The organism is Sphingomonas sp. 35-24ZXX, assembly GCF_000786215.1.
Classification (GTDB): domain Bacteria; phylum Pseudomonadota; class Alphaproteobacteria; order Sphingomonadales; family Sphingomonadaceae; genus Blastomonas.
Genome location: NZ_JROG01000010.1, coordinates 1 through 57,671 on the forward strand (window position 1 = coordinate 1; position 57,671 = coordinate 57,671).

A 57,671-nucleotide genomic window follows, 5' to 3' on the forward strand; every position below is an offset into this window, starting at 1 on the left:
GGAATCCCTTTTGTCAACACAGCCTAGATATTTGCATGTCTTGCGCTGCTCATCCGAAGCTACATTGCGGGCCGGTGTTGAAACGGGTGCCGTATCGGTGTTTGCGCCCTGCGCAGCCGTCGTGGTCGCTGCAACCAATGCAAAGAACATAGACATAAGCTGCCTCCGTGATGTCTCGACAAACGATCCTGCCCCGGCCTTAAACCGACCTCACGCCTTGATGCGAATTCGTGTTCGATTCGCTTAATTTTCGCGCCAATCGGTGGCAAGGGCGCTCCACAGCAAAATGTAAGATATGGGCCGCCAGCAATGCGCAACCTGCCCCTGCAGCAAGAACAGGAGTGAGCCGGTCTGGCGCAGCGACTGCATGAACCATTATCAGCAAAATCGGCAGGTGCACCAAATACAGACTGTATGAAATCTTACCGAGGTAAAGTAAGGGTCGCCATTCGAGAATCAGAAAATCTTTGGGCGACGCAATTATCAGTCCGATTAGCAGAACTGACCCAATCCCTGACGATACTATCGTAACGTTAATTCCTGCTGGAAATCCCAAAGCTAGCAATGAAATAATGAATATCATCCTCACCGAAAATTTATTCAGACCTGAAATGAAAGTAGAAACTTGGGTGCGCTTATGTGCCAGCACGCCACCTGCTACAAAGAGCCATAGAACACGAGCCGTCAGCAGCCAGCTATCGACCCATTCTGGTAGTAGATGCAAGCGGCCTAATGCCAGCGACGCAAGCATCAATCCGAAAGAAGCCATGAGACTCAGGCACGGGTGCTTCCGAGTAAGCCAAAATATAAACGGAAAGAGGATCGAAACGCGCATTTCGATGACCAGTGACCACATTACGTTATTCAGCGTGTACAGTTCGCCAAACAAGACCATTCCCAAGTGTCCCGCGATGACTGCGAACGTGGGCGCTGCGGTCCAACTCTCAAAATTGAACCATTCACTGACGAAATCGAGCGGTTTGGGTTCAACGATGGTATAAAAAAAAGCTGACAGCAGAATTGATGCTGCAAAAGGTGGAAACAGCCGAATGAAGCGCTGAGACAGAAAAATGAAATATCCATAAGAAGCGCGTTCTAGAGCAAGTGTCAGCACGAAGCCGCTGAGCACAAAAAACAACATGACTGCTGCTGTCCCGGCAACGAAAATATGCAAGGGCGTGCGCGCCAATATCCAAATCAACGCGCCAGTGGCTTCGACCCCACCAGAGGTAGCCAAGCCGTATTGAGGTAGAGTTATGAGGCAGTGATAGACTATGACGACAAGCGCAGCCAATCCTCGCAGTGAATCGAGTTGTTTGTAGCGCATGGATACCCTGTCGGCCTCGTTACCACAATGAGCCCTCCCTCGGAGATTCACTCCATGTGTCGGAAGAGGCAATGCATCTAGAACGCACGTGCGTAATTGCACCATATTGTTTATGAACAATCCAGAAACCTCGCACGCGTACTGGTCTCAAAACCTGTTTTTGCCCTGGTTAATGAGGGACCTAGCGCCCCGGCCAATGTTCTGCGTTGTGCCTGCCCGCTTGCCAGTGACAATGCCGCCGGGTTCATAGTCATGCGTCAGCCCATAGGCATCGACCAGCGCCGGGGATGACCCTTTGGCCAGATAGCTTGCTACTTTCCACAGATTAGCTGCGTATAGGTTGCTGCAGGCCATTTCCGACCCTCTACCCGCACCGACGACGCGACGGGTCCGGATGGTGCCGCCCTGCCATCTATCGACCTTGAGCCGCAATCTCAGCCAGCGTCGCAGCATCCTGAAATAGCCGCGCGCCAATGCGTGGGGGATATGCGCGGCAAGGTGCAGATGCGCACCTTTGCCCGGCCCAACTTCCCGCGACCAGATGGCTGCGAATTGCCCGCCGTTTGCCGCTATCCAATCGCCCGATTTTTTCAGGATATGCCGCACCTCTGGCAACGTGTCGCGCTCGGCTATGCCCATCAGTTTGAATTGCACGATGATATGGCGGTTCAACGGCAGGCCAATAGTGCAGGAATGCCGTGCGCCGCCCGTCAGCAATTCGACCTGGCCTGTTGTCAGCCGTTCGCTTTTTCGGTCGGCCCGATTTCGTGGTCCACCCCAGCTGGCTTTGGCACTAACAGCCATGGGAAGGCGCGCACTGTAAGACGTAGTTCTTATATTGCATGATGCGTGCCGCTTTCACGGTTTGGCGGATCGGCGCGCATTTGCAGCCATTGGCGCGCAATTCATCTCAGCCAGAAACGGCCGGGTTTGGCGTATCATCCGTCAGTTTCAAGATTGCAGGGCAAAAGGGGGGAGCGACCATTGCAGCCGCTCCCCATTATTTTCCCGTTTTAATTACGACGGTGGCGGATCGGCCGCACCATTTGCCGCCAGATATTCGGCAAGCGCCGCGTACAAGTCTGGCAGGCGTTGCAGGGGGATTGTCAGCCCCGTGCGCGTCGGCTTCAACTCGCCGTCATCAGGATACCACTTGCGCCAGTTGGCAAAATCGCGGCCCTGATAGCTGGCAATCTCAAGCCGCCACACATCGCCCCGATGCTTTTGCTCGAACAGGATTTGGCCTGTCATGGCTTCACCTTCCCGAGCAGCCGCCCAGCCGTCCGCAGCCGGTAACGCGCATGGCGATATTCGCCCTCGCGTTCGGTAGCGATTGCCAGCCCATCTTGCCGCATTGCGTGGATGGTGCCGCCCAGCCGTGTATGCCAAGGAAGGGTGTCCCATTGGGTTACGCCATCGGGATTGCCAGCCAGCATAGCCATGACACGGCCCTTCTTGCCCTTGAAACGCCATAGTTGCCCAGTGTCTGCCAGATAGGCGGTCGGTCGGTTACAATCCTGGGTTGTCGGATCGGCGCTATACGGGTAATCGTCAGCCGTCTTGATTGTGGAAGCGGTCGGGATTGAACGGGGTTCGGGCGCAACCGGCCCCGTTCGCTTTTTCAGGCTTATCATAGCGCGCTCCCTTCCTTGACGGGGAGCGATGCAGCCCAGCGTTCCGCATCGTCGGTCTTGACACGTGATGCCGTGCCCAGCTTCAAAATCCGAAGGCGTCCAGCCGCGACTTCGCGGTAGAACGTAGTTCGACTAACTGAATAGAGGCGCAGAAAATCTGCGACCGTTATCAGGTGGGATTGAACGTCCATAAGAGGTTGGTCCTTGTCTTTGCCTGTTCACGCAACAGACCTGCGACCCCCTGCGAATGCCGGGGTGGACCTACTTACTAGGCGGGAAAAATGATTCGCATAGATACAAAGCGGTCTAGCCATTTCGACTTTTGGCTGGACGAGGATTCACAAAATGCTCTCCGCCTTTGTCCAGTTTTGCACCGATGCTGTAAAATTCCTCGGCCTTTGCGACTTCGGCAAAGATTGTGGCCCGACTTGCGCCCCAAGTCTCAGCAATTTGTGCAACCGCCGCTTCGGTCCCAAGCCCTTCACGCTCTAGCTTTGCCAAGTTTTGCAGCCAGCTTATCCGCCGCCAGTGCAGAAACTCCATCTCGTCGGGGGGCAAAAATTTCCCCTTTTTCTTCTGCTTCAATATCAGCACGTGGTGGGGATCGATGCCGAGCAGTGCGTTGGCGACAGAGTAAATCAACGAACGATTGGGGGCCTCACATTCTGCCGCGATTACATAAAGCATGTCAGCCACAGTCTCAGCGGTGAAATCCATCGGCTGTTCGTCGATATCCAGACTTATGCGCTGCGCACGTTCGAGGTTGTAAATCCTGCGCCGTCCTTGCGTTTCAAGTGCTGCATTTCGCACCCGCTCAGGACGTTCTGGGTCGAGGTCCATACCCGTATCCGCCATTATACCGCTAAACGGAGAACGTTGCCGTCCTTCGCCCCTTCGCAATACTCACCCCATGCAGCCATCATCATCCGACGTTTTTCAAGAAGGTTGCCGCGCCGATATGCCGCCTCTGTCTTGTCCTTCACAGCGTGCGCCAACGCTGCCTCCGACAGTTCATTAGCAAAGCCCGTGGTTTCCGATGCCCAATCCTTGAACGTGCTGCGAAAGCCGTGTGGCGTGGCTGTCAGGCCCATATCCCGCATCACCTTCGTTAGCGTCATATCGCTAATCGGCCTGTCAGCCTTGCGGCCCTGAAAGACCAGATTTCCCTTGCCGGTGTGGATAGCCCGCGCAGCAGACAGCACTAGAATACTGGCAGGGGAAAGCGGGACAACATGCCCTTTGCCTGCCTTCATTCGGTCGGCCGGAATGGTCCAGAGCGCGGCGTCCAGATCGATTTCATCCCACGTTGCGCCGCGCACCTCGCCAGACCGCGCCGCCGTCAGGATGGCAAACTGCAATGCCAGCCGTCCAACCGTTACCTTGTTGCGCAGATCGACAAGGAAGGCAGGCACATCGGCAAAGGCCATAGCAGCGTGGTGGCTGTCAGACCGCTTTTGCTTGGGGAGCGCCCGGTTGATGGTCGTCATTGGCAGGGGGGCCTCACGGTAACCCTTGGCTGTTGCCCAATCGACAATCGACACGATGCGCTGGCGAACCCGTCGCGCAGTTTCCGGCCGTGTTAGCCAGATTGCCGCCAGCACATCGCGCACCATTGGTCCGTCAAGCTCTGACACTGACACGTCGCCAATCTTGGGGAAGGCGTGCGTTTCCAACGATGACAGCCATTGCTTGTTGTGCTTGCCGTTGCGCCAGCCTGCCTTGGCCTCGGCATGCACAAGCGCAGCCGCGTTCCTGAAAGTAGGAATACCAGCCGCCTTGCGCCGCTCTGCAACCGGATCGATACCCGCTTCGACTTGCGAGCGCACCATGGCAGCTTTGACGCGCGCATCTGCCAGCGACACTTTGGCCGCGCTGCCCAGCCCTATATCGCGCCGCTTGCCGTTTTTCTGGACTCTAACGGCCCAAGAGCGAGCGCCAGCACCCGTGACCAACAGATACAGCCCTGCGCCGTCGCCATAGCGTCCTGGGGCCTTAATCGCCTTGATGCCGGTCGCAGTCAGCTTAGCCATATCGCTATCCCACACTTTCTCCCACACTCACTGCGGGCTGTGTAGGGTTAGCTAGGTTGGCGCAGGAACACAATAGCCCCATAGACCGGCCTATTTTAGACGTTTCGAGGTGGGGCAGGTTAGTGAGGAAACAGGGCCTTGGCGGAGAGGGTGGGATTCGAACCCACGGTGAGCTTGCACCCACGCCGCATTTCGAGTGCGGTACATTCGACCACTCTGCCACCTCTCCGGCCTGGCGTGGCCAGGGCGCTGGGCCTTGGCGTTCCATTAGGGTTCCCGCGGGGCATGATGCGTGGTCGATCCGCGGGAAGGCGGGCCATTAGCGCAGGCTTTACGGCTTGCCAAGGGGAAACCTGCACGTGGAGAGCGGAAAGCTTGTATGCTGCGCCGCAACACCTTAGATTAAGCGTATGAGCAACAATCCCTTCCGTCCGGGCACCGACGACAGCCCCCAGGGCAGCGCCTCAGCGGGCGCGGTGGTGATGCCGCGCGTTTCGCGCGCGCGCTACGCGATCGGTGATGTGGTGCGGCACCGCATCTTCGATTTCCGCGGGGTGGTGTTCGATATCGATCCCGTCTTCGCCAACAGCGAGGACTGGTACGAATCGATCCCCGAGGAGCTGCGTCCCGCCAAGGATCAGCCTTTCTACCATCTGTTCGCGGAAAATGCCGAGAACAGCTATATCGCCTATGTCAGCCAGCAGAATCTGGTGAGCGACGAAAGTGGCGGTCCGGTCGACCATCCGGCCGTGCCGCAGCTGTTCGGCCCGTTCAGCGACGGGCGCTATCGCCTGCGCACCATGCACTGATGCCGAGCTTGGCGGGCGGCAAGACCCCCGCCTGCCGACCGGTCAGGGCCTGCCGAACGGTCAGGACCGCAGCTTCCAGCCCGAGCGCAGCAGCGCATAGCAGGCGATGCCGAGCGCGGCATTGATCGCCAGCAGCAGGGCTGCCCCCAGCAGCAGCGGCGAATCGGTGGTACCGATAAAGCCATAGCGGAAGCCCGAGATCACGTAGAAGAACGGGTTGGCATGGCTGAGCGCGCGAAACGCGGGTGCCATCGCGTCGACCGAATAGAAGGTGCCCGACAGCAGGGCGAGCGGCGCGACGACAAAATTGGTGATCGCGGCGGCGTGATCGAACTTTTCCGCCCAGATCGACGTCATCACGCCCATGAACGCCAGCATCACCGACCCCATCAGACCGAACCACAGGATCGCCAGCGGATGCTGCGGCGTCACCTGGATGCCCGGCCACAGCAGCATCGCCAGCCACACCGCACCGCCGACCAGAAATGCGCGCGTGACCGCGGCAATGACCAGTGACACCAGCACCTCGAGCTCGGACAGCGGCGGCATCAGATAATCGATGATCGTGCCCTGGATCTTGCCGACCAGCAGCGAGAAGCTGGAATTGGCAAAGCTGTTCTGCATCATCGCCATGACGATCAGACCCGGTGCCAGGAAATCGGCGAACGGCACGTCGAGCACGGTGCGCCCGCTGCGGCCCAGCGCGACAGTGAAAATCACCAGATAGAGCATCGTGGTGATCGCCGGCGCCCAGATGGTCTGCAACTGCACCTTGAAGAAACGGCGCACCTCTTTCATATAGAGAGCTTTCAGCCCTCCCCAGTTTATTGCGCTGATCCTGACCGTACCCGGCTCTGCAAAGGCCGGTCCGGATCGCAATTCCGGCGTCATCGGGCGTCCGGGTGCGCTGGCGGGGGGATTTGGTGCTTGATCGTTCATGGTGGATGCGCCTATCGGCGGTCACCAGACCGGGCAAGCCCCAATAGGTCAAGAAGGAATTGCTTTTCATGTCATGGACCGACGAGCGCATCGACCAGCTCAAAACCATGTGGGAAAAAGGCCTGACCGCCAGCCAGATTGCTGAAGAGCTTGGCGGGGTCAGCCGCAACGCGGTCATCGGCAAGGCGCATCGCCTTGGCCTGAAGTCGCGCCCGTCGCCGGTCAAGCCCGGCGAGGCCAAGCCCAAGCCTGCACCGAAGAAGGCGGAAGCTGCGCCCAAGCCCGCCAAGAAGGCGGAACCCGAGGCAGAGGCAGAAGCCGACAGCCCGCCGTTCAAGGTCGATGCACCCGTCGCGGCCAAGCCGGTGCGCGCCGCGCCCGCGCCTGCTCCTGCGCCCACCCCCGCCCCGCGCCCTGTGGAAGCTGCAGAGCCGGATGACGAGGATGAGGATGACGGCGAAGAAGCGGCCGAAGTTGTCGCCGCGCCCAAGCCGCAGCCGCGCATCGTTTCGGTCGGCCCCGGCGGCTTCCTGCGCCAGGGCCCTGGCGACCAGCAGGCACCGATCCCGCCGGCACCGCCGCGCCGCCTGGTCCCTGCCCGGCCGAGCCCCGAGATCGCGGGCAAGACCAGCCTGCTCGACCTCACCGACCGCATCTGCCGCTGGCCGATGGGCCATCCCGGCGAGCCCGATTTCCATTTCTGCGGCGAGCAGGTCAATCCGGGCTTCCCCTATTGCGTGGAACATTGCGGCCGGGCCTATCAGGCGCAGCTGCCCCGCGGCACGCGTCGCCCTCCCCCGCCGATGCCCTTTGGCGGCCCCCGGGTTCGCTGATCCTTCCTCGTTCACGATAACGGCGGATAAATCGGGCGCGCTGCTTGCGGGCGCGCCCCATTGCGCCCTATAGCTCGGCCATGTCCGAAGACCTGTTTGCCAAAGCCGCCGCCGCGTCTGACGCCTATGACGCCTCTGCCATCGAGGTGCTGGAGGGGCTGGAGCCCGTCCGCCGTCGGCCGGGCATGTATATCGGCGGTACCGACGAGCGCGCGCTGCACCATCTGGCGGCCGAAGTGCTCGACAACAGCATGGACGAGGCGGTGGCAGGCCATGCCACGCGGATCGAGGTCACGCTGCGCGCGGGCAACCATCTGACGATCAGCGACAATGGCCGCGGTATCCCGGTCGATCCCCACCCCAAGTTTCCCGGCAAGTCGGCGCTGGAGGTGATCCTCACCACGCTGCACTCGGGTGGCAAGTTCTCGGACAAGGCTTATGCCACCAGCGGCGGCCTGCACGGCGTGGGCGTGTCGGTGGTCAACGCGCTGTCGACGCAGCTGCTGGTCGAGGTCGCGCGCAACAAGGAGCTGTATGCGCAGCGCTTTTCGCGCGGCGCGCCGCTGGGCCCGCTCGAAAAGGTGGGCGCTGCCCCCAACCGTCGCGGCACCACGATCAGCTTCGTGCCCGATGAGGAAATCTTTGGGGCTGGCGCGAAGTTCAAGCCCGCGCGGCTGTTCGCGCTCGCCCGCTCCAAGGCCTATCTTTATGCCGGGGTCGAGATCCGCTGGAAATGCGACGCCGAGCTATCCGACGACAAGGTGCCGCAGGAGGCGGTGTTCCAGTTCCCCGGCGGGCTTGCCGATCACCTGCGCGAGCAGTTGGGCAGCCGCGAATGCGCGACGGCGGATTTCTTTGCCGGAACCCAGGACTTTCCCGATGGCAAGGGCCGGGTCGAATGGGCGGTAGCCTGGCCGCTGTGGAGCGACGGCAGCTACAGCTATTATTGCAACACCATCCCCACCCCCGATGGCGGCACGCACGAGGCGGGGCTTCGCGCCGCGATCCTCAAGGGGCTGCGCGGCTTTGGCGAGCTGGTCGGCAACAAGAAGGCGGCGACGCTGACCGCCGAGGACGTGATGACCGGCAGCGAGCTGATGCTCTCGGTGTTCATCCGCGATCCGCAGTTCCAGAGCCAGACCAAGGACAGGCTTACCTCGCCCGAAGCGTCACGCCTGGTCGAAGCGGCCGTGCGCGACCATGTCGACCATTTCCTCACCGGCAACATGGAACGCGGCAAGGCGCTGCTGGGCCTGGTGCTCGAGCGGATGGACGAGCGGCTGAAGCGCAAGGCCGAGCGCGAGGTCAAGCGCAAGACCGCGACCAGCGCGCGCAAGCTGAGGCTGCCGGGCAAGCTCACCGATTGCAGCAACGATGGCACAGGGGTCGAAGGCGCCGAGACCGAGATCTTCATCGTCGAAGGCGACAGCGCCGGCGGTTCGGCCAAGCAGGCGCGTGACCGCAAGACTCAGGCGATCCTGCCGATCCGCGGCAAGATCCTGAACGTCGCCTCGGCCAACAGCGCCAAGATCGGCGCCAACCAGGAAATCGCCGATCTGGCGCTGGCATTGGGCTGCGGCACCGGCAAGCATTGCGACCCCGGCCAGCTGCGTTACGACCGCATCATCATCATGACCGACGCCGATGTCGACGGCGCGCATATCGCCACCTTGCTGATGACGTTCTTCTTCCAGGAGATGACCGAGATCGTGAAGGCCGGGCATCTCTACCTCGCCCAGCCGCCGCTCTATCGGCTCGTTGTGGGGGCCAAGAGCTGGTACGCGCGCGACGACGCGCACCGGGCGGAGCTCGAAGCGACAATCCTCAAGGGCAAGAAGGTCGAGGTCAGCCGCTTCAAGGGGCTGGGCGAGATGAACCCCGGCCAGCTGCGCGAAACGACGATGAACCGCGCTTCGCGCTCGCTGCTGCGGGTCACGCTGCCGCCCAATTACGAGCAATATTCTGCGGTCAAGGATCTGGTCGGCGAGCTGATGGGCAAGAACCCCGAGCACCGCTTCAATTTCATCCAGAACCACGCCGCGCAGGTGGATCGTGAAGCGATCGACGCCTGAGGCGGATGGCTCGAACGCGCGGCTAGCGCAACGTCCCTCGACTTCCCGGCAACGCCGGGAAGTCGAGGGACGTTGCGCAGCATCTCGGCCAAACGGATGGTGACCTTGGCCACCGCCCTACTGGCCATGTCGGTTTGCCCGCTTCCGGTGTACGCCCAGGCGATGCCGCCCTCACCCCCTCCAGCGCAAACCGCCTTCGACCAAGGCGCGGCCAGCGTGCTCGCGCTGCTGCAGGGCAAGGCGAAGTCGGCGGACATCTTCAACTCCGCCTTCGTCGCCGCCGTGCCCGAGGCCCAGCTCGCACAGGTCATTGCCGGCCTCAAGGCGCAGCATGGCGAGGCCCAGACGGTGGTCGCTATCCGGCCGATGGATGCGCGCTCGGCCAGTGTCGACATCCGTTTCGACAGGTCCATCGTCACCTTCACCATCGGCATGCTGAACGGCAAGCTATCGGGCCTGTTCATCACGGGCACGCGCACCGAAGGCGACAGCCTCGCCCAGATCACCGCCGATATCGCCGCGCTGCCCGGACGGACCGGACTGATCGTGCAGAAGCTGACCGACAAGGGCCGGGAAACGCTGATCAGCCGCAACGCGGACGAACGCTTCGCGATCGCTTCGGTGTTCAAGCTCTATGTGCTCGCCGAGATCGACCGCGCGGTGCGCGCAGGCGAACGCGCGTGGAGCGATGTTCTGCCGCTGACGCAGAAATCGCACCCGTCTGGCATCGCGCAGGACTGGCCTGACAATGCCCCGATGACGCTGCAGACGCTGGCGACGCTGATGATCTCGATCAGCGACAACAGCGCCACCGACACGCTGATCGCCGCGATCGGCCAGCAACGGCTCGCCGCGATCGTTCGCGCCAGCGGCCATGCGAGCCCGCAGGACATGACACCGGTGCTGTCGACCCAGCAGGTGACGGGGCTGAAAATGCCCGCCAATGCCGCCTTGCGCGATCGCTTCCTCGCCGCCGATGACATCGAGCAGACACGCTTGCTGCAAGAGGCCGGTGAGACGCTGCGGCTGAACAAGCTCGACCTGTCGGTCTATACCGGCGGGCCCAACCAGATCGACACGATCGAATGGTTCGCCAGCCCCGCCGATATCGCGCGGCTGCTGGCGATGCTGGAGCGCGATGGCGATCCGGTGACGCGCGCGATCCTCAAGGTCAATCCCGGCATCCCGCCGGTCAGCGCCGGTCGCTGGGCGTATCTGGGGTACAAGGGCGGGTCGGAGCCCGGCATCATGGGGATGAGCTTCGTGGCGGAAACCAAACAGGGCGAACGCTATGTCGTCAGCGCGCTGGTCAACAATCGCGAGGCCGAGATCGATCAGCCAGGCTTCATCACGCTGATGACGCGCCTGCTCGATCAGCTGGCTGGCCCGACTGCGCCAGCCACTCGTCCCTGAGCAGCCCGAACAGCAAGGTATCGCGCACGCCGATATGCGTTTCCCATTCGGCGCGCAGGTGGCCTTCCAGTTGGAAGCCCATTTTCGTCAGCAGGCCGATGGAAAAGCGGTTGTCGGGATCGGTATCCGCAAAGACGCGGCGTTGCCCTTCGGTGATCAGCAGCTGGTCGATGACCATAGTCACAGCCTCGCGTGCGATCCCCTGCCCCCAGGCCGAGCGGGCCAGGATATAGCCGATCTCGCTCACATTGGCGCGCTTCTGGTGCGCGTTGACCCAGCCCAGCGCGACGTCCTCACCCGTGCGGGTGATCGCCCAGCTGCGCCATTCGCCCGCGGCCGCGGGCTCGAGATAGGCCCGCGTCTCTTCAACTGTCCGATGTGGGCCGGACGACCACCAGGTCATCAGATCGACATCGGACAGCACGGCAAACAGCGCCTCGGCGTCGCTCAGCCGTACTGGCCGCAGCACGAGCCGCTCGCTCGCCAGAACCGGCAGGTCGGTCACGGCCCGCTCACGATGCAGTCAGCGCCTCGACCAGCGCCTTGACCTTTTTCTGCCGCCATTGCGGGGTCGGCGCGACCACCCAATAGGCGCGGCGCGACGGGCGCGCCTCGCCCAATGCGACCAGTCGGCCTTCGGTCAGGTCGCGTTCAGCCAGCAGCCAGGGAATGGTGACGCTGCCGAAGCCTGCAACCGCAGCATCGATGCCTAGCCCCGCATCAGCGACCTGCAGCACGGTGGAGCCCTCGCCCTCTTGCCCGTCGGCATCGCGCTGGCAGCCCGGCCATTCGATCCGCCGATCGCCGGCATGGCCCGGGGCCGCGACGGTGACGAACTGCGCGGGGCCGATCTGCGCGCCTTCCAGCTCCGCCGGACCATCGGCCAGCCGGATCGCACAATCGAGGTTCGCCTCGGTAAAGTCGATGTCGCTGTCGCCGGAGACCAACGTATAGCGGATTTCGGGGTTGGCGGCGGCATAGCCGATCAGCCGGTGATGCAGCCACTTGGCGGCAAAGTCGCGCGGCACCGCGATCGTCAGGCGAAAGCTCGACTGGCCCTGCTGCATCGCGCGCACCGCTTCCTCGAACTGCAGAAATCCGCCGCGCAGCGCATCGAGTCCGGCGCCTGCCTCGTCGGTGAGCTCCAGCCCCTTTGGCGTGCGGCGGAACAGCACGACGCCCAGCATTTCCTCGAGCGCACGGATCTGCTGGCCCACGGCGGCAGGCGTCACCGCCAGCTCATCGGCCGCGCGGGTAAAGCTCAGATGGCGAGCGGCGGCATCCAGCACGCGCAAGCCATTGAGCGGAAGATGCGTACGCTTCATGGGGAACGGTGATTAATCGGCAACCGCGGGGGCGACCAGCGGAAAACGCGGAATCTCGACCGCGATCAGCTGGCCATCGTCGCGCAGCATGCGGTAGATTCCCTCCATCCGCCCGGTCGGGGTGGTCAGCGGGCAACCCGAGACATAGTCATGCGCCTTGCCGGGCTGGATCAGCGGCTGTTCGCCCACCACACCTTCGCCATCGACCTGGTGCACGCCGCCGCGTCCGTCGGTGATCACCCAGTGCCGGGTGAGCAGCTGCACCGCGCTGTCCGAATGGTTCTCGATCCGGATATGATACGACCAGAACCAGCGGGCACTGTCTGCGCGCGAACGGTCGGGCAGGAAGCTGACCGCGACGCGCACGGTGACGCCATGCGTGGTTGCCGAATGGCCGAAGAACTTGTCCATGCTGTCTGAAAATCGGTCCATCGCCACAATATGCCTCTTAACGATGGCTGGCGAAAGGGGTGGTCGCGATTATTTGCTGGCGCAATCCGGGCGAGCCTATTTGCCACTTTCCTGCTTCAGATAGGCGATGACATCGGCGCGCCGCTGCGGATCGGACAGACGAAACCCCATTTTCGATCCGGGCACGAAGGCCTGCGGATTGGTCAGCCACTTGTCGAGCTTGGCGGCATCCCAGGCGAATTTTGCCTTCTTGAGCGCGGGCGAATAAGCGAAATCCTTCGCGGTGCCCGCCTTGCGGCCGAACACACCCCGATGGGCCGGGCCAATCCGGTTGGCATCAAGTGAATGGCAGCCGGTGCAGTTGTCGTCATAGATCTTTGCGCCACGCGTCGCATCGCCTGCTGGCATCGCGGATGTCGCACCCGATGCGGTTGCCACGATAGCGCCAGTGCCAGCAACCACCGCGACCAGAAAGGCCAGAACCCGGGCCATCAAGGCCCTTTGCGATCCATTTGACGTCATTGCACACCTTTGTTGTCGGCCCCTTCGGCCAGCGCGCTGCGATGCATGATCCGCGCTGGCCGGGCAAGAGGGGTTGTCAGCCGAAAATCAGTGGAGCGGCGGGCGGTGCCTCACCCAGAACGAAGCTGAGCGTGGCCCAGTGCGATGCCTCATCCGCAGCCAGACGCGCCGAAATCTGCTTGAGGTCGTTGTTGCTGAACGACGGGATGACGCCGATGTAAGCGTTGGCCGCGCCCTTCTCCAGCCTTTGCGCCAGCTTGAGCACGTCATTCTGCGACTTCACGGTGGCAGCCACGTTCAGCGCCTTGGCATATTCGGCATCGGTCTTGGCCATGACCGGCTTGCCGCCCATGTCGGTGATCGCCTTTATCAGCGCATCGCGGTGACCCTTGTGGTGGCCCTGGAACAGCACGGCAGCATCCAGCACGGGCTTTGCAAGAAGGCCGCTGCCTGCCCCGATCGAGTACGCCGCGATCGCTTCATGCTCCAGACCGAGCGCAACATTGAGAATATCGACATCGCCCTGAGTCGCGCCGCCCTTGGACTTGGCGAAAGCGCTGGCGCCGCCCAGCACGCCGATGGCGGCTGCAGACAACATGGCACCACCGGTGGTGCCCAGGATCGAACGGCGCGTGGGTGTAAACTGGTCCATCGTAAATCTCCCTGTTTGGGGTTGAGATGCGCGCGGGCGACCAGCTTTTGTGAATTTCCGCGTGGGGGAGATTAGCCCGTCCGTGCGTCAGACGATTGTGCGATGGAGCACAGAACGATCAATTCATCGACATTTAGCGCCATTTTGGCGCGAAATCGTTCGCAAAAGGCGCGCGTCTGTCACTCGGCGGGCGCGGGAAGCGAATCACTTGCCCCTCGCCGCCCGGTCATCCAGCCGATGAGGCGCGGGATCGGGCCATGGCGGTCCATCCACGCGGCATAGGCGGCATAATCGGGATCGGCCATCAGGTGCCGCTCTTCGGTGCGCGCGCGCCAGTAATAGACGGCAGAGACGCAGGCAAGCAGCGCCGTGTTGCGCACAGCGTCGCTCCACGATCCGCTGGTCACCAGGAACGGCATCGTGGCAAACCACCAATAGGCGTTCTTGGAGAGATAGGCGGGGTGCTTGGTCCAGCGATAAGGCCCGTGCGTCAGGATTCCGCGATGGGTGAGATTGGAAAAGCGGATGCCGAATGCGACCGTCGCCCAGGCGTAGATCGCGGTCAGCACGACCAGCCAGGTTCCCCAGACCGCCAGCAGGGCCGTCTGTCCTTCAAACCAATAGGCCCAGTCGGCCGTGTTGACGTGATAGTTGAGCGGACCATTGTCGCCCATCATGATGAACGGCGGATAGCAGATCAGCGCGGCAGCCCATCCGGCCATATACGGATTGGCGGTGCGGATGTGGGAATCGAGCGGCTTGAAGGTCAGCACATAGCCGACAGTGGCGAACTGCACATCCACCAGGAACATCGCGATGATCAGCCAGTTGGCAATCCACACCGGGTTGGTCGCGATCTCGGAGACATTGGCGTTGACGATATCGGCATAGCCGCCCGGCACGATCGACAGCATGAACGCGAGGAAGAAGCCCTTCACCGCCCAGGCGCGCAGATGGTGATGGATCGCCTCGCGCTCCCAGCCCGGCTGGCCCGAGATCATCGCGCCCAGGTGCCAGGCGCCGTCATGCGGGTCCTTCAGGTACCGGTCGATCCAGATGACATAGGGGATCGAGAGGAAGAACAGGAACGGCGAGGCATAGATGAACACCCGCATCGAGAACTGGTAGTTGCCGGTCCAGTACCAGCGCGCGACCGCATAGATCGCGGCGATGCCGGCCCAGGTCATCCACAGCCCGGTGAGCTTGATCAGGCTGGCATCGATGACATCGCGCACGGGGCGCGGCTTCGACCAGTCAATGCCGGTGCTGGGGCGCAGATGGACCTTGTCGACCAGCAGCGACCACACCACCATCGGAAGTCCGGTCGCGACGCAGCACACCAGCGCCGCATTGGGTCCGTTCCAGCCATAATGCCGCGCCAGCATGATCCAGCCGAACAGTCCGACAAGGCCGATCAGGCCTGCGCCATGGCTGACGGCGCTGGGCGGGCAGCTGGGCAGACAGGGTTCTTGCGGCGAAGGGACGAGGCTGGACATCGTGCCTATGCTTAACCCAGATTGGTAAGGATAGGGTGAAGGAAAAAGGACTGCGGCCCGCCGCGCGGCAATTCGTCGCAAACTGAGCGCCGCACGCAAAAGCGTCTCGACACAGGAACACGATCGTGGCCTAACCGTTGGTCTGGCATGAGGCCTGAGCCCTGAAGGGGACAGGCGTCAACGGGAGATGCCGGGCCAAGGGTTGCAAAGGGTATATTATGGTTCTGGGGCAGTTACGGGTGACGGGATACACGTGGGCGGGGCTGGGCCTCGCCATCGCGGGCATGGGTGCGGCGATGGCCGCAGTACCGGTGCGCGCGGACACCATCCATGGCACATGGGAAAATCCCACCGGCGATGTGCGCGTATTGACACAGCCCTGCGGTGAGGAACTGTGCGGCAAGGTCACCTGGGCCAGCGATCTCGCCAAGCGCGATGCCAGCGCGGGCGGCACCCCCAATCTCATCGGCACCAGCCTGCTGCGCAACTATCGCCAGACCAAGCCCGGCCACTGGCGCGGCAACGTGTTCGTGCCTGATCTGGGCGATACCTATTATTCGACGATCAAGCAGCTCGATGCTAGTCGCATCAAGATCAGCGGCTGCATTCTGGGCGGCTTGCTGTGCAAGTCGCAGATCTGGCGCAAGATCTGACGCTCAGTCGCGCTCGCCTTCAGAGGCAGGTGCCGCAGGGGCAAACCCGTGCATCTGCCAGTGATATTGCAGCGCGATCACCGCGCCCTTGGCCGGCTGCAGCAGCGCGATCGTCAGCACGAGTGCACCGATGATCGCCACCAGCGCCAGGACCCCCATCGGCAACAGCTCGCGGCCGCCCACCGCGATCAGCAGCGGGGCGAGCAGATGCCCGCTGATGAAAATGGCGATATAGGCGGGAAAATCGTCCGCCTGGTGCAGCGTCCAGTCCTGACCACAGCCAGCGCAGCGTTCGACGGGCTTCAGATACCGCCGGAACAGCGGCTTGTGATCGCAGGCCGGGCAATGGTTGCGCATCCCCCGCAGCGCCCGCTGCCAGGCGCTCTGCCCCCTGATTTCGGCGGACATCGGGGTATTGCGGGCAGAATCGGGCATGACATATCTTCCGTGGGCAAGGGCCGTGTTGCCATTGCGTGTCCCTGATAGGCATCGGGGTCGGCAATGTCATAGCATAGTACCCGCATTGATTGTCGTGCGTTGCACCCCATCATAAGGGTTGGCTTCATCCAGGACACCCGATCCCCCATGACAACCCTCATCCCGATCCTGGGCGACCAGCTCAGCCCCGGCCTTTCTGCGCTGGAGGGGGCAGACCCCGAGACCAGCGTGATCCTGATGATGGAGGCAGACGAGGAGACGACCTATGTCCGCCACCACAAGGCCAAGATCGCGTTCATCCTGTCCGCGATGCGCCACCATGCAGCCGCCCTGCGCGAAGCGGGCTGGACAGTCGATTATGTCCGGCTCGACGATCCCGACAACAGCGGCTCGTTCACCGGCGAGCTCGCCCGCGCCATCGAGCGCCATGCGCCCGAGCGCATCGTCGCCACCCGGCCCGGCGAATGGCGGGTGCTGGCGGCGATGCAGGAATGGGAAGACCGGTTCGATCTGCCGGTCGAATTGCGTGAGGACAGCCGCTTCGTCTGCACCCATGCCGAGTTCGACGCCTGGGCCGAGGGCCGCAAGCAGCTGCGGATGGAATTCTTCTATCGCGACATGCGGCGCAAGACCGGGCTGCTGCTCGACGAGCATGGCAAGCCCGAGGGCGGCGAATGGAATTACGACAGCGAAAACCGCAAGCCGCCGCCCAACGAGCCGCTGCTGATCCCCCAGCCGCTGCGCTTTGCGCCCGATGCCATCACGCGCGAGGTGCTGGATCTGGTGGCGCGCCGCTTCGGCAACCATCCCGGCAGCCTCGACCATTTCGTCTTTGCCTGCACGACGCAGGACGCGCAGAAGCAGCAGGCGCACTTCATCAAGCATGCGCTCGCCCGTTTTGGCGACTATCAGGATGCGATGCTGACCGATCAGCCGTACCTGTGGCACTCGATCCTTTCGCCCTATCTCAACTGCGGGCTGCTCGATCCTCTGGCGCTGTGCGAGGCGGTGGAAGCGGCGTATCGCGAGGGCAAGGTGCCGCTCAACGCCACCGAGGGCTTCATCCGCCAGATCATCGGATGGCGCGAATATGTGCGCGGCATCTACTGGCGCGAAGGCCCGAATTACGCGCAGCGCAACGCGCTGAATGCCACGCGGCCCCTGCCCGGCTTCTATTATGACGGCCAGACCGACATGCACTGCATGGGCCAGGCAATCGGCCAGACGATGGACCATGCCTATGCGCACCACATCCAGCGGTTGATGATCACCGGCAATTTCGCGCTGGTCGCAGGCATCGATCCGCACGCGGTGCATCGATGGTATCTTGAGGTGTATGCCGACGCCTATGAATGGGTCGAGCTGCCCAACACCCTGGGCATGAGCCAATTTGCCGATGGTGGGCTGCTGGCGAGCAAGCCCTATGCCTCCAGCGGCAACTATATCAACACGATGTCCGATTATTGCGGCCATTGCCGCTATGACGTGAAGGCCAAGACGGGGGCCAAGGCCTGTCCGTTCAACCTGCTCTACTGGGATTTCCTCGACCGTAACGAGGACGTGCTGGGCAAGAACCAGCGGCTGGCGATGCCTTATCGCAACTGGGCCAAGCGCCCCGACAAGGACAAGCAGACGATCCGCGCGGACGCGAAGCGCTTTCTCGATTCACTCACCAGATGAACGAGGTGATCGCGACAAAGAAGGCGGTGAAGCTCAGCACGAACAGGCGCACTTCCTCGTTGCGCTGAGCCCGCTTGCGGCGCGCCAGCACTTCGGGCTCGTCAACCGGTGTCACACTGAGGATTCGCGGAGCCAGATTGGCCCGGAAACCATGGGGCCGGGAAGGTGTTCGCAAGAATTGAAGCCGCTGCATGTGTCATGAGTTAACGCATTTTTAACCATTGCCTATGGCAATTGATGGTTAACCCCATCGTTGTGCCGAAAGCGGACACCGGTTCACCGCAGGCGCTTTACGCTTACGTCAACCTGGCCGCGTAAAATGCGGTTGGATCGCCGGCCAAGCTGCGCTAGACCCTCCCCATGAAGCACGACAGCATCCGCAAGGCCGAAACCATTCCCTTCACCTGGGACGATCCCTTCCTGCTTGACGAGCAGCTGACCGAAGAGGAGCGGCTGATCCAGGCGAGCGCGCGCGGCTTTGCGCAAGACGTGCTCCAACCGCGCGTCATCGACGCCTTCCGCGAGGAAATCGACGCTCCCGAACTGTTCCCGATGATGGGCGAAGCCGGCCTGCTGGGCGCGACCTTGCCCGAGGATTTCGGCGGAGCGGAAGCCAGCTACGTCGCATACGGGCTGATCGCGCGCGAAGTCGAACGGGTCGATAGCGGCTATCGCTCGATGATGTCGGTGCAAAGCTCGCTCGTCATCCACCCGATCAACACCTATGGCAGCGACGAGCAGCGCCGCAAATATCTGCCGGGCCTGACCGCCGGCACGCTGATCGGCTGCTTCGGCCTGACCGAGCCCGATGCCGGATCGGACCCCGCGGGCATGAAGACCCGCGCGAAAAAGGTCGATGGCGGCTATGTGATTTCCGGCGCGAAGACCTGGATCTCGAACAGCCCGTTTGCCGATGTCTTCGTGATCTGGGCGAAATCGGATGCGCACAACGGTGCGATCCGCGGCTTCATCCTCGAAAAGGGCATGAAGGGCCTCAGCGCCCCCAAGATCAAGGGCAAGCTCTCGTTGCGCGCATCGACCACCGGCATGATCCAGATGGACGAGGTCGAGGTGCCGGAAGAGAACCTGCTGCCCCATGTCGAGGGCCTGAAGGGTCCGTTCGGGTGCCTCAACCGCGCGCGCTATGGCATTTCCTGGGGCGCGATGGGGGCTGCCGAATTCTGCTGGCATGCCGCGCGGCAATATGGCCTCGATCGCGTGCAGTTCGGCAAGCCGCTGGCAGCAACCCAGCTGTTCCAGAAGAAGCTCGCCGACATGCAGACCGAAATCGCGCTTGGCCTCCAGGCATCCTTGCGGGTCGGCCGGCTGATGGACGAAGGCCGGTTCGCGCCCGAGATGATCTCGATCGTCAAGCGCAACAATTGCGGCAAGGCGCTTGATATCGCCCGCGCCGCGCGCGACATGCATGGCGGCAACGGCATCAGCGAAGAATATCAGGTGATGCGCCACATGGTGAACCTGGAAACGGTGAATACCTATGAAGGCGCGCATGATGTACACGCGCTTATTCTGGGCCGTGCGCAAACCGGCATTCAGGCATTCTTCTGATTTTCCCCTGCATTTCAGGCCAGTAACGAGCGGTTAACCGTTGCGATCTAGCGTGTGCGCCCAAGCAGGAGGCTTGGCGCACACGATTATGGATGGGCATCTCACCGATTTGGGCAGAATCGACGCCGACGCCTGGGATGGCGTGGCGGATGACGCCCTGCCCTGCGCGCTGATCCCCCAGCCCAACCCGGCCCAGATCGTCAACAGCCTCGACCGGGCAGGCATCGGCGTGTTCGCATGCGATCTCAGGACCGAACGATTGGCATGGACGCCCAGCGTCTACGACATTTTCGGGGTGACCCCGCGGCCGGATATCCGGCGCGGCGAAATTGTCGAGCTTTATGACCGGGAGTCGCTGGAAGCGCTCGAACGGGTCCGTTCGCGGGCGATCGAGCGGGCTTCGGGCTTCATGCTGGATGCCCGCATCACCCGCCCCGATGGCGCGATGCGCTGGATCCAGATCGTCGCGCAGGTCGAATGCGATTCCGGCGGTCCTGCGCGGCTGACCGGGACCAAGCAAGATATCACCCGCCAGCGGCTGGAGCGCGATCTGCTGCAGCAATCGGCGGAATCCGACAGCCTGACCGGGCTGTCCAACCGCGCCGTGTTCCAGTCCCGCTTTCTCGATTCCGCCCGCACCGCACTGGGTTTCCGGCCGCTGGGCGCGCTGGTGCTGTTCGATGTCGACGGCTTCAAGCAGGTCAACGACCGGTTCGGCCATGTTGCAGGGGACGCATGCCTGGTGCAGTTCGGCCAGCGCATCCGCCAGGCGTTTCCCGATGCGCTGATGGTCGCGCGGATCGGCGGCGACGAATTTGCGGTGCTGCTTCCCAGCCACCGCAACCTGCAGCGGCTGTTTCGCCGCGTCGAAGGCGCGGTGGCCTTGCTCAAGACGCCGATCCTGTGGAACGACGCCTTGCTCGAAGTCGGCGCCAGCTATGGCATCGCCAAGGCCGAGAACGCCATTTCCTACGATGCCGAGGCGATGTTCATGCGCGCCGACCAGGCGCTCTATGCCGCCAAGCGCGCGCGCTAGAGCCGCCCGCGCTGAGACCTTAGGCGCGCAGGCCCGCCAGTTCGTCGAGCCCTGCCATGATGTTGAGGTTCTGCACCGCAGCGCCGCTCGCGCCCTTGCCCAGATTATCCAGCATCGCGATCAGCCGCACCTGCGATCCATCGGCACTGGGCAGCACATAAAGCGACAGCCGATCCGTCGGCGCATCGCCCTCGCTCAGCAGCAGTTCGCCGGGCGCAGAGCCCATCGGCGCGACACTGACCAGCGGCTCGTCCACATAATGATCGGCGAGCGCCTGGTGCAGCAGCCGCGCATCGGCAAAGCCCAGCTCCGGATCGAGGAACAGCGGCACATCGACCAGCATGCCGCGAAATGCGCGGACCACGGCCGGCGCAAACAGCGGCGCGCGGCTGAGCCCGGCATGCACCTGCATCTCGGCCAGGTGCTTGTGCTCCAGCCCCAGCGCATAGGCGCGAAAGCCGATCTCGGGCGCATCGACCTGCATCCGCGCGATCAGCTCCTTGCCGCCGCCCGAATAGCCGCTGACCGCGTTGACGATGAAGCCATGGTCGGTGGGCAGCAGATCTTCCGCCACCAGCGGCGCGACCAGCGCCAGAAAGCCGGTGGGGTAGCAGCCGGGGTTGCTGACCAGCCGCGCCTGCGCAATCGCCTGACGCTGACCAGTGCGCAGCTCGGCAAAGCCATAGGTCCAGCCATCGGCAACGCGGTGCGCGCTCGAGGCGTCGATGAAACGGGTCGCGGCACCTTCGCCCAGCGCCACCGCTTCGCGCGACGCCGCATCGGGCAGGCACAGGATGACAAAATCGGCATCCTGGATCGCGGCGGCGCGCGCGGACACGCTCTTGCGATCAGCATCGCTCAGCGTGATCAGGCGGAACTCGCCCCGCCCGGCCATCCGCTCGGCGATTTCAAGGCCGGTAGTTCCGGCAGCTCCATCGATAAAAAGGCTGGGCATCAGCCGATCCTCCTGCGCGCCAGCACCGGCTGCGGCGTGGTTTCGGGGAAGCGGGCGATCACATCGGCGAGCGGCTCTGCCACCACCTGCATCCAATGGGCATTGGCGTGGATCAGCGTATCGCCATTGCGCATGATGCCGACATGGCCGGGGAAGAACACAAGGTCACCACGCTGCAATGGCTCGTCATCGGCCAGCGCACGCCCCAGCGAGCTGCGCTGCTGGTCGCTGTCGCGCGGCGCATCGTGCCCTGCAAGCGCCAGCACCAGCTGGACCAGCCCCGAGCAATCGAGCGCATCGCCGCCGCGTCCGCCCCAGAGATAAGGCGCGCCCACCAGCTGCAGCGCCCGGTCGACCGGGTCGCAATTGCGGTCCGTCAGCGCGATGGCATGGCGCACCGACATCCAGCCTTCAGCCAATTGCCAGAACTTGCCGCAGTCGCTGGTGCCCAGCACCGCAATCGCGGCGCCCATCGGCAATGCTGCGACCATCGCCGTCTTGATCGACGGTTCGGCAAACACCAGCGCGCTGCGGGCGTGGACGACGTGCGTCGGTTCGGAGACGTCCATCGCGATGCTGTCCAGCCGGACATAGCCGCAATAGCCATCGTGGCAGCCATAGCCCCAACCCCATTCGCCGGCACTGTCGAGCAGCGCGAACGCCTCGCCCGGCAGCAGCTGGCTCACCGCTTCGGCATCGCCAGCCCCGGCCTTGCGCAGCATCGCCCCATCGGCCAGCGCGCGGTGAATCTGCGGTGCGACATAATGCGGCGCGAAGAAACGCCCGGCGAGCGCGATATCGGCCAGATCGCCGCGGATCGCGGTCACGCGGGGGTCGTAATCGGCAACCGGGCCGCTCAGGACGAACTGGCGGATCGGCGCGGGGGAGGTATCCGACGCGTCCGCCAGCACCGTCCCGGCATCCACCGGCGTTGCGTCCGCCGAAATACGTGTCGAATGTGTCAAGAACCCCGGTCCTCTGCGCGATGGTGCGTCGTGAATATCGCCTGCACCTGTGGCTGGCAGCGGGCTGGCGGGCCAGATAGACGAGTTGCACCCATTTGTCCAAGCCCCGTCACGCAGCGCCCTGGCCAGCATCGCCATAACGGCCGCGCAGATAATGCCAGCTGGCGCGCAGACCCATTGCCTCGCCGCCCTTGGGCTGCCCGGGACGCGGCGTCGGACGCCAAGCGTAGGTATCGAAATGCGCCCAGGGCACGCCCTCGCCGACAAAGCGCTGCAGGAACAGCGCCGCGGTGATCGCGCCGGCAAAGGACCCGCCGCTGTTGCCGATATCGGCAATGTCGCTGGTGTACATGTCCTCGTAACCCGCCCAGAGCGGCAGCCGCCAGCCGGGATCGCCCACCGCCATGCCGCTGGCGATCAGGCCCTCGGCCAGCGGATCGCTGTTGGCGAACAGGGCGGGCAGATCGGGCCCCACCGCCACCCGCGCCGCGCCGGTCAGCGTGGCAAAATCGATCATCAGGTCGGGCGATCCCTCGCTGGCCTTGGCCAGGCAGTCGGCCAGCACCAGCCGTCCTTCGGCATCGGTGTTGCCGATCTCGACGGTAATGCCCTTGCGGCTCTTGAGCACATCGCCGGGGCGGAAAGCATTGCCGGAAATCGCGTTCTCGACCGCGCCGACCAACATGTGCAGCCGCACCGGCAGCCTGGCGCGCATGATCAGCTGCGCCAGCGCCAGCGCATGCGCCGCGCCGCCCATGTCCTTCTTCATCAGCAACATGCCCGCGGCCGACTTGATATCCAGCCCGCCGCTGTCGAAGCACACGCCCTTGCCGATGATCGCCACGCGGGGATGATCCTCGCGCCCCCAGTGCAGTTCGATGAGGCGCGGCGCATGGCTGCGCGCCGCCGCCCGGCCGACCGCGTGGATCATCGGGTACTGGGTCGCCAACGCATCGCCGCGCGTCACCTCCAGCACGGCATTGTGCGCGCGCGCCAGCTCCTCGGCGGCGGATTCCAGCGCGGCAGGCCCCATGTCCTCGGCGGGCGTGTTGACCAGATCGCGCACCCAGGCGGTGGCTTCGGCTTCGGCCAGCGCATCCGATTGCCGCGCCGGATCGCTGGTCAGCAGCACGCGCGGGCCTTGCGGGTTCTCGTCGGGCTTCTTGTACGCGGTGAGCCGGTGCTGCGCGAGTGCCCAGCCGATCAGCGCCTGCCCCGGGCGGACATCACCGGCAAGACGGTAATGTCCGGCCGCAAGCACCTCGGGCACCTTGGCAAGGCACCAGGGACGCAGGTTTCGGACATCCGCGACGCCCAGCACCACCGCCCAGTCATCGGCATGGTCGCCCGGCACCAGCACCAGCTCGTGCGGGCGCGCGGTAAAACGCATCGCGGCGAGATGGTTGCGAATGCGCGGCGGCGCGGCATTCAGCCAATCGGCCAGCCCTGCCTTGTCGATCAGATGAACGGGGCGCGCGGACTGGCCAAGGTCCGGCTGGACGAGGTGAGACAAATCAATCATTGTTGGGGTCTTACAGCATTATGACACCCAACGGCGAGAGAGAATCATGGCGTTTTGCAAACCTGCACACCTTGCGCTGACCGCGCTGCTGACGCTGGCTCTGCCCGCGATGGCCGCGTGCGGCGAGGAGGCACCGCAGGCCAGCAAGGCAGAGCCTGCCAAGGCCGCCACGGCCAGTGCCAAGCCTGTCTCGTTCGAGCGTGAAACCAAGGCCTTCAGCTTCAGCTACAGCTATCCGGCCGAGGCCGCCGCCGTGCCTGCGCTCGCCGCGATGCTGGACAAGCAGCGCGCGGCGAGTCTTGCCGAACTGGAGACGGAGACCAAAGAGGCCGAGAAAGATGCGGCGGCCAACGACTATCCGTTCAACCCGCACATGATGGGTGTCACCTGGACCACCACCGGCAATACCGCACCGCTGCTGGCGATGCTGGCCGAGATCAGCACCTTTTCCGGCGGGGCGCATGGCAATACCGGCTATGAGGCGCTGCTCTGGGACAAGGCGGCAACGCGGCGGGTGCCGATCGAGGGTCTGTTCACCGACATCAAGGCCGCGCTGCAGCCGATGCGCGAGCGATACTGCGATGCGCTGAATTCCGAGCGGCTGGAGCGGCGCGGCGAATATGCGGGCGAGGCGGACGACATGTTCAACGCCTGCCCGCCGTTCGATGAACTGGTGATCATTCCGTCTGCCGTCGGCAATACCGGCTTTGACCGGATGATGTTCATCGCAGCGCCCTATGTCGCAGGGCCCTATGTCGAAGGCGTGTACGAAATCAGCCTGCCCGTCACTGCGGCGGCGGTCGCCGGGATCAAGCCCGAATATCGCGCGGCGTTCAGCCCCGCCGCCGAATAAGGACTATTCGGCAGCAATGGCCGCGGGGGCATCCACCTCCGCCTGCGCCTTGCGGAAGGCCAGCACGCCATCGGCGACGGCTTCCTCGCGCAGCACCTTGCGGTCGAACAGATAATCCTGGTTGAGCCGCCAGGGCATGCGATCGCCCTGCTTGGGCAGGATGTGCAGCGCACGCTGGACATAGCCCGAGGAGAAATCGAAGATCTCCTCCTCGTTGACCGGGCCATCGCTGCCCAGGGCAGGCACGGCGATCTCGGTTCCGGTCGCCGCCATGTGGTTGAGCGTGCGGCAGACGAAATCGGCGACGATATCGACCTTGAGCGTCCACGACGCGTTCAGATAGCCGAAGACGATGGCCATGTTGGGCACATCGCTGAACATGCAGCCCTTGTAATAGAAATGCCGGGTGAAATCGACCGGCTGGCCATCGACGGTAAAGTCGACCTTGCCCGCCATCGCGAGCTTGAGCCCTGTCGCGGTGATCACGACCTCTGCGTCGAGATGCTTGCTCGATTTGAGCTGGATGCCGGTGGGGGTGAAGCGGTCGATGTGGTCGGTCACGATATCGGCCTTGCCGTCGCGGATCGCCTTGAACATGTCGCCATCGGGCACCAGGCACAGCCGCTGTTCCCAGGGGCCGTAGGGCGGCTGGAAATCGGGCTCGTGCATCTTGTTGCCCATGATCTTGCGGATCCGCTTGAGCAGATAATCGCCGACCTTCTTGGGGTTCTCTCGCGCGCGCTTGAACGAGATCTGCTGCATCCGCACGTTCTTGAAGCGGATGAAGCGATAGGCCCATTCGTCGGGCATGATGCTGCGCAGCGTATTGGCGAGCCAGTCCTTGGCGGGGCGGCTCCAGTACCAGGTCGGGGTCCGCTGCAGCATGGTGACGTGCTTTGCCCGGTCGGTCATCGACGGCACGATGGTCACCGCCGTCGCGCCCGATCCGATCACGACGACGCGCTTGCCGGTATAGTCGAAGCCCTTGGGCCAGAACTGCGGGTGGATGATCTCGCCGCCAAAGCTGTCACGGCCCTCGAACGCGGGGTCATAGCCCTCGTCATAATCGTAATAGCCGGTGCCCATGAACAGATAGTTGCAGGTCAGATGCTGCACGCTCGGACCTTGATCCCCCTGGCCTTCGACCTCAGCGGCAATCGTCCAGCGCGCCTCGCTGCTCGACCAGCTCGCCGACAGCACCTTGTGGCCCAGGCGGATATGATCGTTGAGCCCGCGCTCGTCCTTGATGCGGCGCAGATAGCTGAGGATCGAGGGACCATCGGCAATCGCCTTCTGCTCGCGCCAGGGTTCGAACTCGAAGCCCAGGGTGTGCATGTCGCTGTCCGAACGGATGCCAGGATACTGGAACAGGTTCCAGGTGCCGCCGATATCGCTGCGCCGCTCAAGGATCGCGAAGCTCCGGTCCGGGCATTTTTCCTTGAGATGCACCGCCATGCCGATGCCGGAAATGCCTGCACCGATGATCAGTACGTCGACATGGGCAGCGGCTTTGAGATCGGACGGCTTTTCATGCTTCATGACGTGGCTCTCCAGTCGCGGACCGCTGGGGCGCGGTTCTGTTCGCTTACTGACACAACCTTGCTGACATCGTTGTGAATTGCAACTGGTATTGGACCGCACCGGCCATATTTTGCGTTCAGGCGAGATGCCATGCGCCATCGATCCGCGCCAGCACACCCGGCTGGTGGCCGTCCCGAAGCGCATCGGGCAGAAGCGCGTCGGGAATGTCCTGATAGGCCACGGGACGCAGGAAGCGGTCGATGGCGAGCGTCCCCACCGATGTCGTGCGGCCATCGGACGTCGCCGGATACGGTCCGCCATGGTTGATCGCATGGGTCACCTCGACACCCGTCGGCCAGCCGTTGGCGAGGATGCGGCCGACCCGGCGTTCGAGCAGGGGCAAAAGCGCGCGAGCATCGACGAGATCCGCCTTGTCCATGTGCAGCGTCGCGGTGAGCTGGCCTTCGAGACCACGCAGCACAGCGAGCAGCTCTTCGCGATCCGCACAGCGCACCACGATCGACGATGCGCCGAACACCTCGTGCTGCAATTCGCTGCGCGCCAGCCAGTCGGCGGCGGTCACGCTGAACAGCGCGGCACGGCCTTCGTGCGGACCGGTGGGGTGGATACCGCGGGCGATGGTCTGCACCTCGGGCGTCGCGGCGAGCGCAGCGCTGCCTTTTTCATAGGCCGAATGGATGCCGGCGGTGAGCATGGTCTGCGGGTTCTGTGCTTCGACCAGGCGGCCTGCCTCGCCGAGGAAGGCATCCAGCCCCGCCCCTTCCAGCGCCAGCACCAACCCAGGATTGGTGCAGAACTGGCCCGATCCCATGGTGAGCGATCCGACAAAGCCGGCCGCCAGCGATTCGCTCCGGGCGGCCAGCGCTGCCGGCAGCAGGATGACCGGGTTGATCGCCGACATTTCGGCATAGACCGGGATCGGCTGCGGGCGGGCGGCGGCGATCTTCATCAGCGCCTCGCCGCCGCTGCGCGATCCGGTAAAGCCCACCGCCTGGATGCGCGGATCGGCGACCAGGGCCGCACCGATCGCGTTGCCCGTGCCGGTCACCAGGCTGAACACTCCTGCGGGCATTCCGGTGTGCGCCGCGGCTCTGGTGATCGCGCCTGCGACCAGTTCGGCGGTGCCGGGGTGCGCAGGGTGACCCTTGACCACGACCGGGCAGCCGGCGGCCAGCGCCGAGGCGGTGTCGCCACCTGCGGTCGAGAAGGCGAGCGGGAAGTTGGACGCGCCGAACACCGCGACCGGGCCCAGCGGGATCATCCGCAGGCGAAGGTCAGGCTTGGGCGGGGTGCGCGCAGGATCGGCATGATCGATGCGCAACTTGAGCCACTGGCCGTCGCGCACTTCGGCGGCGAACAGCCGCAACTGTCCGCAGGTCCGTCCCCGCTCGCCGGTGATGCGCGCCAGTGGCAAGCCCGATTCGGCACAGGCGCGGGTCAGCAATGCGTCGCCCAGCGCCTCGATCTCGGACGCGATCGTTTCGAGGAACGCCGCGCGGCGCTCCAGCGGAAGATCGGCATAGGAAATGGCTGCGTTTTCGGCTGCGGCGCAGGCATCGGCAACGTCCTGATCGGTCGCGCTGAAAAAGCCGATACCCTCGATGCTTGCACCCCTCGCGGGGTCATAGGCGTGGAAGGTCTCGCCCGTCCCGCGCCGCTCGCCGGCAATGAAGAACTCGCCGGTCAACGTCACTGTGGTCGCATTCACTGGGTCAGATCTTCCTGTTCGATGGTCATGTAGCCCGGCGGCAGTTCGCGCTCGGCCTTGGAACGCGCCACCATGGCGCGGATATCGGCGCGCAACGCCTTGCCTTCGTAGAAGATGCCGTCCTTCACCGTCCAGGCGATGCCGCCCACGCGCTGTGCCTTGCCGGTCGCATCGTCGAGCTTCAGCGTGCCAGTAGCGAAAAGCAGCTTCAGATTGGCAATGGGGTTGCCCTTCACGATCACGAGGTCCGCCTTCTTGCCGGGCTCGATCGTGCCGATATCGGCGTCATGCCCCAGCAGCCGTGCACCCTGCTGGGTGGCAGAGTTGATCACCTCGAGCGGGCTGAACCCGGCCTCGCGCAGCAGTTCCATCTCCTGGACATAGCCAAAGCCATAAGTGTTGTAGATATAGCCCGCGTCCGACCCGACCGTGACGCGTCCGCCGCGGTTCTTGTACTCGTTCACGAACGTCATCCACAGACGGTAGTTTTCCTTCCAGTCCATCTCGCGCTCGGTGGTCCAGTCGAACCAGTACGACCCGTGGTTGATCCGGCTGGGGCGGTACCAGTCCCACAGCGCGGGCATGGTGTATTCATTGTGCCAGGTCGCCCGGCTCATCCGCATCAGGTCGCGGCTGGCGAGATAGGCGGTGAACGTGGGGTCGAGCGTGAAGCCGCGTTCGAGCAGCGTCTCCATCACCTCGTTCCATTTGTCGGATCCCGGCTTGGCGGTCTGCTTCCACAGCCGCCCCGCCTCGCCGAAGCGCATCTGCTCGTCGGTGTTGATGAAGTCGGTTGGCCAGTCCTGCAGCTTCTGGTCGGTGAACATCGCCTCGGGCAGGCCGTACCAATGCTCCATCGATTCGAGGCCCGCGCCGCTGGTGCGCAGGACATTGGCATAAGCGACGACGCCCTGGGCGTGATGCATCGTCGAATGCATGCCCAGCTTCTTGGTTTCCTCGATCGCCGCGATCAGCGCAGGCTCGCTGCCGCCGATGAACTTGATACCGTCCGCGCCGCGCCTCTTGGCATCGCGGATCGCCAGCCGGCCCTGCTCGGCGGTGCGGATCGGCAGGCCGATCTGCTGGAACATCGGATAGACATCGAGCCGGGGTCCGACGATCTCGTTGCGTGCTAGCCGGCCCTTGATCGCCACCTGCTGCTCGATCGACATTTCCGACGATCCAACATTGCGCGCGGTGGTGATGCCATGCGCCAGCCACAGCTTGAGCACATAATCGGAAGGAACGCCCTGCCCGTCGCTCAAGGTATGGAGATGGACATGCGCATCGACGAAACCGGGCAGGACATAATGGCCCGCCAGGTCATATTCCTTGTCTCCGCGCGGGGGCCGCCGCGACTCCTCGATCGCACCGGGCGATCCGATCGCCGCGATCTGGACGATGCGGTCGTTCTCGATGACGATGTCCACCGGGCCCTGCGCCGGCGCGCCAGTGCCATCGACATAGATCGCGTTGCGCAAGACGGTGCGGGGCCAGGGCCCTTCGCCCAAGGTGCGCGCCGGAATCGGGTCGGCCACCTCGCGGGGCTGCGCCACCCCCAGTGACTGCGCCGAGCTCGTGCCCACCAGTGCCAGCATGGCGAATGTCGTGAAAATTGTGCGCGTTATCCGCATGTCCCCAGACCCCTGTTCTGTCTGCACCCGACGATATCCGGCATTTGGCAAAGCGCCAGCAGCAAATGCCGGATATCGATGCAGGCCCTAGAATTTCACCCGTGCGCCGATGAAGAAGCGACGGCCGATGACATCATACAGCGAGGGGTCGGTATTGGCATCGCCCGACAGCGCGGTCCCCAGGATCGGCGGCTGGTTGTCGAACAGGTTGTCGATCCCGCCGAACAGGTCGAACTTGCCCAGCTCGATGTTGGTCGACAGGTCGAAATACCATTGCGGCGAGGCCTTCTGCACCGCGGCGACAAAGCCCGGATACAGCTTGAATTCGCCGATCATGCGGCCCTGCGCGCGCAAGGTCACCGGGCCGCTGGCATAGGTGGTCGAAAGGTTGAGCTTGAAATCGGGCACGCCGAAGGTGCCAGTGCCGATGCAGCCGTTGCCGAACCGGCCCGCGCAGTCGATCGGGGCGGCATTGGCAATCACCTGCAGCGATCGCTCGAACATCCAGCTCGCCACCGCCGACAGTTGCAGCGTCGCGCTGTCCCCGGTCAGCGACAGGCCATCGACCGGGAGGCTGTAATCGATCTGGGCGTCGATGCCCTCGACCTTGAGCGAGCCGATGTTGTTGAGCTGGGTCGAGACGAAATCGATCTGGCCATTGGGCTGGCGGATGATCGACTGGCAGGTCGGGCCATTGGCCGCCAGCGTGGTGAAGCAATCCGCCAGCGTCTGGTTGGCATTGATCGAGCTGATCGCGCCATCGACCGAGATCTTGAAATAGTCGACGGTGATGTTCAGCCGGCTGAGGAACGGCGGAGAAATGACCGCGCCCACGGTGAAGGTCTTCGACTTTTCCTCACGCAGATTGGGGTTGCCGCCCGACCGGACGGTGACGCCAAGCGCGGCCTGGGTAAAGGTGTCGATGTCGCCTGCGGCAATGCCCTGGGTAACGCACAGCGCCTTTTGTGCCGCGCTGGGCCGGGCCGATGTCGTGCACGGATCGGTCCCCGAGCTGAAGCCGAGGGTGATCGGCGAGCGCAGTTCGTTGAGCGTGGGCGCACGGATGGCACGGTTGTACGCACTGCGGAAGCGCATCCAGTCGAACGGCGCATATTCGCCGCCCACCTTCCAGGTGAACACGCCGCCGACAGTGCCGTTGTCGCCGCCATAATCCGAATAGCGCGCCGCCCCTTCGATCGCGACGGTCTCCAGCAACGGCCTATCCGAGAAGATCGGGATGCGGATCTCGCCGAAGACTTCCTTCACGTCGAACTCGCCGCGCAGGCGGCTCTGCGATCCGGGGCCGTATTCGCCCGCCAGATCCTGCGGGCTGGGCTCGAAGCGATAGCGGTCCTTGCGATATTCGACACCCAGTGCCACCGCGACATCGCCGCCCGGCAGGGTGATCGGCGTTCCCGACAGTGAGGCACCGATGACCTGGCGTTCGAATTCGTCATCGGACACGCGCGGCGGGGTGAGGAAGGTGCCGGCTTCCGGCGTGATCGTGTTGAAGCCGAAGATATTGGTCGGCACGCAACCGCGCGACGGATCGACGCACACCACCTGGCCCGCAGCATTGACCGTGGTGTTGAGACCCTGCGACAGGCGCGACAGCGAAATCAGCCCCTCGCCGCGCGTGTCGGTGCGGTTGCGCTGATACTGGTAGAAGGTTTCCCACGAGAACGGCTTGTCGCCGACGTCAAACGATCCGCGCACGCCGCCCGTCAGGTTGAACGAGTTGCGCTCGAAAAAGCTGTCACGGGTGCCGAGTTCATCGGCGCGGCGCGCCGCCCCGACGATCGCGGCGGTGCCATCACCATCGGGATCAAACAGCGCGCGGTTGTTGATGAAGAACTGCCGGACCGCGGGCAGCAGGATCGGATTGGTCGCATAGTTCTGCAGCAGCAGCGTCGACGATGCCGCGCCCGGGGTCAGCGGAACGAAGCTTTCCGGCGCGAGCGACTGGACGTTGCGGACGTTGACATAAAAGGCCTCGGCGAACGCCTCGACATTGGGCGCGAGCTCATAACGCGCCAGCATCGACCCCTGGAAGCGCTCGAGCGGGCGCAGCAGATAATTGAACGGCGCATAGTTATAGGCGTTTTCCGGCGTGCAATAGGGGCTGGGCGTGCCGTTCTCGCGGAACTGGATGCTGGTGAGCGCGGTGCACGCCCCTGCCGGGGTGAGGTTGACGCCGACCAGTCGCGCGCGCTGCGTTGCCGACAAGGCGATGCGCGTTCCCGGCACGTTGCCCGAACCACCGGGGACGAGCTGGCCGTTGACGGTATCGAGCGGAATCTGCGCAAAGCCCCGGTTCGACTGGAACACCGGATCGCGCCGGGTGTAGGAGCCGGAGAAGACGACATTGCCCCGCCCCTCGTCGAGATTGGCACCAAAGGTCGCATCGACCTTGTGGCTGAAGCCATCGTCGCGGAAGGTCTGGCCGTAGAGATAGCTCAGTTCCAGGCCCTGGAAGTCGCGCTTGAGGATGAAGTTGACCGCGCCTGCGATCGCATCCGATCCGTAGACTGCCGATGCGCCGCCGGTGATGATCTCGACTCGCTCGACCAGCGCGTCGGGGATGGTCGAAAGATCGACCTGACCATCGGAGTTGGCGGGAATGAAGCGGCGGCCGTTGGTGAGGACCAGGGTCCGCGTCGCGCCCAAGGCGCGCAGGTTGGCTGTGAGAACACCCGACCCACCGCCATTGTTGACGCTCGAGCTGTTACCTGCCGCCAGTTGCGGAAATTCGTTGAGCGTGTTTTCAATGGTAACGTTGCCGGACAGCCTGATGTCGGCTTCCGACACCACCGTCGTCGGGCTGGGCGCCTGCAGGTCGCTGCGCAACAGGCGCGAGCCGGTGACGACGATGGGCTGTTCTGCGGCTTCTTCGGCGTCCGGTGCGGGCTGCACCTCCTGCGCCAGAAGCGTGCCGGGAATGCAGGCAAGGCTGGTGCCCAGCAACGCGGTGCGAAGAGACCGGAAAAGGGGACTGCGACGATCGATCATTGACTATGCTCCCTGAAATGCCGGCCCTTGGGGTCCGTGCGCGCTTTTGGTTGAAACGGCTCCTGCTTGTCTTTTTTGGTATACGAAATAATGTATACGGGATTCGATTCGTGTCAACCGGCGCTTCGACAGGGAGCATTTTTGATGAAACCGACCCCCCATGCCGCGTGCCCGTCCAACGGCTCTGACGCCTCGTCGCCGCAGACCAGCGCATGCGGATTGTCGCTTTGAACCGGCGGCTTTTCCTTCAGATCGCAGGGGTGGGAACGGCCAGCGCGGTGGCACTGCCTGCCGCGGCCCAGGGTCAGACTGCCGCCCCCCGGCAATTCGCGAGCGATTCCGCAACGACGGGCTTTGTCCGCGTGGCCCGCTTCGACGATGGCGGCACAGGCTGGACCGTATGGGAAGACCGCCGCTCGCCCGAAGGCGCGATCCGCTTTGTATCCGCGACCGGTGAGGCGATCACCCTGGCCAAGCGGCTGGAGGCCGCCTATGCCGATGACGGCCCGGCCTATCTGGGCATGGACCTTGCCACGATCGCCATGGCCGATGCCGATCTGCTGGCAGAAGCGCTGCTCGCGAAGGGCGATCCGGACCCTGAACAGGTGCGCCGCGCCGCGCCGCCGCTGGCGAGTGCGCTCAAGATGGACGAGTTCGGCACGCGGATGCCGTGGACCGGCTTTGTCGGCACCCGGCAGGCGGGCGATACCATGCCGATCTTCCCCAACGGCCGCAGCCGCACCTATCGCCCCGAGCACGATTTTCCGCCGCTGACTGGCGACAGGCTGGCCCCGCGGCGCAAGGAGGGCATGCTCGGCGGATGGCTGCCCGCCATCCACAAGGTCATCGAGCGCCCCGAAGGCGGGCATTACGACCTGCTGTGCTTTGCCGATGTCGATTATCAGGGCCGCTTCTATGTCCATACCTGGCACCGGACCCAGCAGATCGAGAACGGGCGGATCGTCAAGGAGACGTTCGGCGACAGCCATGCCGATTTCGCCCCGCGCCGCGTCGATCCTGCCGCCGACGCCTATTATCGCGCGCTGCTGCGCTTTGCCCGCTACTGGGCGGCAGAGCTCGACGACCTGGTGCCTGTCACCCTGCCCGACCCGAGCTGGGGCGACATGGTCGCGCATGCCTTTGCCAAGGAGATCATCGTGCGGCCCGGCGGGGTCTATCCCAAATATGGCGTGGTGGATCGCGACTATTACGGCAGCGAATATGACGGGTTTCAGGACACCTTCACCTCGTCGCTCTCGGCCAATCTGGAATGGGGCAGGTTCGCGCAGGCGCGCGCCGTGCTCGACCAGTTTTTCGACGAGTTCGTGGCGAACGATGGCATGGTCGACATGCGCGGGCCGCAGGTCGGGCAGTTCGGCCTGACCTTGAGCCTGGTCGCGCGCTACCTGCATCTGACAGGTGATGAGGCGACGGTCCGCCGCCACGCGCCCAAGTTGCGCGAGACCGCAGCCCTGCTGGCAGAATTGCACGACATCGCGCTGAAGCTTCCCGCGAGCGACCCAGAGCACGGCCTGATCGCCGGCTGGAACGAGAGCGACGCCTGTCTGTTTCCCGACCCTTCGCTGTGGTGGAAGCCCTATTATGCCAATTCCGCCTTTGCGGTGCGCGGCTGGCGCGATCTGGCGGAGATCGCCGATCGCATCGGCGCGGGCGACCCTGCCGCGCTCTCCGCACGCGCCGACCGGCTCAACCAGCGGCTGATCGAAAGCCTGCGCGCCAATATCCGCCGCGATCTTTCACCGCCCTATGTCGGACCGCTGCCGGGCCGGAAGGACACCTTTCGCGAGGCGCTCGCCAAGGGGCAGAGCGAACAGGGCTGGCCGCACCGCGTCTATGCCGAGCTGCTCCATGCCGATGTTCTGCCAGCAGACCTTGCCCATCTGGTGATCGATTGCCTCAAGGGCCATGGCGGCACCACCCTGGGCGTTGTCGCCAACATCACCCGAGCGCGGCCCGGCGGGCGCGATATCCTGGGGTTCATATCCTATGGCTATGCGATGCAGCTGCTGCGGCTCGACCGGATCAGCGAGTATCTGCTGTTCCTCTACAGCCATCGCTATCACAACCACACACCGGGCGGCTGGGTCGCGGGCGAGGTGTCAGGCATCACCGGGATGATGCCGATCTTCTGCATTCCCGCGCAGTTGACCATCCCCAAGCTGGTGCGCTGGATGCTGGTGTTCGAGGATGGCGACGGCCTGCACCTGCTGCGCGCCACACCGCGCGACTGGCTGACATCGGGCAAGCCGGTGGCGATCATCGGCGCACCCACGCGCTGGGGCAAGGTGGATGTGCGGATGACGGGGGGATCGGGCCTCATCGAGGGCGAGGTCGTGCTGCACAATGCGGCGGCCCCCGCCACCTGGCTGACATTGCGCCTGCCCAAGGGCGCAAAGCTCACCGAGGTGACAGCGAATGGCGCACCGCTGAAAGTCGAGGGCGAAAAAGTCCGCCTGCTCAGGGCATCGGGCCGGATGACGATCGCCGCGCGCTACACCGGGTAACGCACGTCCCGCCTCCGCTGGGCCCGGCTATCGGGCGCTGCGGAGGCCAGGATGCGGTGTCAGGCGGTCTCGCTGCGCGCGAGGCTGCGCGAACGGCTGTAGAGGAAGTAGAAGGCGAGCCCCGCCACGTTCCACAGCGCGAACCGCACCAGCGTCTGCGACGGCAGGCTGATCAGCAGATACAGGCAGCCCAGGATCGCCAGCGTGCCGACCAGATAGGGCTGTGGGCATTTGAACACGCGCTTGAGTTCGGGCGCGCGCTTGCGCAGCACCATCAGACAGCCTCCGACGGCGATGAACGCCAGCAGCGTCCCGGCATTGGCGAGCTCGGCAATCTCGTCGAGGCGGAAGAAGCCCGCGACGGCGGCGACGAACACCCCGGTGATGCCCGTCACCAGCACCGGCGCGCCGGTCTTGGGCGACACGCGCGAAAGCACCGGCGGCAGCAGGCCATCACGCGCCATCACGAAGAAGATCCGGCTCTGCCCGTACATCATCACGAGGATCACCGACGGCAGCGCGATCAGCGCCGCGAGCGCGACCAGATAGGACGCGGTCGGGTGGCCCAATGTGCGCAGCACCAGCGCCAGCGGCTCGGGCGAATTACCCAAAGTCAGATACGACATCGCGCCGATCGCCGAGAGCGCCACCGCCATGTAGATCAGGGTGCACACCGCCATCGACCCGATGATGCCGATGGTGAGATCACGCCCCGGATTGCGCGCTTCCTCGGCTGAGGTCGCCACCGCGTCGAAGCCGTAGAACGCGAAGAACACGATCGCCGCTGCCGCCATCACGCCGCGCGTCGAGCCGTCCTGCACCGTGCTGCCAAAGCCATAGGGCATGAACGGGGTGAGGTTGTCTGCATCGAATGCGGGCACGGCCAGCGCGATGAACGCGGTCAGCGCCGCGAGCTTGATGATGACGAGGATGATGTTGAGCGTGGCGCTTTCGCGCGTGCCCGCCATCAGCATGCCGGCAATCGCCAGCGACACGACGACAGCGGGCAGGTTGATGATGCCGCCGGCGTGCGGTCCGGCGAGCAGCATTTCGGGCAGGGCCACCCCTGCCGATTGCAGCCAGCCGACCAGATAGCCCGACCAGCCGACCGCGACGGTCGAACAGGCCAGCGAATATTCGAGAATGAGGCTCCACCCCACCACCCAGGCCAGGGTCTCGCCCACGACGGAATAGGTATAAGTATAGGCCGATCCCGCCGTCGGGATCATCGTCGCCAGCTCGGCATAGGCCAGCGCTGCACAGGCGCACACCGCGCCGGCAATGGCGAATGCCAGGATCACCGCCGGTCCGGCGCGCTCCGCTCCGACACCGGTCAGCGTGTAGATGCCAGTCCCGACGATTGCCCCGACGCCCAGCGCAATCAGGTGCGGCCATGACAGTGTCGGCTTCAGCCTGCTGCCCGCAGGCGCGTCAGCCGCCTGAACGATCGGCTTGATCGGCCCCCAAATCCCCATGTGCGCGTCCCTTTTTTTGTGCAGCCGGTTGTCGTGTCGCTGCTGCTGATCCGGTCCTGATCCGCCGACGGCGATTCAGTAGGTCTTCTCGTCGGTCTTCAACTGCAGCCGAAGATCATCGAGCGTCTTGCCGATATGAACCACGGTCAGCGCGGCAATCTTGCGTTCGTCGCGCGCCATCCAGACCTCCAGCATCTCGCGATGCTCCTCGTTGGCGCGCTCGTCGCGGCCCAAGGGCTCCAGATGCTTGCGGACATAGCGTTCGGACAGCACGTGCAGCCGTTCCAGGATGGTGAAGGTCACCGGCTGGTTGGCCGGGCGCAGCAGGGCGAGGTGAAAGCCGCGGTTGAACGCGCCGACGCCTTCGCCCAGCGAATCGGTCATGGTGTCGATCTTGTCGAGAAATTCGCAGGCCCGCGCCTGATCCACCGCGGTTGCGGTGCGCGCCGCCAGCGCGATCATCTCGGGCTCCAGCTTCAGCCGCAGCGCATAGACCTCTTCGGCCTCGGCAGCGCTCAGCGGGCGGACGGTAAAACCGCGGTTGGCCTGCGAGACCAGCAGCCCTTCCTGCTCCAGCCGAGCCAAAGCCTCGCGCAACGGGATCTTGCTGACCCCCAGTTCGGACGCCAGCGCATCCTGCCGGATCGGTCGGTCGGGGGCCACGACACCTGTGAGAATTCGGTCCCGAACCACATCGACCAGCTGTTCGGCAAGATTGCGCACGATGATACTCATGCCGCCCTCATATCACAGAGAAGCCTTCCCAAAAGGGGTCTTTGTGATCGATCCAGATCGTGTTGAAGCCGGTGCTGATCGCCGAGCCCTGGATCGAAGGGATAATCGCCTTGTGTCCGCCCAGCAGGACCGCCTCTTCCACCCGGCCGGTGAAGCGGCTGCCGATGTAGCTTTCATGCACGAAACTGTCGCCGACCCTCAGCCTGCCCTGGTGCGCCAGATGCGCCAGCCGCGCCGAGGTGCCGGTACCGCAGGGCGAGCGATCGATCGCGCGTTCGCCATAGAACACCGCGTTGCGGCCATCGGCACCGTCGCCGCGCGGACCATCCGCCCACAGGACGTGCGTCACGCCGCGGATGCGGTCGTCCAGCGGATGCACCGGCTCGATCGTCTCGCGCAGGATCGCGCGGATTTGCCGCGAAAGCTCGACCAGTCGCGCCGCGCCCAGCGCATCGAGCCCGGGATAGCCGGGCTGCGGTTCGATGATCGCGTAGAAATTGCCGCCATACGCGATGTCGATGCTGAGCGGACCCAGGCCCGGAACGTCGATCGTCACGCCCTCTGCCGCGACAAAGGCGGGGACGTTGCGAATCCGCACCGATGTCACTCGGTCGCCATCGCGGATATATTCGATGGCAATGTCACCTGCGGGCACCTCGACCTTCAACTGGCCGGGGACCTGCGGCTTGATGAGACCATGTTCCAGCCCGAACGTGATCATGCCGATCGTGCCATGACCGCACATCGGCAGGCAGCCCGATGTTTCGATGAACAGGATGCCGATGTCGTTTTCCGACCGGGTCGGGGGATAGAGGAACCCGCCCGACATCATGTCGTGCCCGCGCGGCTCGAAGCACAGCCCGGTGCGGATCCAGTCGAACCGCTCGATAAAGTCCATCCGCCGTTCGGCCATCGAATGGCCGCGCACCAGCGGCGCACCGCCGACCACCAGGCGGACAGGATTGCCCGCCGTATGGCCGTCGATGCAGAAGAATGTGTGCCGCACTATGAAGATCGCCCCCCGTTAGTCCGCCAGCGGCCGGGTGGCGGCGCACTGTTCGACCCAGGCGGTCACCTGGGCACGGCGCGCTCCGCTCAGCGGCATGCGTGGCATGCGCACCCGTTCGGACCCCCGGCCCATGATCTGTTCGGCCAGCTTGATCGACTGGACGAGGTCGTGTTCCGCATCCAGATGCAGCAGCGGCATGAACCAGCGGTAGATGCGCAGGGCTTCGGCATAATCGCCGCGCCGCTGTGCCGCGAGCAATGCCACCGATTCACGCGGGAACGCGCTGGTCAGTCCCGAAACCCAGCCCGATGCTCCCAGCATCAGCCCTTCGAGCGCGACGTCGTCCAGGCCCGCCATCAGCGTGTAGCGATCGCCAAAGCGGTTATACAGGTCGGTGAATCGGCGCGGATCGGGCGCGCTTTCCTTGACGGCGACGATGTTGGGAACATCCTCCAGCCTGGCGAGCGTGTCGAAATCGACATTGACGCGATAGGCGGGCGGGTTGTTGTAGAGCATGATCGGCAGGCTGGTCGCCTCTGCCACGGTGCGGAAATGCGTGTACAGCTCTTCAACGGTGGGGACATAGACCATGGCAGGCAGCAGCATCAGCGCATCAATGCCGATGGCTTCGGCCTGGCGAGCATATTCCACGGCGCGCTTGGTGGTGAATTCGGATACGCCGGCAACCAGCGGCACGCGATTGCCCACGGCCTCGACCGCACCCTGGAGCACGGCAAGCTTTTCGTCCGCCTCGAGCGAGTTGTTCTCGCCGCAGGTTCCCAGGATGATCAGGCCGTCGACGCCATCGTCCACCAGGGCGGTCTGCACCTGCTGGGTCGCGTCATGATCGATGTCCAGGCTTTCGGTGAACTGGGTCGTGGCGGCGGGGTAAACACCCTGCCAGAGCGTCTTGGTATTCGGTGTGGTCACGCAGAAATCTCCGGTTGCGATCCAAATCGTATACAGTATATGATTGCATCCGCAAGATGAAAAACGATCAAGTCCTTTCCGGAAAGACCGCCCTGGTGATCGGCGGCGGCCTTGTGGGGCTGAGCGCTGCCGTGCGTCTTCAGAAAATTGGCATTGCTGTGACATTATTTGAGCCGCAGGAAAAGCCGAAAGGCGCATCCTGGGGCAACGCCGGGCATCTGGCGATCGAACAGGTGCAGCCGCTGGCATCGCCGGCAACCATCCGCGGCGCCTATGCCAAGCTGTTTCCGCGCGGCGCGCTGGCACTGCCGGCAGCGCAGATCGCGACCTGGGGCCCCTTTGCCTGGCGGATGCTAGGCGCCAGCACGCCTGCGCGCTTTGCAGCCGGAACCCATGCGCTTTCGGCGCTGCTGGCAGAGGCCATGCCCGCGTGGCGCAGATTGTGCGAGCAGGCGGGGACCACCCACCTACTGCGCGAGGACGGGCATTTTGTCGCATGGGAAAGCGAGGCGAGTGCCGCAAAGGGGCGGGCCCACTGGCGGACGACCGATATCGGTACCGCCACGGTGCGCGACGCCACGCCGGGCGAGCTTGCCGCCATTGGGCAGCTGGCCCCCCGCGCCAAAATCGCAGGCGCGATCCGCTTTGGTGGTTCGGGTCAGATCACGGACCTCGGTGCACTTGCCGAAGCCTTGCGCGCGCTGCTGGTCGCCAGCGGCGGCATCATTCGCCACGCAGCAGCCGAAGGCATTTATCTGTCCGGCCAGACAGCACAGGTCCGCGCCGATGGCGTGCTGCACGATGCCGACCATATCGTGCTGTGCGCAGGGGCCGCCTCGGCTGATCTGCTGCGACCGATGGGCGCGCGCATTCCGCTGATCGCCGAGCGCGGCTATCATATCCAGTCGGCGGCGAGCTGCTGGCCGCACGACATGCCGCCGGTGGCGTTCGAGGACCGGTCGATGATCGTCACCCGCTTTGCCGGCGGACTGCGTGCGGCCAGCTTCGTCGAATTTTCCGCGCGCGATGCTGCGCCCGACCCGGCCAAATGGGACCGCCTGCGCCATCATGTCGCAGAGCTTGGCCTGCCGTTCGATCTGCCCGGCGAACCCTGGATCGGCGCGCGCCCGACATTGCCCGATTATCTGCCGGCGATCGGCCGCAGCCGCCGCGCGCCCAACCTGCTTTATGCCTTTGGCCACCAGCATCTGGGCTTGACGCTGGCCGCTGCAACCGGTGAGGCTGTGGCAGCACTGGCTGCCGGCAGCCCGCCCGCGATCAACCTTGCGCCGTTCGACCCGGCCCGATTTGGAGACATGACATGAGCGGCATTGGCGGATCCAGCCCAGCCGAGCAGCTGGCAGCGATCACCCCCTGGGACCGGATCGCAGCGCCTATCAGCCTCGACGAGCGGCTGGCGCGGATCGAAAAAGCGCGCAAGCTCACCCGCGACAGCGGCGCGGATGCGCTGATCATCGGCGCGGGCACAAGCCTGCGCTATTTTGCCGGTGTCCCCTGGGGCGGGACCGAGCGGCTGGTTGCCATGCTGATCCCGGTGACCGGCGATCCGCTGATCATCGCACCCTATTTCGAGCTCGGCTCGCTGTCGGCAGAAATGCAGATCACCGCGGAATTCCGACTTTGGCAGGAGGACGAATCGCCCACCGCCTTGGTCGCCGATGCGTGCCGGGCCTGGGGCGTGGGCACGCTGGCGATCGATCCCGCGCTGCCCTTCCTGTTCGTCGATCGCATCGCCAAGAGCGCGCCCGGGCTCAGCCTGATCAGCGGCGCGGCGGCGGTGGATGGATGCCGGATGCACAAATCGCCTGCCGAGATCGCCTTGATGCAGCAGGCCAAGTCGATGACGCTGGAGGTGCATCGCCGCGCCGCGCTGACGCTGCGCGAGGGCATCTGTGCGAGCGAGGTGATCCGCTTCATCGACCAGGCCCATCGTGCGATCGGTGGGGCGGGCAGCACCTTCTGCATGGTCCAGTTCGGCCACGGCACCGCCTTTCCGCACGGCGTCCCCGGCGATCCGGAGCTGCGCGAGGGCGACATGGTGCTGATCGACACCGGCACCACCGTGCAGGGCTATCATTCGGACATCACCCGCAGCTACGTCTTCGGGCAGGCGAATGACGAGCAGCGCCGCATCTGGGACCTCGAAAAGGCAGCGCAGGCCGCCGCCTTTGCCGCCGCCCGGCCCGGCGCGCCGTGCGAAAGTGTCGATCAGGCCGCGCGCGATGTGCTGGAAGCCGCAGGCCTCGGCCCCGATTACGCGCTGCCCGGCCTGCCCCATCGTACCGGCCACGGCATCGGCCTGTCGATCCACGAACCCGCCTATCTGGTGCGCGGCGACACGACTCCGCTTGGCACCGGCATGTGCTTTTCCAACGAACCGATGATCGTCATCCCCGACCGCTTCGGCATCCGGCTGGAGGATCATTTCTACATGGCCGAAGATGGCCCGCGCTGGTTCACCGAGCCGCAGGTGGCGATCGACGCACCGTTCGGGTAAGACGGCGCGGCCATTCTGGCAGCCTCTGATGGGTTATCGCGGCAAGCACGGCCGCATCGTCAGCACGATCGCAAGCATCAGGGTGGCCGCGGTTCCCGCTCCCCCTGCTGCAAAGACCATGGCCATGCCCATTGCCATGCCAACGAGGTTGACGCCCATCGCCGCCACGCCTGCAATGATCGCCACCAGTCCCAAGGCTCTGGCAGTGCCGTTCGCGCGCAGCAAAGGCGCGCCAAACGCGATCGCGGCCAGGCCGAACAGCAGCTTGCCGGCAAAATAGAGGAAGAAGGCGCCCGCGACGACCGCCTGATACGCTGGCGCCAGCGCCTCGCCCGCCTCTGAAAGAGGGCCGAACATGGCAAGGCCCATGCCCACCTGGACCGTGTTGAGGATGCCGCTGACCGCGATCGCGGCCCAGCCGAGCGCGGAACCTTCTGCCCGGCTCAGAGCGGTCAAGGCCAGGACCGACATGCCCATGAAGACCAGCGCTTCGATCGACCAGATCAGTGGCCGATTGATCGCGGCCCCGCTGTTCGAAAGCACGACATAGATGATCTGCGTCACCACGATCTGGCCCAGCAGCGCAGCCACCTGCCGCGCCGTCCCATTTGCCATCGCTTTCACCAATTGATCCTTTGCCTGAGGAGGGCTTGAACGGCTGATACGTGGCGGCATCCCGCAAGGTTACGCTTGCCTGTGTTTTGCAGCTGCCCGCAAGTTCTGCCCACCCAGCTCATTTCAGCAGCGCCAGCACATCTTCATAAAGGCCTTTGGGCACCTTCATGCCCTCGACCGCCGTCCTCGCCCGCGCGGCATAGCGGCGCTGCGAGGGCAGACGCGCGCCCATGCCGGTGATGGCATCGAACAGCTGTTCGGCGCGCTGCAGATGTTCGGCGGCGGCCGCACCCAGAAAGCCTGCAGGGTCGAGCGCGAGGAACAGCACGCCGCCGCGTGGCGATGCGCCCGCACCGTCGTCGAACGCCATCGATTCGGCGCTGGTCATGTCGCCGATCAACGGCCCCGCGATCAGTTCGATCATCAGCGACAGCGCTGATCCCTTGTGCCCGCCAAAGGTCAGCATCGCGCCAGCCAGCGCGGCCTCGGCGTCGGTGGTCGGCTGGCCGTCCGAGCCGATGGCCCAGCCCTCGCCCAGCGTCTTGCCCGCGCGTCTGTGCAGTTCAATCTCGCCGCGCGCCACCCCGCTGGTGGCGAAATCGAACACGAACGGGGTATCACCGGGGCGCGGCCAGCCGAAGGCGAGCGGATTGGTGCCGAACAGGGGCTTCGTTCCCCCGGCGGGCGCGACCCAGGCATGGCTGGGGGTGCAGCAAAGCACCACCAGTCCGTGCGCCACCACCGCCTCGACCTCGGGCCACAGCGCCGAAAAATGCACGCAATCGGTCAGCGCCATCGCCGCGAGGCCATGCGTCCTGGCCTTGTCGACGAACAGCGGCAACGCCGCCTCGAACGCGGGCTGGGCATAGCCGCCGCGCGCATCGGCCCGCACCACGGCGGGCGCGGGGCTGGTGATATTGGGCACCGCATCGGTCACCACCTTGCCGCTACGCAATGTGTGCGCGCACACCAGCAGCCGGTACAGCCCGTGCGACTGGCAATCGTCGCGTTGGCCCGCGACGATGGTGCGGCTGACCGCCGCGGCATCGGCGGCAGACAGGCCATGATGCTCGAGCACCCGCTGCGACAGGCTCTGCGCCTCTGCCAGCGACAGCGTGACCATGCTATCCGTATCGGCATTGCCCGTCATTCCAGGTCTCCATTTGCGATAGACATATCGTATACTGTATAATATACTGGGGCACGAAGGAAGAAGGATCGCCATGCCGCATCATCCGCCCACGATCAGCCGCCGCAGCCTGCTGGCTACCACTGCACTGGTGGGGCTGGCATCGCAATGGCCGCTGCAAGGCGCCGCGCCGGGCTCTGCAGCGACCGTATCGACTGCCCGCCCGCTGCCACTGGATCAGGTGCGGCTGCTGCCTTCGCTGTATCTTGACGCGGTCGAAGCCAATCGGCGCTATCTGATGGCGCTCGAGCCCGACCGGCTGCTGCACAATTTCCGCAAGCTCGCCGGGTTGGAGCCCAAGGGCGAGATCTATGGCGGGTGGGAGAGCGACACCATCGCCGGCCACATGCTGGGTCATTATCTGACGGCATTGTCGCTGATGCACGCGCAGACCGGTGACGCGGAGTGCAAGGCGCGCACCGCCTATATCATCGGCGAGCTCGCCGAGGTGCAGCGCGCGCATGGCGATGGCTATGTCGCGGGCTTCACTCGCAAGCGCGGCGACGTGGTCGAAAACGGCAAATTGCTGTTCGCCGAGATCAGGGCGGGCGACATCCGCTCGCTGGGCTTCGATCTCAACGGCTGCTGGGTGCCGCTGTACAACTGGCACAAGCTGTTCGCCGGATTGTTCGATGCGCAACAATGGTGCGGCAATACCGAGGCGCTGAGCGTCGCCCTGGGCCTGGCCGGCTACATCGATACCGTGTTCGCCGCGCTGAACGACGCACAGGTGCAGCAGGTGCTCGATTGCGAGCATGGCGGCATCAACGAGAGCATGGCCGAGCTGCATGCGCGCACCGGCGATCCGCGCTGGCTGCGGCTGGCCGAACGGCTGCGGCACAGGAAGGTGCTCGATCCGCTGGCATCGCAGCAGGATTCCCTGCCCTGGATCCACGCCAACACGCAGATTCCCAAGCTGATCGGACTGGCGCGGCTGCACGAGCTCACCGGCGATGCCGGCCATGCCCGCGCCGCGCGCTTCTTCTGGGAGACGGTAACGCGCGATTACAGCTATGTCATCGGCGGCAATGCCGACCGCGAATATTTCACCGCGCCGCAGACGGTATCCAAGCACATTACCGAGCAGACCTGCGAGAGCTGCAACACCTACAACATGCTCAAGCTGACCCGCCACCTGTATGGCTGGCAGCCCGAGGCGCGGTTGTTCGATTATTACGAGCGCGCGCACCTCAACCACATCATGGCGCACCAAGACCCGGAAACGGGCATGTTCGCCTATATGGTGCCGCTGATGTCGGGCAGCCACCGCACCTTCTCGCAGCCGTTCGACGACATGTGGTGCTGCGTCGGATCGGGAATCGAGAGCCACGCCAAGCATGGCGAGAGCATCTGGTGGGAGCAGGATGGCGGGCTGACCGCGAACCTCTATATCCCGTCCGAAGCACGCTGGGCGACGCGCGGCGCGGTGTTGCGGATGGAAACCGCCTATCCGTTCGGCGAGCAGGTCGGCATCGTCCTCTCCGCGATCGAAAAGCCGGGCGCGTTCGCGCTCTCGGTGCGCATCCCCGGCTGGTGCACCGCGCCCTCGCTAACAATCAACGGCACGCCTGTACCCGCGCCGGTGCGCGCCGGGTACATCGCCATCCGCCGCGACTGGCAGGCTGGCGATCGGATCGACCTGACGCTGCCGATGGCGTTGCGGCTCGAGGCGACGCCCGACGACCCCGACACCGTGGCGCTGCTGCGCGGGCCGACGGTGCTCGCGGCCGACCTTGGCCCGGCCGATCAGCCGTTCGAGGGCATGGCCCCGGCTTTGGTGGCAGACGATGTGCTGAGCGGCTTTGTCGCGCGCGATGCCGATGCAGCGCTCTATCGAAGCCAGGGCAATGTCCGCCCCGCCGACCTCGCCTTCGCGCCGTTCTTCAGCCAGCGGCACCGGCGCACGGCGGTCTATTTCAAGCGCTTCACGCCCGCAGGCTGGACCGCAGAGGAAGCCGCGCTGGCTGCCGCCGCAGCCGAGGAGCGCGATCTGGCCGCGCGATCGGTCGATGTGATGCATCTGGGCGAGATGCAGCCCGAGCGCGATCATGACCTGAAAGCCAAGGACAGCTATGCCGTCACCTATCGCGGGCGGCACGGCCGGGATGCGCGCAATTACGGCTATTTCGAGTGGACCGCCAAGGTCCGCCCCGGTCCGCTGATGCTGCAGGCAACCTATTGGGGCGAAGAGCGCAACAAGCTGTTCGACATTCTGGTCGACGGCACGCGCATCGCCACCCAGCGGCTGGAAGGCGAACGCCCCGGCGAATTCTTCTCGGTCGATTACCCGATCCCGCCCGAACTGACGCGCGGCAAGGCGACGGTGGTGGTCCGGGTTCAGCCGTCCAACGATCGCTCCCGCGCCGCGCCGACCTTCGGCATGCGCATCTTCACGCCCAAGGGTGCCTCAAGCACGACGTGATTCCTCCCCCCTCATGAAAGGTCGCATCCATGCTTTCCAGAACCGCTCTTGCCGCCGCGCTTGCGCTGTCTGTCCTACCGCTGGGTGCCACCGCTACAGCGCAGGTGACCGCAGAGGTCGGCAACACCGCCGATCAGGCGCTGCAGGCGCTGTACACCAGCGAATGGGAGTGGCGGCAGCAGGAGCTGGCGATCGGCGAGGGCGGCAGCCGGGGCCCCGGAGCGGACCGGCTAGCGAAGGTCGACCCCGAAAGCCAGGCGCGGCGCCTGGCCTATTGGCAAAAGACGCTGGCAACGCTCGACACCATCGATGTCAATCGCCTGTCACCCGAGGAAAGGATCAACGCCTCGGTCTTCCGCCACAGCATCGAAAGCTTCATCGCGCGCGGCAAGGCGCAGGATTATCAGGCCCCGATGGCGGCAGGCGCGTCGTTCTGGGCGCGGCTGGCTCCGCGCGCGGGCTTCCGCAACGCCGCCGAATACCGCAATTACATCGCCCGGATGCGCGACATTCCGCGCTATTTCGATGAACAGACCGCCAATATGCGCGCCGGTCTGGCGCGCGGGTTCACCGCACCCAGGGCGGCACTTGTCGGGCGCGAAAAGACCATCGAGCCCTTCGCCAATCCCGACGCCGAGGCCAATCCGTTCTATGGTGCCTTCCGGCAGATGCCCACCAGCATCCCCCCCGCCGAGCAGGAGGCGCTGCGGGCAGAAGGCAGGAAGGCGATCGAGGAAGCGGTCGCGCCGGCCTATGCCCGGCTGCTGCCCTTCATCCGCGACGAGTATATTCCCGGCGCACGCGAAACGCTCGCGGCCGAGCAGCTGCCCAATGGCAAGGAATATTACCAGCAGCGCATCCGCGAATATGTGACCTATGACTGGACCGCCGAGCAGATCCACCAGATCGGCCTCAAGGAGGTCGCGCGCATCCGCGCCGAGATGGAAGTGGTCATGCGGCAGACCGGCTGGAAGGGGGATTTCGCAGGCTTCCTGGCGTTCATGAAGACCGACGAGCAGTTCGTCGCCAAGACGCCCTATGAGCTGATCGCCAAGACCACCTACATCATCAACAAGGTCAACGGGAAGATCGGCGAGACGATCGGCCTGCTGCCGCGCCATCGCTTCACCATCCTGCCCACCCCGGCGGCGATCGCGCCGTTCGGCACCGGCGGCAATGGCGGGCTGGATAGCTGCGTGTTCAACACCTACAATCTGCCCGCGCGCAAGCTCTACACATTGCCCGCGCTGGCGGTGCACGAATGCATGCCGGGGCACAGCTTTCAGGCGGCGCTGGCGATGGAGGGGCCCGACCGGCCGGATTTCCGGCGCTCCACCTATTTCTCCGGCTATGGCGAAGGCTGGGGCCTGTACACCGAATGGCTGGGCATCGGCATGGGGGTGTACGAGACACCCTATGAGGATTTCGGCCGACTGACCTACGAGATGTGGCGCGCGGCGCGGCTGGTGATCGATACCGGCATCCACCATTATGGCTGGAGCCGCCAGCAGGCGATCGACTATCTGGCATCCAATACAGCGCTGGCCGACCATGAGGTCGCGACCGAGATCGACCGCTATATCTCCGAACCCGGCCAGGCGCTGGCCTACAAGATCGGCGAGATGCTGATCCGCCGCAAGCGCGCCGAAGCCGAAGCGAAACTCGGGGCCAAATTCGACCAGCGCTGGTTCCACGACGTCTTCCTGGCGCTGGGATCGGTACCGCTGCCGGTGCTTGAGCAGGAACTCGACGCCTGGATCGCGGCGGGCGGGCCCAATCCCAATGCGCAGCCGGCAGCCGCTGCCGCGGATTGAGTGCGCCGCATCTGCTCGCATGATCAAGACCGTTGGAGGAGGGCCGTCACGGTGTTAGGCCCCTGGCAATGATCATCTCCGACGCTGCATCCACGCCCCTGCCCACCCAGCCGCCGCGCCGCTGGTATGCGCAGCTCTATGTCCAGGTTCTGGTCGCGATCGTGGCAGGCGTTGCGCTGGGCCATTTCGCGCCCGAAACCGGCGCGGCGATGAAGCCCCTGGGCGATGTCTTCATCAAGCTGGTCAAGATGGTGATCGCCCCGGTGATCTTCCTTACCATCGTCAGCGGCATTGCCGGGATGCGCGATCTGGCCAGCGTCGGCCGCGTCGCGGGCAAGGCGTTCGCCTATTTCCTGACCTTTTCGACGCTCGCTTTGATCGTCGGCCTGATCGTCGCCAATGTCGTGCGACCGGGCGACGGGCTGAACATCGATCCGGCGACGCTCGACGCGAGCAAGGTGGGCGAGTTCACCGCCAAGGCGCAGGACAGCTCGATCACCGGCTTTCTGACCGCGATCGTCCCCGACACCTTCCTTGCGGCGCTCAGCAGCGGCAATCTGCTGCAGGTGCTGTTCGTCTCGATCCTGTTCGGCATTGCGCTCGCGATGATCGGCGACAAGGGCAAGAAGCTGTTCGATCTGCTCGAAGATGCCTCGATCGCATTCTTCAAGCTGGTGGGCATCGTGATGAAGGTCGCCCCTGTCGGCGCGTTCGGCGCAATGGCGTTCACCATCGGCGAATATGGCATCGGCACGCTCGCCAATCTCGCGGCTTTGGTCGCGACCTTCTACCTCACCTCGCTGCTGTTCGTGCTGGTGGTGCTGGGCACCGTTGCCTGGGCCTGCGGCTTTTCGATCCTCAAGCTCATCGCCTATCTGCGCGCCGAACTGCTGCTGGTGCTGGGCACCTCGTCATCCGAAAGCGCGCTTCCCTCGCTGATCGAGAAGATGGAACGCGCCGGCTGCCCCAAGACCGTGGTCGGCCTGGTCGTGCCCACCGGCTACAGTTTCAACCTAGATGGCACCAATATCTACATGACGCTGGCAGCCCTGTTCATCGCGCAGGCGTGCAACGTCGATCTGACCTTGGGCGAGCAGCTGCTGTTGCTGGGCGTGGCGATGATCTCGTCCAAAGGCGCCGCCGGCGTCACCGGTGCGGGCTTCATCACGCTGGCAGCGACGCTATCGATCGTGCCGTCGGTGCCGGTCGCGGGGATGGCGCTGATCCTGGGCATCGACCGGTTCATGTCCGAATGCCGCAGCCTCACCAACTTCATCGGCAACGCGGTTGCCACGGTGGTGGTCTCGAAATGGGAAGGCCGGCTGGACAAGGAGCAGTTCGATCTGGCGCTCGCCGATCGGCTGCCGCGCGTCGAGGATTTGCCGGAAGACGCGGTCGACCCCTGAGGGGGCCGGAGCGCTCAGGCCTTTTCGTCGGCGAGCAGCGTTGCCGGCGACAGCCCGATGCGCTGCATCTGGCGCAGCACCGGCGGCCAGACATGCTTGAGGAAATCTTCGCGCTCCATGTTGCGCAGCTTGTCGACCGCGCCCGATGCGACATACATGCCGACCCCGCGCTGGACCTCGACCAGACCCTGATCCTGGAACATCTGGTACGCCTTGGCGACGGTCAGCGGATTGGCCTGTTGCTCGGCAGCAAACGCCCGGACCGAAGGCAGCATGTCGCCTTCGGCATAGATGCCATCCAGGATCGAGGCTGCGATGATATCGCGCAGCCTGAGATAAACGGGTTTGCTGTTGTCTGCCATCACTGCTTCACTGCCATAATACAGCGTGTCAGGTCAAGCGCATTTACCCTGCCGATGCTGCGCAGCACGCCCTGCGCAGCAGCATCGCTAGCCCTGGTCGCGCGGCAGCCCGCCATACGCGGTGATCGCCTCGAAGATCGCGGTCAGCGCGGCGCGCTCGTCAAGCGAAATCTCGGGCCGCCAGATCTCGAACAACAGGATGATACGGGTCGCCTGGCCGCGGTTCCACGCCTCGTGCTCGATGCTGTCGTCGAAGATCAGCAGCTTGCCCTGCTGCCACTGCCGCGTCTCGTTACCCACGCGGATGGCGCAATCGGGATTGGTGATCAGCGGCAGGTGGCAGATCAGCCGGGTGTTGAGCATGCCGTTGTGCGGCTTGATATGCGTGCCCGGGCGCAGCAGCGAATAGAGCGCCATCGGCGAGCGATCGGTGATCACCGGTATCGGCGGGCGTTGCAGCGCGCGCATCGTCACAGGCGCCAGCGCCGCATGATCGGCCACGACCATGCCCTGCTCCCACAGATAATGCGCGCCCCAGCTGGGGTCGTCGCGCAGGTGGTTGGCGGCAGCGGGGCGATCGGGCCTGGTCTGGACATAGGGCGCAAAATCGCCCGGCTGGCGATCCAGCAGGTCTTCCAGCTCGGCGCGCATGGCGCTGGCGGCCGCCTCGAATTCCTCGGCCCAGTCGAACTCCTGCGCCTCGTAGAATTGCCGCTGCGGCAGGCCGGGGAAATAGAAGCTCGTCGGCTCCTGCACGTACAGCTGCCTGCGCCCCAGCAACAGGTCGAGCGCCATGTCGACGCGCGGCGAGACGCTGGCCGCTGTGATGCCCTGCCCCGCCAGGGTGCTGGTCAGAAACGCGGCATATTCGTCCTTGGCTTGGGCGAGATAGTGCTGGGCCTGCTGCAGCAGCGGCACCAGCCCCGGCGGAACCTGTGCTGGCCCTGCATGATCGGCCACCGCCAGCGCGGTGGTGTAGAAGGAAGAGGCGGCGCGCGAATCGCCCTGCGCGGCCTTGCACCCGGCCATCAGCAGCAATCCGCCCAGATGGCGGGGCTCGTCGGCCAGCAGCCGGGCCAGCGCGTGGTCCTGCCCGGCCAGATCGCCCAGCGCCTGGCACGCTTGGGCCAGCAGAAACCAGGGCGGCGGGCTGCCCGGCGGCGGGGTGTCGGCAATCGCGCCGAACAGCGCGCGGGCCTGCATGGCATCGCCGTTGCGCAGGGCGTCCACCCCCTGGCGGGTCAATATGTCGGCCTGTTGACGATCCATGGACCGTGTCTAGCCAGCGATGAAGCGAATGGCCAGCAGATGCGCGGCGTCAGACGCCCGAAACCGCGTCGCCCACATTGATGCGCTGGCCGTTGGTGATGATCACGGTGTCGCCCAGCTTCACCTGTTCAAACAGCATCTTGGCAAAGGCGGTCGGCACGCCGATGCAGCCGCGCGTACCATAGCCCCATTCGACATCGCTGCCGTGGATGGCAACGCCATCGTTGGTCAGCCGCATCATGTACGGCATCGGCGCGTCATACAGGTTGGAGACGTGATCGGCATCCTTCTGGGTGATCGGGAAAGCGCCCAGCGGGGTCGGCTTTTCCGGCGTGCCATAGAGAATCACCGCCACGCCAATCTCGTGCCCGTCGCGAAAGACCGACAGCGTCTGCGCTTCCAGATCGACGGTGATCAGCAGCGGACCCTCGGCAGGGGCGCGGCTTTCGTCCCAGTAGTAATTGCCATGCCCCAGCGGACCATCGATGGTCATGACGCTCTTGATGGCATAGCCCGCCTGCTGGGGCGTGGTGATCTGCGACGCCGCGATGGTCTGCACTGGCGTCGCTTCGGCCGTGGCCTGCGATCCGGGCAAGGCCTGGCGGGCAGACGACTGGATGGCGGCATCGCCGGGCGCGCTGGTCAGCATGGCGGTGACCAGAAGACCGATGCCGGCAAGGATACCGCCGCCGGTGATCTGCCTTGCACTGGGCCTTTTCATGATTCCATCGCTCCCGCTTTTGGCCTGTCCGTCACCGCAACACCGCGGCATTGACGAAATGCTAACCATTCCGCGCGCGAATCGCCAGCACCGCATTGGGCCCGTCCCCGGGCGGGACGGTGCCCGACACCCATGTTAACGGCCGTGGTTACCGCCACCGAGGCGCGGCGGGCACGGCACATATGGCTTGCGTATCGCCGGCCATGCGCCTATATGCAGGCCATCCCGACATGGTTGTTGAAGCTTGACGGGCTGGCGCCAACAGGGGCCGGCACCGAAACGCTTTTGCCGCCATTTCGCCACGAGACCTGTTTATCCGGAAAGCCCGCTGTTGACTGACCTTGCCGCCGTGTCTGCCCTTGTCGAACCCGAAGCCAATGCGCTCGGCTTTGATCTCGTGCGCGTGCACCTTTTCGGCGCGGGCGATGAGCGGACGCTGCAGATCATGGCCGAGCGGCCCGACACCGGCCAGCTCAACATCGACGATTGCGCCAGCCTGTCGCGGCGCATCTCCGAAGTGTTCGACGCGCTGGAGGAAGCCGGCAAGGATCCGGTGCCCGGATCGTACCGGCTCGAAGTCAGCTCGCCCGGCATCGACCGCCCGCTGACCCGGCTCAAGGATTTCGGCAACTGGCTGGGGCATGAAGCCCGGCTGGTGCTGCACGAACCCGCGCAGGGCCGCAAGCAGCTGACCGGCGACCTGCTGTCGCTCGAAGGCGATCAGATCACCGTGCAGGACAAGAAGACTGGCGCGGTCACTGTGCCCCATTCCAATGTGATCAGTGCCAAGCTGATGCTCACCAACAAGCTGATTGCCGCCACCCGCCCGCTCGATACCAGCGGCGCGGATGACATCGAAGAATTCGACGAAACCCCAGAAATTGACGCTCTCGAAGAACAGGAAGACTGACCATGGCCAGCGCCATTTCCGCCAACAAGGCTGAACTTCTCGCCATCGCCAACTCGGTGGCGACCGAAAAGATGATCGACAAGTCCATCGTTCTCGAAGCGATGGAAGAGGCGATCCAGCGCGCGGCCCGTGCCCGCTACGGCGCGGAAAACGACATTCGCGCCAAGCTGGACGCCAACAGCGGCGATCTTCGCCTGTGGCGCGTCGTCGAGGTGGTCGAGACGGTCGAGGATTATTTCAAGCAGGTCGACGTCAAGGCCGCGCAGAAGCTGCAGGCAGGTGCCGTGGTCGGCGACTTCATCGTCGATCCGCTTCCCGCTGTTGATCTGGGCCGCATCGATGCGCAGGCCGCCAAGCAGGTGATCTTCCAAAAGGTTCGCGATGCCGAGCGCGAGCGCCAGCATGAAGAGTTCAAGGACCGCGTGGGCGAGATCATCACCGGCGTCGTCAAGTCGGTTGAGTTTGGCCATGTCATCGTCAACCTGGGCCGCGCCGAAGGCGTGATCCGCCGCGAACAGCAGATCCCGCGCGAAGTTGCCCGCGTCGGTGACCGCATCCGCGCGATCATCCTCAATGTCCGCCGCGAGAACCGCGGGCCCCAGATCTTCCTCAGCCGTGCGCACCCCGATTTCATGCGCAAGCTGTTCGAACTGGAAGTGCCGGAAATCTACGACGGCATCATCCAGATCAAGGCCGCTGCGCGCGATCCGGGTAGCCGCGCCAAGATCGGCGTGATCAGCTATGACAGCAGCATCGATCCGGTTGGTGCCTGCGTCGGCATGAAGGGCAGCCGCGTGCAGGCCGTCGTGCAGGAAATGCAGGGCGAGAAGATCGACATCATCCCCTGGTCGGAAGACACCGCAACCTTCGTGGTCAACGCGCTGCAGCCTGCAACGGTCAGCCGCGTGGTGATCGACGAAGAAGAAAGCCGCATCGAAGTCGTCGTTCCCGACGATCAGCTGTCGCTGGCGATCGGCCGTCGCGGCCAGAACGTGCGTCTGGCCAGCCAGCTGACCGGTTCTGCCATCGACATCATGACCGAGGCCGAATCGAGCGAGAAGCGCCAGAAGGAATTCACCGAGCGTTCCGAGCTGTTCCAGAACGAGCTCGACGTCGATGAAACGCTCTCGCAGCTGCTGGTTGCCGAAGGCTTCAGCGAGCTGGAGGAAGTGGCTTACGTCTCGCCCGACGAGCTTTCGAGCATCGAAGGCTTTGACGAGGAACTCGCCGCCGAGCTGCAGAACCGCGCGCAGGAAGCGCTCGACCGCCGCGAGGAAGCTTCGCGCGAGGAACGTCGCGGCCTGGGCGTCGAAGATGCGCTGGCCGAACTGCCGCATCTCACCGAAGCGATGCTGGTGACGCTGGGCAAGGCGGGCATCAAGACGCTCGACGATCTGGCCGACCTCGCCACCGACGAGCTGATCGCCAAGAAGCGCGTCGAACAGCGTCGCCGCGACAATTCGGCGCCGTCGAACAAGCGTCCCGAAGACAAGGGCGGCGTTCTGGCGACCTATGGCCTGAACGAAGAGCAGGGCAACGAGATCATCATGGCGGCCCGCGCGCACTGGTTCGAGGATGAAGACACGGTTGGGGAGGACGCGAATGCGGAAACTTCCCAATGACACGGTTGCTGATCTAGCAGCCGACGCGCCTACCCCCTCTGCCGACACCGCAGAAGGTCCCATTCGCCGCTGTATCCTCAGCGGCGAGCGGGACGAGCGTGCGCATCTGATCCGCCTCGCCATCAGCCCCGATGGCGTTGTCGCCCCCGACGTGCGCGCCAAGGCGCCCGGGCGCGGCGCGTGGATCGGGGTCAATCGTGCTCAACTGGAAGAGGCGATCGCCAAGGGGAAACTCAAGGGCGCGCTCGCCCGCGCGTTCAAGACCGGCCCGGTCACCATTCCCGACGATCTGCCAGCAGCCATCGAGGAAGCGCTGACCCGCGCATTGCTCGACCGGCTGGGGCTGGAAGCACGGTCGGGCACGCTGCTGACCGGGTCAGACCGGATCGCCGAGACGGCGCGGCGCGGCAAGGTCGAGATGCTACTGCATGCGAGCGACGCTTCTGCCGATGGCAATGGCAAGCTTGACCAAGCCTGGCGCGTGGGAAGTGAAACCGAAGGCAGCGGCAATCGCGGCATAGTATTGCCTGTAGACCGCACCCGCCTGTCTGTGGCATTGGGGCGCGACAACGCGGTACATGTTGCGCTGACCGATCATCGCGCCGCCGCGCGCATTGACCAGTTTCTTGGCCGATTGCTGCATTTCAAAGGGGAGGGGGCTGAACCTGCCCCCCGCATGACGATCTAGCGCGCATTGGCGTGCGTGGATCGCCCCACGCGGACCGGTGATGTGCCAGCACATCGCCTGACGTGACGTATTTATTGAGGATTGAGTCTGTTCGATGAGTGAAGATACCGAAAACAAGCCGACGCTGGGTCGCAAGCCTCTGGGGCTGAAGCGTTCTGTCGAGGCAGGCGAAGTCAAGCAGACGTTCAGCCATGGCCGCACCAACAAGGTTGTGGTCGAAGTGAAGCGCCGCAAGCTCGTCGGCAAGCCGGGCGAAGCGCCCGTTGCCGCGCCTGCCCCCGCACCCGCTCCGGCCCCGACGCCCGCCCCTGAGGCAGCACCGCCGCCGCCGCCGCCCGCCCCTCGCCCGCAGCCGACCACGATGGCGAGCCGTCGCGAGCTGCAGGAACGCCTGCTGCGCGAAGCCGAAGAAGCACGCCTGTCGTCGCTGGAAGAGGCCCGTCGCCGCGAGACCGAGGAAAAGCAGCGCGCTGCCGAGGAAGCCCGTCTTCGCGCCGAAGAGCAGCGCAAGGCTGCCGAAGCACCGGCCCCGGCCGAAGCTCCCGCCGCATCGCCCGAGCCCGCACCGGACGCGCCCGTCGCGACCGAAGCCAGCGCGCCGGCACCTGCTGCAGCTGCAACCGAGCAGCAGGCCAAGCCCGCCGCCGAGGAAGCCCGCGCTGCGCCGCCACCGCGTCGCTTCACGCCGGTGGCCCCTGCCCCGCGCCCTGAAATCAAGCCGAAGAAGACGGCCGGTGCCAAGGTGGTCGACAACCGTCGCCAGTCGGGCAAGCTGACCGTCAGCAAGGCGCTGAACGAAGGCGATGGCGGTGCCCGTGCACGCAGCCTCGCCGCGCTCAAGCGCGCGCGCGACAAGGAACGTCGCCTGCACATGTCGGGCCAGAGCCGCGATGCGCAGCCCAAGCAGGTCCGCGACGTCGTCGTGCCCGAAGTGATCACCATCCAGGAACTTGCCAACCGCATGGCGGAAAAGGGTTCGGATCTGGTCAAGTCGCTGTTCAAGCTGGGCATGATGGTTACCATCAACGAGGCGATCGATCAGGACACCGCCGAACTGCTGGTCGAGGAATTCGGCCACAAGATCACGCGCGTGTCCGATTCCGACGTGGAAATCGATCATGACGCCGATGTCGATGCCGATGAGACGCTGTCGCCGCGTGCGCCGGTCGTCACCATCATGGGCCATGTCGATCACGGCAAGACCAGCCTGCTCGATGCCCTGCGCGGCACCGATGTGGTCGCTGGCGAAGCGGGCGGCATCACCCAGCATATCGGCGCCTATCAGGTGCAGGTTGCCTCGGGCGACAAGATCACCTTCCTCGACACCCCGGGCCACTCGGCCTTCTCCGAGATGCGCGCCCGCGGTGCCAACGTCACCGATATCGTCATCCTGGTGGTGGCGGCCGATGACGGCCTGATGCCGCAGACGATCGAGGCGATCAACCACACCAAGGCGGCCGGCGTGCCGATGATCGTGGCGATCAACAAGGTCGACAAGGACGGTGCCAACCCGCAGAAGATCCGCGAACGCCTGCTCGAGCACGAGGTCATCGTGGAAGCGATGTCGGGTGAAGTGCAGGATGTGGAAGTTTCCGCGCTCAAGAAGATCAACCTTGAAGGGCTGGTCGACAAGATCCTGCTGCAGGCCGAACTGCTCGAACTGAAGGCCAACCCCGATCGCGCGGCCGAAGCCGTCGTCATCGAGGCCAAGCTGGACAAGGGCCGCGGCCCCGTGGCCACCGTTCTGGTGCAGCGCGGAACGCTCAAGAAGGGTGACATCTTCGTCGTCGGCGAACAGTCGGGCAAGGTCCGTGCGCTGATCAACGACAAGGGCAAGCAGGTCAATTCTGCCGGTCCGTCGGAACCGGTCGAAGTTCTGGGCCTGACCGGCGTGCCGTCTGCGGGCGACAAGCTGACCGTGGTCGAGAACGAACAGCGTGCGCGTGAAGTCGCCGATTACCGCCGCCAGAAGGCGCTCGAAAAGCGCACGACGATGGCACCGGCGAATATCGACACGATGTTCTCCTCGCTCGCCGCCAACCGTGCCAAGGAATATCCGGTGCTGGTCAAGGGCGACGTGCAGGGTTCGGTCGAAGCGATTGTTACCGCGCTCAACAAGATCTCGACCGACGACATCAAGGCCCGCGTGCTGCACGCTGGCGTGGGTGCCATCACCGAGTCCGACGTGACGCTGGCCAAGGCCTCGAACGCGCCGATCATCGGCTTCAATGTCCGCGCCAACGCGCAGGCACGGGCGCTGGCGACGCGTGATGGCGTTCGGTTCAAGTATTTCGACGTCATCTATGACCTGCTCGACGATATTCGCGGCGAGATGGCAGGGGTCCTTGGCCCAGAGCGTATCGAAACCATCGTCGGCCGTGCGGAGATCAAGGAAATCTTCCCCGCGGGCAAGAAGGATAAGGCGGCCGGTCTG

The 57,671-nt window shown here is 64.6% G+C and carries 50 protein-coding genes and 1 tRNA gene (1 of these 51 running past the window's edge); 19 read left to right on the plus strand and 32 right to left on the minus strand.

The genetic code is table 11. The annotated features are described in order from the left end of the window. Positions 1 to 199: 199 nt before the first annotated feature. The 7 genes from LI72_RS19725 to LI72_RS17360 form a co-directional block, all read right to left on the minus strand. Entirely contained in the window at positions 200 to 1,327 is a 1,128-nt protein-coding gene (locus tag LI72_RS19725) for an acyltransferase family protein (protein ID WP_197051955.1), read from the minus strand. A 147-nt stretch (positions 1,328 to 1,474) separates the two neighbouring features. Beyond that, the gene (locus LI72_RS17340; protein WP_156139685.1) at positions 1,475 to 2,131 is read right to left on the minus strand and encodes a hypothetical protein; all 657 of its coding nucleotides are present in this window, start codon (positions 2,129 to 2,131) and stop codon (positions 1,475 to 1,477) included. 213 nt (positions 2,132 to 2,344) lie between these two features. Beyond that, entirely contained in the window at positions 2,345 to 2,578 is a 234-nt protein-coding gene (locus LI72_RS20370; RefSeq protein WP_033927240.1) for a transcriptional coactivator p15/PC4 family protein, read from the minus strand. Then, on the minus strand, positions 2,575 to 2,961 hold the full coding sequence (locus tag LI72_RS20375) for a hypothetical protein (protein ID WP_197051956.1): 387 nt from the start codon (positions 2,959 to 2,961) through the stop codon (positions 2,575 to 2,577). Before LI72_RS20375 ends, LI72_RS20370 begins: the two co-directional genes overlap by 4 nt. A gap of 306 nt (positions 2,962 to 3,267) precedes the next feature. Continuing rightward, entirely contained in the window at positions 3,268 to 3,801 is a 534-nt protein-coding gene (locus LI72_RS20130; RefSeq protein WP_156139686.1) for a hypothetical protein, read from the minus strand. Positions 3,802 to 3,815: 14 nt separating this feature from the next. Next, positions 3,816 to 4,991, minus strand: a complete 1,176-nt coding sequence (locus LI72_RS18735) for a tyrosine-type recombinase/integrase (RefSeq protein ID WP_052130227.1) — start codon at positions 4,989 to 4,991, stop codon at positions 3,816 to 3,818. Positions 4,992 to 5,130: 139 nt separating this feature from the next. Next, a tRNA-Ser gene (locus LI72_RS17360) sits at positions 5,131 to 5,220 on the minus strand. A 181-nt stretch (positions 5,221 to 5,401) separates the two neighbouring features. Here LI72_RS17360 and hspQ point away from each other — a divergent pair. Beyond that, positions 5,402 to 5,800, plus strand: a complete 399-nt coding sequence (gene hspQ / locus LI72_RS17365; RefSeq protein ID WP_033927242.1) for a heat shock protein HspQ — start codon at positions 5,402 to 5,404, stop codon at positions 5,798 to 5,800. 60 nt (positions 5,801 to 5,860) lie between these two features. On the opposite strand, the gene LI72_RS17370 is transcribed toward hspQ, so the two are convergent. Further along, positions 5,861 to 6,739, minus strand: coding sequence for an ABC transporter permease (locus tag LI72_RS17370; protein WP_443018131.1), 879 nt, complete (start codon positions 6,737 to 6,739; stop codon positions 5,861 to 5,863). A 68-nt stretch (positions 6,740 to 6,807) separates the two neighbouring features. Here LI72_RS17370 and LI72_RS17375 point away from each other — a divergent pair, with 68 nt between their 5' ends. From LI72_RS17375 to LI72_RS17385, 3 genes are all read left to right on the plus strand, one after another. After that, entirely contained in the window at positions 6,808 to 7,572 is a 765-nt protein-coding gene (locus LI72_RS17375) for a GcrA family cell cycle regulator (protein ID WP_033927243.1), read from the plus strand. Between the two features lie 80 nt (positions 7,573 to 7,652). Further along, positions 7,653 to 9,644, plus strand: coding sequence for a DNA topoisomerase IV subunit B (parE, locus tag LI72_RS17380; protein WP_033927244.1), 1,992 nt, complete (start codon positions 7,653 to 7,655; stop codon positions 9,642 to 9,644). 105 nt (positions 9,645 to 9,749) lie between these two features. Further along, positions 9,750 to 11,057, plus strand: a complete 1,308-nt coding sequence (locus LI72_RS17385; RefSeq protein WP_197051957.1) for a serine hydrolase — start codon at positions 9,750 to 9,752, stop codon at positions 11,055 to 11,057. On the opposite strand, the gene LI72_RS17390 is transcribed toward LI72_RS17385, so the two are convergent. The 6 genes from LI72_RS17390 to LI72_RS17415 all read right to left on the minus strand — a co-directional run bounded on the left by LI72_RS17390 (position 10,993) and on the right by LI72_RS17415 (position 15,463). Further along, complete coding sequence (locus LI72_RS17390) at positions 10,993 to 11,562, minus strand: GNAT family N-acetyltransferase (protein WP_033927246.1); 570 nt, start codon at positions 11,560 to 11,562, stop codon at positions 10,993 to 10,995. The genes LI72_RS17385 and LI72_RS17390 overlap by 65 nt on opposite strands. A gap of 7 nt (positions 11,563 to 11,569) precedes the next feature. Then, entirely contained in the window at positions 11,570 to 12,382 is an 813-nt protein-coding gene (locus tag LI72_RS17395; protein WP_033927247.1) for a LysR family transcriptional regulator, read from the minus strand. Positions 12,383 to 12,394: 12 nt separating this feature from the next. Further along, the gene (gene apaG, locus LI72_RS17400; protein ID WP_033927325.1) at positions 12,395 to 12,793 is read right to left on the minus strand and encodes a Co2+/Mg2+ efflux protein ApaG; all 399 of its coding nucleotides are present in this window, start codon (positions 12,791 to 12,793) and stop codon (positions 12,395 to 12,397) included. A gap of 96 nt (positions 12,794 to 12,889) precedes the next feature. Then, complete coding sequence (locus LI72_RS17405; RefSeq protein WP_033927248.1) at positions 12,890 to 13,285, minus strand: c-type cytochrome; 396 nt, start codon at positions 13,283 to 13,285, stop codon at positions 12,890 to 12,892. A gap of 106 nt (positions 13,286 to 13,391) precedes the next feature. Beyond that, on the minus strand, positions 13,392 to 13,967 hold the full coding sequence (locus LI72_RS17410; protein ID WP_033927249.1) for a ferritin-like domain-containing protein: 576 nt from the start codon (positions 13,965 to 13,967) through the stop codon (positions 13,392 to 13,394). A 179-nt stretch (positions 13,968 to 14,146) separates the two neighbouring features. Further along, the gene (locus LI72_RS17415) at positions 14,147 to 15,463 is read right to left on the minus strand and encodes a methyltransferase family protein (protein WP_052130173.1); all 1,317 of its coding nucleotides are present in this window, start codon (positions 15,461 to 15,463) and stop codon (positions 14,147 to 14,149) included. Between the two features lie 239 nt (positions 15,464 to 15,702). Here LI72_RS17415 and LI72_RS17420 point away from each other — a divergent pair, with 239 nt between their 5' ends. Next, positions 15,703 to 16,116: a DUF2147 domain-containing protein gene (locus LI72_RS17420; protein WP_231562519.1), complete on the plus strand. Its 414-nt coding sequence runs from the start codon at positions 15,703 to 15,705 to the stop codon at positions 16,114 to 16,116. A gap of 3 nt (positions 16,117 to 16,119) precedes the next feature. Here the strand turns inward: LI72_RS17420 and LI72_RS17425 are convergent, their stop codons facing one another. Then, the gene (locus LI72_RS17425) at positions 16,120 to 16,551 is read right to left on the minus strand and encodes a DUF983 domain-containing protein (RefSeq protein ID WP_081985225.1); all 432 of its coding nucleotides are present in this window, start codon (positions 16,549 to 16,551) and stop codon (positions 16,120 to 16,122) included. A 150-nt stretch (positions 16,552 to 16,701) separates the two neighbouring features. Between LI72_RS17425 and LI72_RS17430 the strand changes: the two genes are divergently transcribed. Then, positions 16,702 to 18,234 (plus strand): cryptochrome/photolyase family protein, encoded by a 1,533-nt coding sequence (locus tag LI72_RS17430; protein WP_033927250.1) that lies wholly within the window; start codon positions 16,702 to 16,704, stop codon positions 18,232 to 18,234. Here LI72_RS17430 and LI72_RS20660 read toward each other — a convergent pair. Next, the gene (locus tag LI72_RS20660; RefSeq protein WP_269429446.1) at positions 18,224 to 18,349 is read right to left on the minus strand and encodes a hypothetical protein; all 126 of its coding nucleotides are present in this window, start codon (positions 18,347 to 18,349) and stop codon (positions 18,224 to 18,226) included. The two genes, LI72_RS17430 and LI72_RS20660, sit on opposite strands and share 11 nt — an antisense overlap. A 245-nt stretch (positions 18,350 to 18,594) precedes the next feature. Between LI72_RS20660 and LI72_RS17435 the strand changes: the two genes are divergently transcribed. Both LI72_RS17435 and LI72_RS17440 read left to right on the plus strand, forming a co-directional pair. Beyond that, a complete protein-coding gene (locus LI72_RS17435) occupies positions 18,595 to 19,803 on the plus strand; it encodes an acyl-CoA dehydrogenase (protein ID WP_052130174.1) in 1,209 nt (402 codons plus the stop codon). A gap of 109 nt (positions 19,804 to 19,912) precedes the next feature. Beyond that, positions 19,913 to 20,839, plus strand: a complete 927-nt coding sequence (locus tag LI72_RS17440; protein ID WP_231562520.1) for a sensor domain-containing diguanylate cyclase — start codon at positions 19,913 to 19,915, stop codon at positions 20,837 to 20,839. Between the two features lie 19 nt (positions 20,840 to 20,858). Here the strand turns inward: LI72_RS17440 and argC are convergent, their stop codons facing one another. From argC to LI72_RS17455, 3 genes are all read right to left on the minus strand, one after another. Continuing rightward, the gene (gene argC, locus LI72_RS17445; RefSeq protein WP_156139700.1) at positions 20,859 to 21,797 is read right to left on the minus strand and encodes an N-acetyl-gamma-glutamyl-phosphate reductase; all 939 of its coding nucleotides are present in this window, start codon (positions 21,795 to 21,797) and stop codon (positions 20,859 to 20,861) included. Further along, complete coding sequence (locus LI72_RS17450; protein ID WP_033927252.1) at positions 21,794 to 22,759, minus strand: C40 family peptidase; 966 nt, start codon at positions 22,757 to 22,759, stop codon at positions 21,794 to 21,796. Before LI72_RS17450 ends, argC begins: the two co-directional genes overlap by 4 nt. Before the next feature lie 109 nt (positions 22,760 to 22,868). After that, entirely contained in the window at positions 22,869 to 24,281 is a 1,413-nt protein-coding gene (locus tag LI72_RS17455; RefSeq protein ID WP_033927253.1) for a leucyl aminopeptidase family protein, read from the minus strand. Positions 24,282 to 24,327: 46 nt separating this feature from the next. Here LI72_RS17455 and LI72_RS17460 point away from each other — a divergent pair, with 46 nt between their 5' ends. Next, entirely contained in the window at positions 24,328 to 25,134 is an 807-nt protein-coding gene (locus LI72_RS17460) for a DUF4163 domain-containing protein (protein ID WP_052130178.1), read from the plus strand. Between the two features lie 3 nt (positions 25,135 to 25,137). On the opposite strand, the gene LI72_RS17465 is transcribed toward LI72_RS17460, so the two are convergent. From LI72_RS17465 to LI72_RS17480, 4 genes are all read right to left on the minus strand, one after another. Beyond that, positions 25,138 to 26,673, minus strand: a complete 1,536-nt coding sequence (locus LI72_RS17465; RefSeq protein ID WP_033927254.1) for a flavin-containing monooxygenase — start codon at positions 26,671 to 26,673, stop codon at positions 25,138 to 25,140. 118 nt (positions 26,674 to 26,791) lie between these two features. Further along, a complete protein-coding gene (locus LI72_RS17470) occupies positions 26,792 to 28,384 on the minus strand; it encodes an aldehyde dehydrogenase (NADP(+)) (RefSeq protein ID WP_443018132.1) in 1,593 nt (530 codons plus the stop codon). Beyond that, positions 28,381 to 29,982, minus strand: coding sequence for an amidohydrolase family protein (locus LI72_RS17475; RefSeq protein WP_231562521.1), 1,602 nt, complete (start codon positions 29,980 to 29,982; stop codon positions 28,381 to 28,383). Before LI72_RS17475 ends, LI72_RS17470 begins: the two co-directional genes overlap by 4 nt. 123 nt (positions 29,983 to 30,105) lie before the next feature. Next, a complete protein-coding gene (locus LI72_RS17480; protein WP_033927256.1) occupies positions 30,106 to 33,027 on the minus strand; it encodes a TonB-dependent receptor domain-containing protein in 2,922 nt (973 codons plus the stop codon). A gap of 278 nt (positions 33,028 to 33,305) precedes the next feature. On the opposite strand from LI72_RS17480, the gene LI72_RS17485 reads away from it, so the two are divergent. Beyond that, positions 33,306 to 35,552 carry a hypothetical protein gene (locus tag LI72_RS17485; protein ID WP_197051959.1) on the plus strand — a complete coding sequence of 749 codons (2,247 nt, stop codon included), beginning with the start codon at positions 33,306 to 33,308 and terminating at the stop codon, positions 35,550 to 35,552. A 59-nt stretch (positions 35,553 to 35,611) separates the two neighbouring features. On the opposite strand, the gene LI72_RS17490 is transcribed toward LI72_RS17485, so the two are convergent. From LI72_RS17490 to LI72_RS17505, 4 genes are all read right to left on the minus strand, one after another. After that, on the minus strand, positions 35,612 to 37,027 hold the full coding sequence (locus tag LI72_RS17490) for an amino acid permease (protein WP_033927258.1): 1,416 nt from the start codon (positions 37,025 to 37,027) through the stop codon (positions 35,612 to 35,614). Between the two features lie 75 nt (positions 37,028 to 37,102). Further along, on the minus strand, positions 37,103 to 37,762 hold the full coding sequence (locus tag LI72_RS17495; RefSeq protein WP_033927259.1) for a GntR family transcriptional regulator: 660 nt from the start codon (positions 37,760 to 37,762) through the stop codon (positions 37,103 to 37,105). A gap of 7 nt (positions 37,763 to 37,769) precedes the next feature. Then, positions 37,770 to 38,768, minus strand: coding sequence for a 4-hydroxyproline epimerase (locus LI72_RS17500; protein WP_033927260.1), 999 nt, complete (start codon positions 38,766 to 38,768; stop codon positions 37,770 to 37,772). 18 nt (positions 38,769 to 38,786) lie between these two features. Next, positions 38,787 to 39,701, minus strand: coding sequence for a dihydrodipicolinate synthase family protein (locus LI72_RS17505; protein WP_033927261.1), 915 nt, complete (start codon positions 39,699 to 39,701; stop codon positions 38,787 to 38,789). A gap of 56 nt (positions 39,702 to 39,757) precedes the next feature. Between LI72_RS17505 and LI72_RS17510 the strand changes: the two genes are divergently transcribed. Both LI72_RS17510 and LI72_RS17515 read left to right on the plus strand, forming a co-directional pair. Continuing rightward, positions 39,758 to 41,026 carry an NAD(P)/FAD-dependent oxidoreductase gene (locus LI72_RS17510; RefSeq protein WP_033927262.1) on the plus strand — a complete coding sequence of 423 codons (1,269 nt, stop codon included), beginning with the start codon at positions 39,758 to 39,760 and terminating at the stop codon, positions 41,024 to 41,026. Continuing rightward, a complete protein-coding gene (locus LI72_RS17515) occupies positions 41,023 to 42,219 on the plus strand; it encodes a M24 family metallopeptidase (protein ID WP_033927263.1) in 1,197 nt (398 codons plus the stop codon). The genes LI72_RS17510 and LI72_RS17515 overlap by 4 nt, the downstream gene beginning before the upstream one ends. A 33-nt stretch (positions 42,220 to 42,252) precedes the next feature. Here the strand turns inward: LI72_RS17515 and LI72_RS17520 are convergent, their stop codons facing one another. After that, positions 42,253 to 42,843, minus strand: coding sequence for a thiamine biosynthesis protein ThiC (locus LI72_RS17520; protein WP_156139689.1), 591 nt, complete (start codon positions 42,841 to 42,843; stop codon positions 42,253 to 42,255). Between the two features lie 109 nt (positions 42,844 to 42,952). Beyond that, entirely contained in the window at positions 42,953 to 43,984 is a 1,032-nt protein-coding gene (locus tag LI72_RS17525) for an Ldh family oxidoreductase (protein WP_033927265.1), read from the minus strand. Positions 43,985 to 44,057: 73 nt separating this feature from the next. Here LI72_RS17525 and LI72_RS17530 point away from each other — a divergent pair, with 73 nt between their 5' ends. The 3 genes from LI72_RS17530 to LI72_RS17540 all read left to right on the plus strand — a co-directional run bounded on the left by LI72_RS17530 (position 44,058) and on the right by LI72_RS17540 (position 49,665). Then, positions 44,058 to 46,445 carry a glycoside hydrolase family 127 protein gene (locus LI72_RS17530; protein WP_052130192.1) on the plus strand — a complete coding sequence of 796 codons (2,388 nt, stop codon included), beginning with the start codon at positions 44,058 to 44,060 and terminating at the stop codon, positions 46,443 to 46,445. 29 nt (positions 46,446 to 46,474) lie between these two features. After that, positions 46,475 to 48,259: a DUF885 domain-containing protein gene (locus LI72_RS17535; RefSeq protein ID WP_052130198.1), complete on the plus strand. Its 1,785-nt coding sequence runs from the start codon at positions 46,475 to 46,477 to the stop codon at positions 48,257 to 48,259. A gap of 68 nt (positions 48,260 to 48,327) precedes the next feature. Then, entirely contained in the window at positions 48,328 to 49,665 is a 1,338-nt protein-coding gene (locus LI72_RS17540) for a dicarboxylate/amino acid:cation symporter (RefSeq protein ID WP_033927266.1), read from the plus strand. Positions 49,666 to 49,679: 14 nt separating this feature from the next. On the opposite strand, the gene LI72_RS17545 is transcribed toward LI72_RS17540, so the two are convergent. The 3 genes from LI72_RS17545 to LI72_RS17555 form a co-directional block, all read right to left on the minus strand. Further along, entirely contained in the window at positions 49,680 to 50,027 is a 348-nt protein-coding gene (locus LI72_RS17545) for a GntR family transcriptional regulator (protein WP_033927267.1), read from the minus strand. An 87-nt stretch (positions 50,028 to 50,114) separates the two neighbouring features. After that, positions 50,115 to 51,296 carry an aspartyl/asparaginyl beta-hydroxylase domain-containing protein gene (locus tag LI72_RS17550; protein ID WP_052130202.1) on the minus strand — a complete coding sequence of 394 codons (1,182 nt, stop codon included), beginning with the start codon at positions 51,294 to 51,296 and terminating at the stop codon, positions 50,115 to 50,117. A 49-nt stretch (positions 51,297 to 51,345) separates the two neighbouring features. Continuing rightward, on the minus strand, positions 51,346 to 52,017 hold the full coding sequence (locus LI72_RS17555) for a L,D-transpeptidase family protein (protein WP_081985229.1): 672 nt from the start codon (positions 52,015 to 52,017) through the stop codon (positions 51,346 to 51,348). 331 nt (positions 52,018 to 52,348) lie between these two features. Here LI72_RS17555 and rimP point away from each other — a divergent pair, with 331 nt between their 5' ends. From rimP to infB, 4 genes are all read left to right on the plus strand, one after another. Further along, the gene (gene rimP, locus LI72_RS17560; protein ID WP_033927269.1) at positions 52,349 to 52,927 is read left to right on the plus strand and encodes a ribosome maturation protein RimP; all 579 of its coding nucleotides are present in this window, start codon (positions 52,349 to 52,351) and stop codon (positions 52,925 to 52,927) included. A 2-nt stretch (positions 52,928 to 52,929) separates the two neighbouring features. Next, a complete protein-coding gene (gene nusA / locus LI72_RS17565) occupies positions 52,930 to 54,549 on the plus strand; it encodes a transcription termination factor NusA (RefSeq protein WP_033927270.1) in 1,620 nt (539 codons plus the stop codon). After that, positions 54,530 to 55,237 (plus strand): DUF448 domain-containing protein, encoded by a 708-nt coding sequence (locus tag LI72_RS17570; protein ID WP_033927271.1) that lies wholly within the window; start codon positions 54,530 to 54,532, stop codon positions 55,235 to 55,237. Before nusA ends, LI72_RS17570 begins: the two co-directional genes overlap by 20 nt. Positions 55,238 to 55,331: 94 nt before the next feature. Further along, positions 55,332 to 57,671 carry the 5' portion of a translation initiation factor IF-2 gene (gene infB, locus LI72_RS17575; RefSeq protein WP_033927272.1) on the plus strand. The gene runs 225 nt beyond the window's last position, so 2,340 of the gene's 2,565 nt are visible here — the first part of the coding sequence; the start codon lies at positions 55,332 to 55,334; the stop codon falls past the right edge of the window.

What these genes read in the sequence shown, in the direction of transcription:
- LI72_RS19725 (WP_197051955.1), bottom strand. Translation starts at nt 1,327, where the DNA reads ATGCGCTACAAACAACTCGATTCACTGCGAGGATTGGCTGCGCTTGTC.
- LI72_RS17340 (WP_156139685.1), bottom strand. Translation starts at nt 2,131, where the DNA reads ATGGCTGTTAGTGCCAAAGCCAGCTGGGGTGGACCACGAAATCGGGCC.
- LI72_RS20370 (WP_033927240.1), bottom strand. Translation starts at nt 2,578, where the DNA reads ATGACAGGCCAAATCCTGTTCGAGCAAAAGCATCGGGGCGATGTGTGG.
- LI72_RS20375 (WP_197051956.1), bottom strand. Translation starts at nt 2,961, where the DNA reads ATGATAAGCCTGAAAAAGCGAACGGGGCCGGTTGCGCCCGAACCCCGT.
- LI72_RS20130 (WP_156139686.1), bottom strand. Translation starts at nt 3,801, where the DNA reads ATGGACCTCGACCCAGAACGTCCTGAGCGGGTGCGAAATGCAGCACTT.
- LI72_RS18735 (WP_052130227.1), bottom strand. Translation starts at nt 4,991, where the DNA reads ATGGCTAAGCTGACTGCGACCGGCATCAAGGCGATTAAGGCCCCAGGA.
- hspQ (WP_033927242.1), top strand. Translation starts at nt 5,402, where the DNA reads ATGAGCAACAATCCCTTCCGTCCGGGCACCGACGACAGCCCCCAGGGC.
- LI72_RS17370 (WP_443018131.1), bottom strand. Translation starts at nt 6,739, where the DNA reads ATGAACGATCAAGCACCAAATCCCCCCGCCAGCGCACCCGGACGCCCG.
- LI72_RS17375 (WP_033927243.1), top strand. Translation starts at nt 6,808, where the DNA reads ATGTCATGGACCGACGAGCGCATCGACCAGCTCAAAACCATGTGGGAA.
- parE (WP_033927244.1), top strand. Translation starts at nt 7,653, where the DNA reads ATGTCCGAAGACCTGTTTGCCAAAGCCGCCGCCGCGTCTGACGCCTAT.
- LI72_RS17395 (WP_033927247.1), bottom strand. Translation starts at nt 12,382, where the DNA reads ATGAAGCGTACGCATCTTCCGCTCAATGGCTTGCGCGTGCTGGATGCC.
- apaG (WP_033927325.1), bottom strand. Translation starts at nt 12,793, where the DNA reads ATGGACAAGTTCTTCGGCCATTCGGCAACCACGCATGGCGTCACCGTG.
- LI72_RS17405 (WP_033927248.1), bottom strand. Translation starts at nt 13,285, where the DNA reads ATGGCCCGGGTTCTGGCCTTTCTGGTCGCGGTGGTTGCTGGCACTGGC.
- LI72_RS17410 (WP_033927249.1), bottom strand. Translation starts at nt 13,967, where the DNA reads ATGGACCAGTTTACACCCACGCGCCGTTCGATCCTGGGCACCACCGGT.
- LI72_RS17415 (WP_052130173.1), bottom strand. Translation starts at nt 15,463, where the DNA reads ATGTCCAGCCTCGTCCCTTCGCCGCAAGAACCCTGTCTGCCCAGCTGC.
- LI72_RS17425 (WP_081985225.1), bottom strand. Translation starts at nt 16,551, where the DNA reads ATGCCCGATTCTGCCCGCAATACCCCGATGTCCGCCGAAATCAGGGGG.
- LI72_RS17430 (WP_033927250.1), top strand. Translation starts at nt 16,702, where the DNA reads ATGACAACCCTCATCCCGATCCTGGGCGACCAGCTCAGCCCCGGCCTT.
- LI72_RS17435 (WP_052130174.1), top strand. Translation starts at nt 18,595, where the DNA reads ATGAAGCACGACAGCATCCGCAAGGCCGAAACCATTCCCTTCACCTGG.
- LI72_RS17455 (WP_033927253.1), bottom strand. Translation starts at nt 24,281, where the DNA reads ATGATTGATTTGTCTCACCTCGTCCAGCCGGACCTTGGCCAGTCCGCG.
- LI72_RS17460 (WP_052130178.1), top strand. Translation starts at nt 24,328, where the DNA reads ATGGCGTTTTGCAAACCTGCACACCTTGCGCTGACCGCGCTGCTGACG.
- LI72_RS17465 (WP_033927254.1), bottom strand. Translation starts at nt 26,673, where the DNA reads ATGAAGCATGAAAAGCCGTCCGATCTCAAAGCCGCTGCCCATGTCGAC.
- LI72_RS17475 (WP_231562521.1), bottom strand. Translation starts at nt 29,982, where the DNA reads ATGCTGGCACTGGTGGGCACGAGCTCGGCGCAGTCACTGGGGGTGGCG.
- LI72_RS17480 (WP_033927256.1), bottom strand. Translation starts at nt 33,027, where the DNA reads ATGATCGATCGTCGCAGTCCCCTTTTCCGGTCTCTTCGCACCGCGTTG.
- LI72_RS17490 (WP_033927258.1), bottom strand. Translation starts at nt 37,027, where the DNA reads ATGGGGATTTGGGGGCCGATCAAGCCGATCGTTCAGGCGGCTGACGCG.
- LI72_RS17495 (WP_033927259.1), bottom strand. Translation starts at nt 37,762, where the DNA reads ATGAGTATCATCGTGCGCAATCTTGCCGAACAGCTGGTCGATGTGGTT.
- LI72_RS17510 (WP_033927262.1), top strand. Translation starts at nt 39,758, where the DNA reads ATGAAAAACGATCAAGTCCTTTCCGGAAAGACCGCCCTGGTGATCGGC.
- LI72_RS17515 (WP_033927263.1), top strand. Translation starts at nt 41,023, where the DNA reads ATGAGCGGCATTGGCGGATCCAGCCCAGCCGAGCAGCTGGCAGCGATC.
- LI72_RS17525 (WP_033927265.1), bottom strand. Translation starts at nt 43,984, where the DNA reads ATGACGGGCAATGCCGATACGGATAGCATGGTCACGCTGTCGCTGGCA.
- LI72_RS17530 (WP_052130192.1), top strand. Translation starts at nt 44,058, where the DNA reads ATGCCGCATCATCCGCCCACGATCAGCCGCCGCAGCCTGCTGGCTACC.
- LI72_RS17535 (WP_052130198.1), top strand. Translation starts at nt 46,475, where the DNA reads ATGCTTTCCAGAACCGCTCTTGCCGCCGCGCTTGCGCTGTCTGTCCTA.
- LI72_RS17540 (WP_033927266.1), top strand. Translation starts at nt 48,328, where the DNA reads ATGATCATCTCCGACGCTGCATCCACGCCCCTGCCCACCCAGCCGCCG.
- LI72_RS17545 (WP_033927267.1), bottom strand. Translation starts at nt 50,027, where the DNA reads ATGGCAGACAACAGCAAACCCGTTTATCTCAGGCTGCGCGATATCATC.
- LI72_RS17550 (WP_052130202.1), bottom strand. Translation starts at nt 51,296, where the DNA reads ATGGATCGTCAACAGGCCGACATATTGACCCGCCAGGGGGTGGACGCC.
- LI72_RS17555 (WP_081985229.1), bottom strand. Translation starts at nt 52,017, where the DNA reads ATGAAAAGGCCCAGTGCAAGGCAGATCACCGGCGGCGGTATCCTTGCC.
- nusA (WP_033927270.1), top strand. Translation starts at nt 52,930, where the DNA reads ATGGCCAGCGCCATTTCCGCCAACAAGGCTGAACTTCTCGCCATCGCC.
- LI72_RS17570 (WP_033927271.1), top strand. Translation starts at nt 54,530, where the DNA reads ATGCGGAAACTTCCCAATGACACGGTTGCTGATCTAGCAGCCGACGCG.